Source organism: Pedobacter lusitanus, assembly GCF_040026395.1.
Lineage (GTDB): Bacteria > Bacteroidota > Bacteroidia > Sphingobacteriales > Sphingobacteriaceae > Pedobacter > Pedobacter lusitanus.
The window spans coordinates 1,557,128-1,614,798 of record NZ_CP157278.1 but is presented as its reverse complement, the minus strand read 5'-3'; the positions used below and the strand labels follow the sequence as shown (position 1 = coordinate 1,614,798).

General features: G+C 39.1%; 45 protein-coding genes (2 of these 45 running past the window's edge). 26 read left to right on the top strand and 19 right to left on the bottom strand.

The window, feature by feature from the left end; translation table 11 throughout:
* Both PL_RS06845 and msrB read right to left on the bottom strand, forming a co-directional pair.
* A protein-coding gene (locus PL_RS06845; RefSeq protein WP_082035910.1) for a M20/M25/M40 family metallo-hydrolase crosses the window boundary here: on the bottom strand, window positions 1-269 show its beginning. It extends 1,315 nt beyond the left edge of the window; the window shows 269 of its 1,584 coding nt (coding positions 1-269); it begins with the start codon at window positions 267-269; the stop codon falls past the left edge of the window.
* Window positions 270-354: 85 nt separating this feature from the next.
* Complete coding sequence (gene msrB, locus PL_RS06840) at window positions 355-798, bottom strand: peptide-methionine (R)-S-oxide reductase MsrB (RefSeq protein ID WP_041881700.1); 444 nt, start codon at window positions 796-798, stop codon at window positions 355-357.
* A gap of 45 nt (window positions 799-843) precedes the next feature.
* Between msrB and PL_RS06835 the strand changes: the two genes are divergently transcribed.
* Complete coding sequence (locus PL_RS06835) at window positions 844-1,929, top strand: metallophosphoesterase (RefSeq protein WP_041881703.1); 1,086 nt, start codon at window positions 844-846, stop codon at window positions 1,927-1,929.
* Window positions 1,930-1,980: 51 nt separating this feature from the next.
* On the opposite strand, the gene PL_RS06830 is transcribed toward PL_RS06835, so the two are convergent.
* From PL_RS06830 to PL_RS06815, 4 genes are read right to left on the bottom strand one after another with little or no spacing between them, the layout of a single operon-like run.
* Window positions 1,981-3,375 carry an efflux transporter outer membrane subunit gene (locus PL_RS06830; RefSeq protein ID WP_041881706.1) on the bottom strand — a complete coding sequence of 465 codons (1,395 nt, stop codon included), beginning with the start codon at window positions 3,373-3,375 and terminating at the stop codon, window positions 1,981-1,983.
* Between the two features lie 4 nt (window positions 3,376-3,379).
* Window positions 3,380-6,544 (bottom strand): efflux RND transporter permease subunit, encoded by a 3,165-nt coding sequence (locus tag PL_RS06825; protein WP_348621290.1) that lies wholly within the window; start codon window positions 6,542-6,544, stop codon window positions 3,380-3,382.
* A gap of 8 nt (window positions 6,545-6,552) precedes the next feature.
* Window positions 6,553-7,680, bottom strand: a complete 1,128-nt coding sequence (locus PL_RS06820) for an efflux RND transporter periplasmic adaptor subunit (RefSeq protein WP_041881710.1) — start codon at window positions 7,678-7,680, stop codon at window positions 6,553-6,555.
* Between the two features lie 10 nt (window positions 7,681-7,690).
* Complete coding sequence (locus PL_RS06815; protein WP_348621288.1) at window positions 7,691-8,200, bottom strand: DUF2480 family protein; 510 nt, start codon at window positions 8,198-8,200, stop codon at window positions 7,691-7,693.
* Window positions 8,201-8,607: 407 nt separating this feature from the next.
* On the opposite strand from PL_RS06815, the gene PL_RS06810 reads away from it, so the two are divergent.
* Window positions 8,608-9,201 (top strand): helix-turn-helix transcriptional regulator, encoded by a 594-nt coding sequence (locus tag PL_RS06810; RefSeq protein ID WP_235324520.1) that lies wholly within the window; start codon window positions 8,608-8,610, stop codon window positions 9,199-9,201.
* A 16-nt stretch (window positions 9,202-9,217) separates the two neighbouring features.
* Here the strand turns inward: PL_RS06810 and PL_RS06805 are convergent, their stop codons facing one another.
* Genes PL_RS06805 through PL_RS06795 form a run of 3 tightly spaced genes read right to left on the bottom strand, consistent with a single transcriptional unit; the run spans window position 9,218 to window position 13,032 of the window.
* Window positions 9,218-9,634 (bottom strand): Dabb family protein, encoded by a 417-nt coding sequence (locus PL_RS06805; protein WP_041881715.1) that lies wholly within the window; start codon window positions 9,632-9,634, stop codon window positions 9,218-9,220.
* 1 nt (window position 9,635) lies between these two features.
* On the bottom strand, window positions 9,636-12,149 hold the full coding sequence (locus PL_RS06800) for a phosphocholine-specific phospholipase C (RefSeq protein ID WP_041881718.1): 2,514 nt from the start codon (window positions 12,147-12,149) through the stop codon (window positions 9,636-9,638).
* A gap of 10 nt (window positions 12,150-12,159) precedes the next feature.
* Window positions 12,160-13,032, bottom strand: coding sequence for an endonuclease/exonuclease/phosphatase family protein (locus PL_RS06795; protein WP_041881720.1), 873 nt, complete (start codon window positions 13,030-13,032; stop codon window positions 12,160-12,162).
* Window positions 13,033-13,192: 160 nt separating this feature from the next.
* Here PL_RS06795 and PL_RS06790 point away from each other — a divergent pair, with 160 nt between their 5' ends.
* The 12 genes from PL_RS06790 to PL_RS06735 all read left to right on the top strand — a co-directional run bounded on the left by PL_RS06790 (window position 13,193) and on the right by PL_RS06735 (window position 34,641).
* Window positions 13,193-14,563: a S41 family peptidase gene (locus PL_RS06790; RefSeq protein ID WP_041881722.1), complete on the top strand. Its 1,371-nt coding sequence runs from the start codon at window positions 13,193-13,195 to the stop codon at window positions 14,561-14,563.
* A gap of 78 nt (window positions 14,564-14,641) precedes the next feature.
* Window positions 14,642-15,238 carry an RNA polymerase sigma factor gene (locus tag PL_RS06785; RefSeq protein ID WP_041881723.1) on the top strand — a complete coding sequence of 199 codons (597 nt, stop codon included), beginning with the start codon at window positions 14,642-14,644 and terminating at the stop codon, window positions 15,236-15,238.
* A 43-nt stretch (window positions 15,239-15,281) separates the two neighbouring features.
* The gene (locus PL_RS06780) at window positions 15,282-16,265 is read left to right on the top strand and encodes a FecR family protein (RefSeq protein WP_082035912.1); all 984 of its coding nucleotides are present in this window, start codon (window positions 15,282-15,284) and stop codon (window positions 16,263-16,265) included.
* A 137-nt stretch (window positions 16,266-16,402) separates the two neighbouring features.
* A complete protein-coding gene (locus PL_RS06775) occupies window positions 16,403-19,594 on the top strand; it encodes a TonB-dependent receptor (protein ID WP_348621284.1) in 3,192 nt (1,063 codons plus the stop codon).
* A 191-nt stretch (window positions 19,595-19,785) separates the two neighbouring features.
* Window positions 19,786-21,183, top strand: a complete 1,398-nt coding sequence (locus PL_RS06770) for a hypothetical protein (protein WP_041881732.1) — start codon at window positions 19,786-19,788, stop codon at window positions 21,181-21,183.
* A 96-nt stretch (window positions 21,184-21,279) separates the two neighbouring features.
* Entirely contained in the window at window positions 21,280-22,014 is a 735-nt protein-coding gene (locus PL_RS06765) for a hypothetical protein (RefSeq protein ID WP_041881734.1), read from the top strand.
* Between the two features lie 37 nt (window positions 22,015-22,051).
* Window positions 22,052-26,812, top strand: coding sequence for an MBG domain-containing protein (locus tag PL_RS06760; protein ID WP_041881738.1), 4,761 nt, complete (start codon window positions 22,052-22,054; stop codon window positions 26,810-26,812).
* Window positions 26,813-26,866: 54 nt separating this feature from the next.
* The gene (locus PL_RS06755; protein ID WP_041881740.1) at window positions 26,867-27,778 is read left to right on the top strand and encodes a PorP/SprF family type IX secretion system membrane protein; all 912 of its coding nucleotides are present in this window, start codon (window positions 26,867-26,869) and stop codon (window positions 27,776-27,778) included.
* A 358-nt stretch (window positions 27,779-28,136) separates the two neighbouring features.
* The gene (locus PL_RS06750; RefSeq protein ID WP_041881743.1) at window positions 28,137-29,378 is read left to right on the top strand and encodes an ROK family protein; all 1,242 of its coding nucleotides are present in this window, start codon (window positions 28,137-28,139) and stop codon (window positions 29,376-29,378) included.
* Window positions 29,379-29,421: 43 nt separating this feature from the next.
* Entirely contained in the window at window positions 29,422-32,580 is a 3,159-nt protein-coding gene (locus PL_RS06745; protein WP_052496257.1) for a SusC/RagA family TonB-linked outer membrane protein, read from the top strand.
* Window positions 32,581-32,605: 25 nt separating this feature from the next.
* Window positions 32,606-34,207 carry a SusD/RagB family nutrient-binding outer membrane lipoprotein gene (locus PL_RS06740; protein WP_235324521.1) on the top strand — a complete coding sequence of 534 codons (1,602 nt, stop codon included), beginning with the start codon at window positions 32,606-32,608 and terminating at the stop codon, window positions 34,205-34,207.
* A 290-nt stretch (window positions 34,208-34,497) separates the two neighbouring features.
* Window positions 34,498-34,641: a hypothetical protein gene (locus PL_RS06735; RefSeq protein ID WP_160292100.1), complete on the top strand. Its 144-nt coding sequence runs from the start codon at window positions 34,498-34,500 to the stop codon at window positions 34,639-34,641.
* A 74-nt stretch (window positions 34,642-34,715) separates the two neighbouring features.
* Here PL_RS06735 and PL_RS06730 read toward each other — a convergent pair whose 3' ends face one another.
* Both PL_RS06730 and PL_RS06725 read right to left on the bottom strand, forming a co-directional pair.
* Window positions 34,716-35,318: a helix-turn-helix domain-containing protein gene (locus PL_RS06730; RefSeq protein ID WP_052496258.1), complete on the bottom strand. Its 603-nt coding sequence runs from the start codon at window positions 35,316-35,318 to the stop codon at window positions 34,716-34,718.
* 394 nt (window positions 35,319-35,712) lie between these two features.
* Window positions 35,713-36,177 carry an Lrp/AsnC family transcriptional regulator gene (locus tag PL_RS06725; protein WP_041881748.1) on the bottom strand — a complete coding sequence of 155 codons (465 nt, stop codon included), beginning with the start codon at window positions 36,175-36,177 and terminating at the stop codon, window positions 35,713-35,715.
* Window positions 36,178-36,343: 166 nt separating this feature from the next.
* Between PL_RS06725 and PL_RS06720 the strand changes: the two genes are divergently transcribed.
* Entirely contained in the window at window positions 36,344-37,483 is a 1,140-nt protein-coding gene (locus PL_RS06720) for a histidine decarboxylase (protein WP_041881750.1), read from the top strand.
* Here the strand turns inward: PL_RS06720 and PL_RS06715 are convergent.
* Window positions 37,458-37,823 carry a response regulator transcription factor gene (locus PL_RS06715; protein WP_041881752.1) on the bottom strand — a complete coding sequence of 122 codons (366 nt, stop codon included), beginning with the start codon at window positions 37,821-37,823 and terminating at the stop codon, window positions 37,458-37,460. The two genes, PL_RS06720 and PL_RS06715, sit on opposite strands and share 26 nt — an antisense overlap.
* Before the next feature lie 439 nt (window positions 37,824-38,262).
* Between PL_RS06715 and PL_RS06710 the strand changes: the two genes are divergently transcribed.
* The 3 genes from PL_RS06710 (at window position 38,263) to PL_RS06700 (ending at window position 40,840) form a co-directional block, all read left to right on the top strand.
* Window positions 38,263-38,958, top strand: a complete 696-nt coding sequence (locus tag PL_RS06710; protein ID WP_041881755.1) for an AcvB/VirJ family lysyl-phosphatidylglycerol hydrolase — start codon at window positions 38,263-38,265, stop codon at window positions 38,956-38,958.
* 176 nt (window positions 38,959-39,134) lie between these two features.
* Entirely contained in the window at window positions 39,135-39,506 is a 372-nt protein-coding gene (locus PL_RS06705; protein WP_041881757.1) for a chorismate mutase, read from the top strand.
* A gap of 65 nt (window positions 39,507-39,571) precedes the next feature.
* Entirely contained in the window at window positions 39,572-40,840 is a 1,269-nt protein-coding gene (locus PL_RS06700) for an ATP-binding protein (RefSeq protein ID WP_041881758.1), read from the top strand.
* On the opposite strand, the gene PL_RS06695 is transcribed toward PL_RS06700, so the two are convergent.
* Both PL_RS06695 and lspA read right to left on the bottom strand, forming a co-directional pair.
* A complete protein-coding gene (locus PL_RS06695) occupies window positions 40,818-41,486 on the bottom strand; it encodes a peptidylprolyl isomerase (RefSeq protein ID WP_052496259.1) in 669 nt (222 codons plus the stop codon). The genes PL_RS06700 and PL_RS06695 overlap by 23 nt on opposite strands.
* A gap of 47 nt (window positions 41,487-41,533) precedes the next feature.
* On the bottom strand, window positions 41,534-42,028 hold the full coding sequence (gene lspA / locus PL_RS06690) for a signal peptidase II (protein WP_041881761.1): 495 nt from the start codon (window positions 42,026-42,028) through the stop codon (window positions 41,534-41,536).
* Window positions 42,029-42,155: 127 nt separating this feature from the next.
* On the opposite strand from lspA, the gene lepB reads away from it, so the two are divergent.
* Both lepB and PL_RS06680 read left to right on the top strand, forming a co-directional pair.
* Complete coding sequence (lepB, locus tag PL_RS06685) at window positions 42,156-43,340, top strand: signal peptidase I (protein WP_041881763.1); 1,185 nt, start codon at window positions 42,156-42,158, stop codon at window positions 43,338-43,340.
* 68 nt (window positions 43,341-43,408) lie between these two features.
* Window positions 43,409-43,906, top strand: coding sequence for a low affinity iron permease family protein (locus tag PL_RS06680; protein ID WP_041881766.1), 498 nt, complete (start codon window positions 43,409-43,411; stop codon window positions 43,904-43,906).
* 18 nt (window positions 43,907-43,924) lie between these two features.
* On the opposite strand, the gene PL_RS06675 is transcribed toward PL_RS06680, so the two are convergent.
* Window positions 43,925-45,559, bottom strand: a complete 1,635-nt coding sequence (locus tag PL_RS06675) for a L,D-transpeptidase family protein (protein WP_348621277.1) — start codon at window positions 45,557-45,559, stop codon at window positions 43,925-43,927.
* A 32-nt stretch (window positions 45,560-45,591) separates the two neighbouring features.
* Window positions 45,592-46,413, bottom strand: a complete 822-nt coding sequence (locus PL_RS06670) for an alpha/beta fold hydrolase (protein ID WP_082035913.1) — start codon at window positions 46,411-46,413, stop codon at window positions 45,592-45,594.
* Window positions 46,414-46,577: 164 nt separating this feature from the next.
* Here PL_RS06670 and PL_RS06665 point away from each other — a divergent pair, with 164 nt between their 5' ends.
* The 6 genes from PL_RS06665 to dnaA all read left to right on the top strand — a co-directional run bounded on the left by PL_RS06665 (window position 46,578) and on the right by dnaA (window position 53,368).
* Window positions 46,578-47,198 (top strand): phosphatase PAP2-related protein, encoded by a 621-nt coding sequence (locus PL_RS06665; RefSeq protein WP_041881768.1) that lies wholly within the window; start codon window positions 46,578-46,580, stop codon window positions 47,196-47,198.
* A gap of 82 nt (window positions 47,199-47,280) precedes the next feature.
* Window positions 47,281-48,741, top strand: a complete 1,461-nt coding sequence (locus PL_RS06660) for an aminoacyl-histidine dipeptidase (protein WP_041881772.1) — start codon at window positions 47,281-47,283, stop codon at window positions 48,739-48,741.
* A gap of 41 nt (window positions 48,742-48,782) precedes the next feature.
* Window positions 48,783-49,973, top strand: coding sequence for an enoyl-ACP reductase FabV (gene fabV, locus PL_RS06655; protein ID WP_041881774.1), 1,191 nt, complete (start codon window positions 48,783-48,785; stop codon window positions 49,971-49,973).
* Window positions 49,974-50,132: 159 nt separating this feature from the next.
* Window positions 50,133-50,567, top strand: a complete 435-nt coding sequence (locus PL_RS06650; RefSeq protein ID WP_041881777.1) for a MarR family winged helix-turn-helix transcriptional regulator — start codon at window positions 50,133-50,135, stop codon at window positions 50,565-50,567.
* On the top strand, window positions 50,560-50,985 hold the full coding sequence (locus PL_RS06645) for an organic hydroperoxide resistance protein (RefSeq protein ID WP_200890727.1): 426 nt from the start codon (window positions 50,560-50,562) through the stop codon (window positions 50,983-50,985). The genes PL_RS06650 and PL_RS06645 overlap by 8 nt, the downstream gene beginning before the upstream one ends.
* A gap of 952 nt (window positions 50,986-51,937) precedes the next feature.
* On the top strand, window positions 51,938-53,368 hold the full coding sequence (gene dnaA / locus PL_RS06640; protein WP_041881779.1) for a chromosomal replication initiator protein DnaA: 1,431 nt from the start codon (window positions 51,938-51,940) through the stop codon (window positions 53,366-53,368).
* Between the two features lie 98 nt (window positions 53,369-53,466).
* Here dnaA and PL_RS06635 read toward each other — a convergent pair whose 3' ends face one another.
* The 3 genes from PL_RS06635 to PL_RS06625 form a co-directional block, all read right to left on the bottom strand.
* Window positions 53,467-54,483, bottom strand: a complete 1,017-nt coding sequence (locus PL_RS06635) for a C1 family peptidase (protein ID WP_041881783.1) — start codon at window positions 54,481-54,483, stop codon at window positions 53,467-53,469.
* Window positions 54,484-54,716: 233 nt separating this feature from the next.
* Entirely contained in the window at window positions 54,717-56,663 is a 1,947-nt protein-coding gene (locus PL_RS06630; RefSeq protein WP_041881901.1) for an SPFH domain-containing protein, read from the bottom strand.
* A 194-nt stretch (window positions 56,664-56,857) separates the two neighbouring features.
* Window positions 56,858-57,671, bottom strand: partial view of a protein adenylyltransferase SelO gene (locus PL_RS06625; RefSeq protein ID WP_041881785.1) — the 3' portion only. Its footprint extends 743 nt past the window's final position; the window shows 814 of its 1,557 coding nt (coding positions 744-1,557); the start codon falls outside the window, past its right edge; it ends in the stop codon at window positions 56,858-56,860.

Genomic DNA, 57,671 nt, shown 5'->3' with positions numbered 1-57,671 from the left:
TTGGCCGTAATTCCCCAGCCTGCATATTTTGCCACTGCCCAGTCATTAGCCTGTTTCATCTGTGGTGAACCCACCAGACGTGGTCCAACCACATCCATTAGTTCATGAGCAAGGCTCTCTAACTGAGAGTTTTCATTGGCTTCTTTTACAATATTGTCAATAATCAGATTTTTTGTCTGGGCATAGCCGATATTTCCCGTGAGCAGCAGGGACATCAGTAAAGCCTTTGCAAGTGGCTTTGCATAAGCATGTTTTTGGATAGCTTTCATTAATTTAGGGTTGATTGTAATTCAAAATCACAAGGTAACCATAAAAGCATTTATCCTTTGAAAAGTAACAAGATTGTGTCTTCAGTTATTGCTGGTCGGGTTCAAATTCGAGCGATACGGAATTCATGCAGAATCTTTTGTAGGTAGGTGCAGGTCCGTCATTAAATATATGACCCAGATGTGAATCACAGCGGCCGCAGGTTACTTCAATCCTTCGCATACCATAACTGATATCTTCTTTATAGATTACACTGCCAGGTTTAATGGTCTCAAAGAAACTTGGCCAACCGCAACTGCTGGCAAATTTAGCATCCGATTTGAATAAAATATTCCCGCAAACGGCACAATAATAAGTGCCAATTTCTTCACTGTCCCAGTATTTACCTGCAAATGCGCGTTCTGTACCCTGTTCTCTTGCCACATGGTATAAATCAGCAGGTAATATTTTTTTCCATTCGGCATTTGAGACATCAAGTTTAGTGTCGTCTGTTCTGGAGTAATATGGATTGGCTGGCTGATTCATGTTCATAGGTATAAAGATAAACAATACCTTTAATTTTTCTGTTACCTAACTATGCGCCAATTTTTACAAAAGCTACTAACCAAGCCTATTATCAGGCTGGCCAATAAATGTTCTTCGAGACCCGATCAGCAGCGTGTACATGAGGCATTAACTGCTTTACTTGATAAAATCCGGAAATCTCCCGGGAAACGAGGACTGATCGTTGATTTTGACAAACAATCCAAAGTGATTGTTTTTTCAGATCAGCATAAAGGAATCAGGGACTTTGCAGATGACTTTGCCATGTCAGAAAAAACCTACCTTGCTGCTTTAGCCTATTATAACAAAGAGAATTTTCTGTATTGCAGTCTGGGAGATAGTGAAGAACTTTGGAAAAATAAGCTGGATGCAGTATTTAAACACAACAGAGAAGTTTTTGAACTGGAAACACAATTTTTAAAACGAAATGCTTTTATCAAGATTTTTGGAAACCATGACTTATACTGGGACAATGATCCGCTGGCTGGTTTAAGCCTGGAAAAGTTTTACGGACAAAAAGTGAAGGTATACGAAGGAGTTGTTTTAAAAATGATGATTCAGGACAGGCCCCTTTCCATATTGATGACTCATGGGCATCAGGGTGATCTGCAGAGTGATGGGAATTGGTTTAGTAAGTGGTTTGTGTCTAAGCTATGGGGGCCATTTCAGGCCTATTTGAGAATTAATCCCAATACTCCGGCATATGATACCCAGTTGAAATCTGCACATAATGCAATGATGTACAGTTGGGCAGCTAAACAGTCAGATCTGGTTTTGATTACCGGGCATACACATCAGCCCGTATTTAATTCATTGACACATTTAGAACGGATGTATATCAGACTGGAAGCTGCGAGGAAAAATAATGACCTGGAAGTGGTGAAGCAGATCGAAGGAGAATTTATGACCGGAAAAATCAGCGGAGAGGTTTCTCCCAGACTGGATTATTCAAAAAATACTTATTTTAATGCAGGTTGTTGCTGTTTCAGTGATGGAGATATAACGGGTATGGAACTCGAAGATGGAAAGATAAAGCTGATTAAATGGAAGTCTGATACTTCGGGTTTTGTAAAAAGGGTTGTTCTGGAAGAGAATGAACTGGAAAACCTGATTGGTTAAACAATCAGCAAACGCTATCCTGGGATTGCGCCTGCCGACTGGTTGAGCAACTTAATTCCATCCACCTCCCAATGCACGATATAAATTGACTACTGCATGTAATTTCTGACTCCGATCGTTTATTGATTTTAACTCTGCACTCAGCAGATTTTGTTCTGCAGTCAGTACATCGGTGTAATTGGTGTTTTTACTGTAATTGAGGAGCTCCTTATTAAACGATACAGCTTTGCTTAATGCAGTTAACTGTTTTTCTCTTTTACTCTCTTTCTGGATGGCTGCCTGATAGACTGACAGGGCATCTGATACCTCCTGACTTGCTTTTAGAAGTAATAGCTCAAAATTATATAAGGCTTGATTTTGTTGTGACTGCGCAGTCGTTAGTTTGGCTTTATTAATCCCTTTATTAAACAGTGGTTGCGCCAGGCCGCCCGCTATATTACCAAACAGACCTGCACTGTTAATCCAGTCTTTAAGGGAGAGACTGGAAAAGCCTCCTGCTGCGGTGATAGTTAATGCAGGATAAAAGTTTGTTTTTGCCATATTGGTACGTTCAAATGCTGATCTGAAAAGGTATTCTGCCTGTTGTATGTCTGGTCTGTTAGCCAGTAACTGGGCTGGAATACCCGGCTTCAGATCATAATTCATATTTTGTTCACGCATAGTGGTTCTTTCAACTTTTCCGGGTGACCGGGCCAGTAATATGCTTAAAGCATGTTCGGTTTCCTTGATTTTTTGTTCAATATCAGGAATGGCAAGATCAGCTTCATAATAGTTGGCTTCACTTTGTACAACCGCAACTCCGTTCTGGACTGAACTTTCAAAAAGCAGTTTAATTGCCTCAGCATCGGCCTTTCTGTTTAAGGCTGTTTTCTGCGTTACAATCAGTTGTTCATCCAGAGTAAGCAAATCATAATAATAATTTGCAATATTAGCTATCAGTTGTGTTTGTATAGCCCTTTTAGCTGCATCAGAGGCAAGCAAATCGGCTAATGAAGCACGTCTGGCACTACTTAATTTACCCCAGACATCAATTTCCCAGGCAGTGGTAATACCCAGGTCGTATTGTGTAGAATTATTAAATATGCCGAAACTTTGCGGATAAGCGAGTTTAGATTGTTTCACCGAAACGCTGGCATTTACTCCGGGTAAGAATGCTGACTTACTCATTCTTAAGTTTGCTTTCGCCTCATTAATTCTTTCAATGGCCATTTTAAGGTCGAAATTTGCACTTAAACCTTGCACAATCAATTGATTTAATATTGTGTCGGTGAAAACTGCGGACCATTTCAAACCTGCCATATTTGTAGTGTCCGAGATGTCTTTATCCCGGTAATTTGTTGCCTGATGAATAACAGGTTTACGATAAGGCTGAGTTATTTTACAAGAACTCCATAAGCCGGAAACTACTGCTAAAGGAATCAGAAACTGACGATATATTGCTTTCATCTTTTTAATTTAAAATTATTTCAGGAAGAGGTGACGGTTGGTGAGAAGGGGGATGGACACCGGAAATCTTCTCATGTAATGCCTGGAAAAGGATAAATAATACTGGAATCACAAATACACCGAATATGGTACCAATCAGCATTCCTCCAACAGCTGCTGTTCCGATCGATTTATTACTTAATGCACCTGCACCGGTAGCCAGCATTAATGGAATCAGTCCGAAGATAAAGGCGAAAGAAGTCATTAATATGGGTCTTAATCTTGCTTTTGCTCCATAGATAGCCGATTGTGTAATGCTTCTGCCACTTAATCTGTGCATTAAAGCAAATTCAACAATCAGAATCGCATTTTTGGCTAGTAGGCCGATCAGCATAATCAGGCTGATCTGCAGGAAGATATTGTTATCTACACCAAATATTCTGGCAAAGATAAAGGCCCCGGCCAATCCTATGGGTAAGGAAAGTAACACAGCAAAAGGTAATATATAACTCTTATACTGGGCACTAAGCAGAAAATAGATGAAAATAAGACACAGGGCAAAAATCAAAGTTGTCTGGCTGCCACTGGAAAGCTCTTCTTTGGTCAGACCAGAAAATTCATGTGAATAACCACGGCCTAAAGTCTGTGCTGCTACTTCGTTAATTGCATTAATTGCGTCACCAGAGCTGAAACCCTTGTTCGGTGTTCCGGTTACGGTAGTGGAAGTAAACAGGTTAAAACGGTTGATAAATTCAGGGCCATAAGATTTTTTAAGGGTCACGAATTCTGTAATGGGAGCCATCAATCCTTTGTCAGTTCTGACAAAAACCTTGTTGATATCTGCTTCTTTACCTCTGTAATCAGGGTGTGACTGCATCATTACCCGGTATTGTTTGCCAAATTTGTTGAAATCAGAAGCATACAGACCTCCATAGTATCCCTGTAGTGTGTTGAGTACTGTTTTTACATTTACACCAGCATCTTTACATTTGGCTACATTTACATTAACTTCTAACTCAGGGAAGCTAATATTAAATGGGGTAGCAGCATACATAATTTCGGGACGCTGGTTTAAAGCAGCCATAAATTTTCCTATGTTTTCTGCGAAATTTGCATAATTACCACCTGTTTTATCCTGTAGCTGAACTTCAAAACCATTATTATTACCAAAGCCCTGTAAAGTTGGTGAAGCGAAGAAAATGATTTTTGCTCCTTTAATATGACCTGTTTTTGCAAATAGCTCATTGACGATACTTGTGACATCCTGGTTTTTGTTTTTTCTTTGATCCCATGGTTTCAGGCGAATAAATAAGGCACCATAAGAGCCGCCAAAGCCATTGATTAAGTCCATACCAGCCAGCCTTGAAGAAAGCTCTACTTCAGGTATTGATCTGGCAATACTGTCTACCATATTAGTTATTTCTTCAGTACGGGCAAGTGTGGAAGCGGGAGGCAGAATGACATCCCCGAAAATTGCACCACTATCCTCGTTTGGAACAAATCCGGTGGGAGTGGTTTTGATCAGGAAATAAAAGATGCCGGCAAATACTGCAATTCCCGCAATGGAAAGCCATTTTTTACGTATCAGAAAGCGAACTCCCCCAATATATTTATCTGTCACGGCCTGAAATGCAGTATTGAAACCTGCATAGAATTTAGGGAGAAAGCCAGTTGGACCAGTATGCTCATCAGGATGGTGCGGTTTAAGAAATATAGCACACAATGCCGGGCTTAGCGTAAGAGCATTCACTGCAGAGATTACAATTGCAACTGCCAGCGTAAGGCCAAACTGTTTGTAAAATACCCCTGCAGAACCCGTAATGAAAGTAACCGGAAGAAAAACAGCCGACATAATCAGTGTGATTGATATAATAGCACCGCTGATTTCACTCATAGCATGTATGGTCGCGTTTTTGGCCGATTTTGCACCCTGATCCAGCTTGGCGTGTACTGCTTCTACCACAACTATGGCATCGTCCACTACAATTCCAATCGCCAGGACTAATGCAAATAATGTAAGCAGGTTGATTGTAAAACCAAATAACTTAAGAAAGAAAAAGGTTCCGATAATGGCTACTGGTACAGCTATTGCCGGAATTAAGGTGGATCTTAAATCCTGAAGGAAAATAAATACCACAATAAAAACCAATATAAATGCTTCTACCAGAGTTGAGATCACTTTTTCGATCGAAGCATCCAGAAAGTCATTCGCATTTAAAAAAGTATGATATACTACTCCTGGAGGGAAGTCTTTTGAAGCTTCTTTTAATATATTTTCACACGCTATAATCAGTTCTCTGGCATTTGCTCCGGAAGTCTGGCTGATTGCACCACCAGAAGATACTTTTCCCTGAGTAAGAAGCGCAGTTGTATAGTCCTGTGCACCAAATTCTACATTTGCTACATCTTTAAGACGCAATAAGCCGCCTTGTTTAGCACTTCGCAGAATAATATCTTCGAATTGTCTGACTTCTTCCAGCCGGCCGGTATATTTTAAAGTGTACTGAACAGATTGGTTACTATTTTCTCCTAGTTTACCCGGAGCTGCTTCAATATTCTGTTCTTTCAATGCAGCAACTATATCGTCAGGAATTAAGCCCTGACTCGCCATTGCATCTGGTTTTAACCAGATTCTCATGGAGTATTCCTGCATTCCGTAAATTTGTGTGCTTCCAACACCATTTACGCGTTTCATCTGCGGCATAATATTTATCCTCAGATAATTGTCAAGGAATTTCTGGTCATAGGCAGGATTGTTACTGTATAATAGAAAACTATAAGCCTGGCTGCTTAATTCCTTGCTGGTTGTGATTCCTGCTTTAATTACTTCTTCAGGAAGTAAACTGGTTGCTTTGGTAACTCTGTTCTGTACATTAATAGCTGCCTGATCAGGATCTGTGCCCTGTTTAAAGAATACAGTGATTGTTGCACTTCCATTATTACTTGCCGTAGAAGTCATATAAGTCATATTTTCTACCCCATTGATCTGTTCCTCTAAAGGCACAATCACACTTTTCATAACCACATTAGCATTAGCTCCCTGATAAGCTGCTGTGACAGAAACAGTAGGGGGCGCAATATCGGGGTATTGGGAAATGGGTAAGGAGGTTAAACCTAATATCCCCAGGATCACGATAATGATCGATATAACTGTTGATAATACCGGGTTTTCAATAAATTTCTTTAACATGCTGTTTCTTATTTCGAGGTTGGATGATTTGGTTTGATTTTCATACCGTCTTTTAAATTACCCAGACCTTCGGTAACGATTTTGTCGCCTGCAGACAATCCTGTAGTAACTACATAGTCTTTGTCTGTTACGGCATCCATGATATCAATTGGTGTATGGTGGACGATGTTTTTCTGATCGACTTTAAAGACAAAATATTTTCCCTGCAACTCGAAAGTTGTTGATTTAGGAACTAATATGGCACTTTTTATCTGAGTTGGAATTTGGATAGTAGCACTCGCACCACTCCATAACTGAGAATCAGGGTTAGGGAATACTGCCTTGAAGTTTGCTGCGCCCGTTGAAGCATTAAGTACCCCGCTCAGTGTCTCAATTTTACCTTTTGCATGATATACTGTGCCATCTTGCATGATTAGAGATACTTCTGGCATGTTTCTGAACTTATCACTTACCTTCTGGCCATTATATTGACTTAAAAATGTGCCCAGCTGTTGCTGGCTAAGTGAAAAGTAAGCGTAGATTTGTCTGGTATTGGCAACAGTAGTCAATGCAGCTTCTGAAGTGCTGCTAACCAAACTGCCTATTTTATAAGGTAAACTTCCTACCACCCCATTGATAGGGCTGACAATATTTGTATAAGCAAGTTTTGATTTTGCTGCAGAGAGATCTGCTCTTGCCTGGTTTAATTCTGCTTTTTTTACTTGTTCTACGTTTTTGGCAGAGGTCAGTTCAAAGGAATTCACAATTTTCTTTTCTACCAGAATCTTTGTCCTTTCAGTTTGAATACTTGCAGTTTCCAGGTTGGCAATTGCAGCAAGTACCGCTGCATTTTTATTATTCATTTCCTGCTGATAACTATTTGCATCTATTTTAAACAGGGGTTGCCCCTTACTGACAACTGCACCTTCTGCTACATATACCTGTTCGATATAACCATCTACTTTAGAACGGATTTCTACTGTCTGCTCTCCCTGGAGCGTAGCAGGATATTCTGCAAACAGATTGGTCTTTTGCGGAGCCAGTGATAGTACAGGGAATTCCTGTATGTTTTCCTGCTGATCCGGGTTTTTAGAAGTTCCACAGGAAGATAAAATCAGGCAGGCTGACAGGCAGGAATAAATTAACTTTGTTTTCATTGTTGGAGTTTTATAAGTTTTTTTTCTTTTTGTAAATCATGATTGGTGATCCCGCTTCACCCCACATCAGGCTTTGAACATGGTCCATCAGATAGCCAGAGGCGCATACATACAATTGAGGAGGAATTATCGTACTTGCTTTGAGTACTACTTTTTTATCATTAAATACTTTGTAATCAATTCTTTTGATCCTTTCCATCCAGATCTTTTCTTCATGATCCTGCAGATCAGCATAGCTGATTCTTTCGGTATATGGCTTAAGCAGAGAGGTAATAAATACATAGGCCCAGTAGGGAACTATGGCGTCATTTGAGCAGTAAAGAATAACTTCTTTAGCCGTAAACCGGCTCCAGTCAATCTGGATCATGTCTACCCGGAAAACTTTTTCTTTTAACAGATAACCCTTGAATAAATATGGTACAAGGTCAAAGGCGATGTATTCATTTTTTAAGGGCTTATAATTAATCAGATCGAGAGTGACAATACCGCTCAGATCTACTTTATTAATGATTTCTTCCATTTCTTTTTTGTTTGGCAGATTCGTTTTATTTTGGACATAGAAATCCCGGTCCGCATAATTCATGTTTAAGGGATTAAAAAATAAGCAGGCTTATTTCTTCGTTTTTTATTCTTTACAGAAGGTTTTTAAGAAAAATCAATTGCCTGGATGCAATGATTATAAGGTCTTTCGCAGTACATTCCAATATGGAACTACAAAGACTGTGTGTTTTTCCAGAAGGGGCATGTTTTGTTGTAATTTTAAAAGCATAGCTATTATTTAATAATATGAATAAATAGACCAGTTTTACATTAAAAATTTATAATAATGATCAGAATATCCCTGATAAGTTCAGCAAAGTTAGTACTTTTGTTAATAAAACAACTAAACACTTGTTTTATTAATTTATGATGACAAACAGATTTCTAATGTTACTTAAAACCCGTGGTGCATTAACAGCTTCAGCAATTGCTCAGGAGCTGGGCATGACCAAAGAGGGAGCGAGGTTACAGTTACTGAAATATACAGATGAAGGGTTGATTCAATCAGAAAATGAATCCAGTGGTGTAGGGAGGCCTAAACAGTTATTTAGTTTAACTGCATCAGGCAACTCTAAATTTCCGGATACGCATGCAGAACTTACGGTAAAACTAATCAGTATGATCAGGAGTACGTTGGGAGATAATGCATTACAGGCTATTATGGATGTAGGAGAGCAGTCAGGAAAGGATAGATATATGAATGAATTAAGTTCTATCAACGATCTGGAAGGAAGGGTTGCTAAATTAACAGAAATCAGAAGCCTGGAAGGATATATGGCAGAGTATAGTAAAGATGACGATGGATATTTATTTGTTGAGAATCACTGTCCAATTTGTGCTGCGGCAACCTCTTGTCAGGGATTTTGTTCTGGTGAACTCAATGTATTCAGATTTGTACTGGGAGAAAATGTAGATGTTAACCGCTTAGATCACATTGTTTCCGGAGACAGAAGATGTTCTTACAGAATAAATTATAAATAAATTGTCTGATTAATTCTCAGACGTTGACAGCATCATAAACTATTACTTTTTCCCATAAATGGCCACAGTTTTTAATGAATTCCAGATGTATGGGGTGAGTTTGATAAACAGATTGTCCGGCAAGATCTTTAAAGAAAATCAGTTCGGAGACAGCCCAGCTATTGTCCACTACATCACGTTTTTCTGTGCTGGCTACGACGCCTACTCTAAGGTTATGTACTGTTTCTATGGCTGATAATGTCTTCACGCCGGCAACCAGCTGATCAAGATCTTTCTTTGAAGAGGGGTTCTTCAACCAGAAGAAAACATGATGCACTACCGGGAAATCTTCTGCTTTCTTTTCTGCTGCAATTGAAGGTATATCTGTAACGGCAGTTCCAGCAGCCAGAACTGTAGCTGTTGCAATAAATTTTCTTCTGTTTGATTTGTTCATCTTATCCGTTTATTACATTACCCATTAAAGGATCCGTTTTAGTGATTGTTCCATTTTCTACTTTGCCTGCAAACCTTTCCATAAAAAGAGTGTTACCAGCAATGACAATACTGAAATCATACCAGTTATAGCTTTTTGTCAGATCCAATATAAGACTTGCTTTGCTATTTGCCTTAACTTTCAAAATTTTATTTCCGGTTTTATAACTGATATCTCTGATTTCTACATCCTGTGTTTGTTTTCCATGATTGCTGATGGTTACTATAATATTTCCGCTTAACTTCAGAGGGGATAATTTGTCTTTTTCATAACTACAGGATACTGTTAATAACGGGTTTTTGTCGTCGCCTGAAAACTCTCTGAAGAAACCATTTGGGCCATATACTCTCAAATGATATTTTCCTTCCGGAAAATTATTTAATAACCATTCGTCCTGTAAAGTGTCACCAGCAGCTACAGTATAATCCCAGCTGCGTAATACTTCCTGCTGATAGGGATTCATGGCATATACTGTAAAAGGAGAACCTGCAGATTTCTTGCCAAAAGATTGATCAGAAGCACTAAAGCTGATGCTAAAACTATTCTGTTGCCGGGAGCCATTAACATATAGCTCATAAGGTAACGGGCATGCCGGACGAACACCTTTTTCCTGTTTAGGGAAATAAGCAGATGCAGCAGGATTTTTATTAATCAGGGAGATCTCCTCTGCAGTTAGTTTTTTATAGTTATCAGGTAATTCCCTGAATTTTGAAGAGTATATTTTTTCAATAAAATCTGTCTTTTCCAAAAGTTGCGGTTGTTCAATCTTTTCTCCGTTATAAGGTCTGAAAGCTGAAGTCAGATCACCACAAACAGTTCTTCTCCATGGAGTAATGTTTTCTTCTGTTATCTTTTTATTCAGTTTCTTCTCCAGGAAGGTTTCCAGAAACTGAAGTGAAGAGGTATGATCAAATACCTCAGAACAAACATAGCCACCCCTCGTCCATGGCGAAACAATTACCATCGGTACACGATAGCCTAATCCAATCTGACTTTCTCTGATACGATCCTCTTTCATGGATGGATTTGTCTGGTAATCCTTTGTAGCAAAATCGAGTTTAGGGTCTATGTTTGCTGAAACTTTACCAGAATGTTCTTTGTAAGGATGTGGAGGTACATAAGGTGGGATATGATCAAAGTAACCATCGTTTTCATCATAAGTAAGAATGAAAATTGTCTTTTTCCATATTTCCGGGTTTTTGGTCAGAATTCCGATTACTTCGCTTACAAACCACGAACCGAACCAGGGTACACCCGGGTGGTCTGAAAAATTTGCAGGAGTCATTAACCAGGAAACGGTTGGAAGGGCGTCATTATCTGTATCTTTTCTGAACTGATCCAGAATGTCACCTTTTGGGATATTCAGCTCCCTAGCCGTTCCATTCTCATTATATTTTAAAGCATTCAGTGTATGGAAGTCGGGATCGCCGGAATTAATTCCAAAGGCTCTGGCACTCATGTTTCTGGATTTTTCTGACAGTGCTTCATAATTAGCCAGTGTATATTCCTGCTCTTCTTTTTCAATTTTGCTGAGCAATCTTTTGAGTGCTTCAAATTTTTTCTGCTCTTCCAGGGACAGATTTTTTTGATCTGCTACTGCAATTTGTGCGAGTAGAGCTTCTTTCTTCTCTTTCAGATTAGCGATTGCGCCTGGATGATAGCGGACGTTATACTGCTCGAAATATTCCATCACATTAGTGCCAAAATTACTTAACCAGGCATTTGACTCGCCATTAAGGCCAAAACCCAGTGTCAGTTCGTTCTGGTATATTTTCCAGGAAACATTATTTTCTTCTAAACGCTCCGGATATGTTTTCCAGTTTAAAGTGGGCTTGTCGTAATTACTGATATTCCACAAATGTGCCATTCCTTCTGCACTGTTCTTTTCACGAACTGTTCCTGTCATCCAGTAGTAACGGTTGGGATGTGTGCCGGCAATGGCCGAACAAAAATTCTGGTCGCACACTGTAAAGGCATCTGCCAATGAATAATAGAAAGGAAAATCTTCCCGTTTACAATATCCAATAGTAAGAGGCATATGTGCATAGGTGGTATTTGGAGACTCTTTTACATTAAGCCATTGGTCATATTTTCCGTCGTTTCTGGCATCTGTCTGATCAGTCCAGTTATGCGGTAAATAGCCCATCCAGGCAACCTTGGTATCTTTTATACTCAAATGAAAAGGAGCATAGGTATCACCATTCCTGTTAGATTGGAGCCAGACTTTATTTTTATTGGGCAGATCAATTGCCCTTGGATCATTAAAACCTCTCACACCTTGCAGCATACCGAATTCATGATCAAAAGAGCGGTTTTCCTGCATTAAGAAAACGACATGTTCAGCATCGTAAAAAGTACTGCCGGCAGCAGGGTCAATTGCCAGTGCCCGTTGAATTACAGGCGGTAATGTATTGATTATAGCAGCACCTCCGGAAAGGAGTGCTGCTTTTTTAATAAAGTCTCTACGTGAATCCATACACAAAATACTACTTTTTAATAGTTACTTCCACCAAAACCGGGAAGTGATCAGATGGGTACTTACCATGATAGGAATCTGTTAAAATACCCCATCTGTCTGCTTTAAAATCTTTGGTTACGAAAACATGATCTATAATTTCAGTTCCTTCCAGGTGTTTACCAAATTCATTAAAAGAAGGATTGTTTACATAAGGATGGGCAACCTGATTATAAGTGTCTTTCAGGTAACCTGATTTAGCCAGTGTTAAGTACCATTCACTATCTTGCCCACCGTTCAGGTCACCTGTAAATACAGCAGGTTCATTCCCGGCTATCTCTTTCATTTTACGGACTATCAGTTTACTGCTTTCTACCCTTGCAATTTTCCCCTGATGATCAAAATGAGCATTGAAATAGAAGAATCTGCGACCGCTTTTTATATCCTGAAGTTCGACCCATGTACAAATTCTGTTGCAGCAGGTGGCATCCCAGCCCAGTCCGGGTTTATCAGGTGTCTCAGATAACCAGAAGTCACCAGCTTTGATCAGTTTGAATTTATCTTTTCTAAAGAAAACAGAAGAATGTTCGCCGCCTTCTTTTCCATCATCACGTCCTTTACCATAATGTGCATATTCTGGTAAAGCAGTATTGATATCCTCTAGCTGGTTCTTAAATCCTTCCTGGATTCCGAATATATCAAATTGATGGAAACGTAATAGATTAGCTACAACCGGTGCTCTCTGTACCCATAAATTTCCAATGTCACCCTGGTTATCATTACGCAGATTATAAGTTCCGATAATAAGATGCTGTGAAAAAAGTTGTGTGTTTAAAAATAAAAGAAAAAGGATTGTAATACTGGTTTTTCCGACTTTGATGTTAATCGTGCTAAATCTGTTCATTGTTTCTGCTTAAAATACGCTGTTAAATAAATATGACGAATATAATGATAATGTGCTAAAGAGATGTAGTAATGCCTTTTAGCAGGATTATATGTTTTTATCTTAATATAAACTTTACACAGAGCGGTTACTTTTACCACACACCGATGATAACGTTTTTATGAAAACATGCTCTCTGTTTATCAAAACGCTGCTATTATATTTCTTGGTTTTCTCTCTGTATGGTTGCAGAAAATCAGAAAATAAACCAGATTATCCTGCCGGTAGTCAGGAAAATATCAACTCCTGGATACTGGATAGTATGAAAGTTTATTATTACTGGAATACAAGTTTGCCGGCAAACCCCAGTCTTGCAGTTGATCCCGTAACTTTTTTTAAAGGAATAAAAAACGGATCAGATCGTTTTTCTGCGCTGGTAAACCCCGACTTTCCTGAAAGTTATCCTCCTTCTCTAGTGCATATATTAGGGTTTGACTGGATTACTTTACAAACCGGAAGTGGAAAGGTACAGACTGTGGTTAGTCTTGTTGTACCAGATTCCAGAGCAGCTGGTAAAGGTCTTGTCAGAGGAGATATGATTAAAACAATTAATGGAACAATACCTACTGCAGATAATATAGCAGTCCTGACTTCAAACAGCATTGCACAGCAAAGTGCTGATCTGGAAATTGAAGGAAAGACAGGTGTTGTCAGAATTTCCAGATTAACTAATTCTGAAGATCCGGTTTATACTTATAAGGTTTTTCAATCTGCTGGAAAAAACTATGCCTATCTATTTTTGAATTCCTTTGAAGATGCTGCTCTGGCTCAAATAAAAAAGGCCTTTACCTATTTCAAAGAACAACATGCGCAGGAACTTATCCTGGATATGCGCTATAATCCGGGGGGGAGTGTACCAGTTGCAGCTGCGTTAGCGACAATGATTGCATCTAATACAACCACAGGAGCATTATTTGTTGAATACCGTGGTAATTCGAAAGCAGGTTCCAGAAAAAGTAGTTTCGGCACAGAAATACAGAGACTCCAGGGAGCTTTGCGTACAGATTTCATAGAGCTTTCCGGTTATCGTCTGGGGCTGAACAGGGTTTTTATTTTAACAGGAACTCATACTGCATCGGCAGCAGAATTACTGATCAATTCTCTCAGACCTTATATAACCGTTATTCAATCCGGACAGCAGACTCTTGGAAAGGATATGGCCAGTTTTGTAATTAAAGATTACAGGAATCCGCAGATTGTACCCAAATGGGAAATCTATCCAATGATTTTTAAGCTATTTAATGCTGCTGGTAAAGGGGATTATAGTAATGGGCTGATGCCTGATCAGCTGGCTGATGAATTGTCCTCGCTTCCGCTGAAGCCTTTTGGTGATCCCGCAGATCCGCTAGTTCAGAGTTGTCTGGAAAGAAGTACTGTTACGACAACAAGCCGGTTGAAAGTTGAATCGGTTGCTGAAAAACCTAGAGTAATCTATGATTCCCGGGTTCCTGTTGATTTGAAATCAAGTCTGACTATTACAAGACCTTATTAATATATATTCATTTAAGTTAACATTTTATTAATCTGTGGTTTATATACTACATCATTTTGAAACTTAGATTTGTACAGTATGACAGTGTTGACAAAAGGTATCATTCAGGATTTCATTAATGGTAATGAATATGCTTTTACCCAGATTTACAGGCTGTATTATAAAGATATAAGATCTTACTGTCTACAGCATACCCGTTCTGCTGAACTGGCTGATGAATTAACCAGTGACGTTTTTTTGCGTCTATGGGAGGCACGTGAAAATCTTGACCCTGAAAGGGAAATCAAACCATATCTTTTTACGATTACAAAAAACGTGACTTTTACCTGGTTAAAGCGTATGCTAACTGATCAGAAGATGAAGAGTGTTTTTCGCAGCCGTTACCTTTCTGCTCAGGAAGAGGCTAGTCAGCATGTGGCAATTACTGCAGCAATGGATCTCGCTTTGCTTCGTAAAATTATGGGCAGGATACCTTCCAAAAGAAGGCAAACTTTTGAATTGTGTAAAATTGATGGGTTCACTTATGCTGAGGCTGCCAATATGCTTTCAGTGAGTAAGGAAACGATCAAAGAACATATGAGTTTAGCTAAGAGAGATCTGAGCAAGCTTGCTGATGCAGCCGATTATCTGTACCTTCTTTTACCCCTTCTTTTTTCTCTGGATAATTATTTTTAATTATCATCCCCCCTAAGTATCCCACCTGATAGTATATAGTAGTATGAAGTCGAGTGAGAAAAAGAATCTATACCGTAGGTTTCTTGAAAAGGAATTGAATGCAGCAGAACTGGATGCATTTTTCCTGCTGGTAGAAAATGGAGAATTTGATAATGACTATCAGAATCTTATGCCTGCAGTAGAAGAACCGGTAATGATCAGCGAATTCGTTAAAGCAGAAAAACCTTTAATAGCAGAAGAACCTGTGATAGTTCCACAGGTTAAAGGAAGATCTGTATTCAAACTTTTTGTAAGACTGGCTGTAGCAGCTTCTTTACTATTGGTGTCTGCAATAGGGTATTTAACTTATCGTAAGACAGAGAATCTGAAGCAGCAATCCATCTATACTACCGTGAGTGTACCTGTCGGGTCAGTGAAGATTATAACACTGGCAGATCATTCCGTTGTTACGCTTAATTCCGGTTCGGTATTCAAATACCCGGCTTCGTTTGCTCCAAACAACCGTAAAGTGTTTCTGGTCAGAGGAAAAGGTTTCTTTGAAATTGCAAAAGATAAGCACAGACCATTTACTGTTTATTCTGCCAGATTATCTACTACAGCTTTAGGTACCTCTTTCACCGTAGAAAATTACAAAGCCTATCAGCTGGAGAAAGTACGTTTATACACTGGTAAAGTTGAAATAGGAAGTAAGGAGAAAGGTTTTGCGCCTTTGAGGCTTATTCCTGGTCAGCAATATAGTCAGATTGGTAATAAAGGGACAAAGGGTGTATTTGCTGCGGCAGGAGAAATCAAATCTTATACAGAAGATGGTACGCTGGAGTTTGATAATACCAGTCTGACAGAAGCTTTAGCCCGTATAGCCTCTTATTACAATATTACCCTGCAATTTGATAAAGAAGACCTGAAAGGTTTTGCAATTAGTGGCAGATTTAGAAATGAACCTGTTAAAGATGTAATCCATACGCTTTTATTTACTCACCATTTAAAGTTTAAAAAAATCCCTGAGGGGTATGTTATTATGAATTGAGCGCTTAATAGACCATGTACGATGTACAAAAAAAAGAGAAGTACCGCTGGCGGCAGTACTTCTCCTGATTACCGGTAAGACCGGCAAAAAACAATGATAAATTACGATTCACAGGCGCAATAAACCATTCCAAAAGTATGATTATATATTTACTGTCCAAAAAAAAATATACAGTATATCCTATTAAACCCTTATTACTCATTAGTTTCCTTGTTATTTTACTATCATTTTATAATACTTCCAAAGCTCAGAACCTTAATGCAACTGTTACCCTGAGTTATAAAAACTGTACTGCTCAGGCTTTATTAAAAGAGCTGGACAAACAATCTTCCTTTACTTTTGTCTTTGATCCTGCTCAGATGGGAGGGATTCAGTTACAGAACATTAGCTATAATCATTTACCCCTTAAACAGGTTCTGGATGATCTTGAAAAAAAGACTAATCTTGACTTTTCTATACTAAACTCAAATATTTCAGTCCGTTTAATTGTAAAGCATCCGGTAAAAAAGCCGGAGCCGGGAAAAATTACCGGCACAGTCAGCGATGAAAAAGGTGAGACTTTTCCAAGTGCCAGTATCAGAGTTGTAGAATTAGGTTCAGGAATGCAAAGTGCAATTGATGGAACTTATACGCTGTCACTTCCTCCGGGAACTTATACGCTGGAGATCAGTTATATTTCTTATCAGACACAAAAAATTACGGGTGTGCAAATAAAAGCCGGGGGAATCACGAAGCTGGATATCGCTATGAAACCTTCGGCTAATGCATTAAAAGAAGTTGTAGTCACTTCGGGTTATCAAAAAGCTTCTGCAGCAGGTTTGTATGCAAAACAGAAAAATGCAGCTGGTATTACCGACGGGATTTCAGCAGCACAGATCTCACGAACTCCTGATAATAATGTCGGGGCCATCCTTAAACGTGTAAGTGGTTTAAATGTAGTAGATAACCGGTATGTTGTGGTACGAGGATTAAGTGATCGGTATAACCAGGCGCAAATTGATGGGGTAACACAGCCAAGTACCGATATGAACCGCCGAAATTTCTCTTTTGATGCAATCCCGGCAGAGATGGTAAGTAACATCGTAGTCAATAAAACTGCTACGCCGGATTTGTCTTCAGAATTTGCCGGAGGACAAGTGATTGTAAATACCTTAGATATTCCTGTACAAAATTTTACACAGTTTCAGATTGGAACAGGTTATAATACCAATACCATTGGTAAAGATTTCAGGCAGGCTGGAAAACGTGGTGGAGCTGAAGTTTTTGGCTTTATGGATAACAGTCACAAATTGCCATTAGGCTTAAGAAGCTGGGATCGTAATGGTTTGCCACCGGATTATATGATTGCTCAAAGTAAAGCTTTTGATCCGGAAGGATTCAGGTTGTATCGTTATGGTTTTGAGCCGAATCAGAATTATCGTTTATCTTTTGGCCGGGTTTATTCATTGAAAGACGGACTGAGTTTTGGATTTGTAGGAGGGGCTACCTTACGTAACAGTCAGGAAATTAATGATTTCATAAGTACCAGAGGGGGATTTACGCCTTCATCAATTGATAGTGTAAATATTCGTCAGAATGGGAAAATCTATAAATACAATTCCACTATAAGTGCCTTATTAAATCTTGGTATTCAAGGTAAAGGATTTAAGCTGGGATTCAGAAATATGTATTCTCATGTATATAACAATGATTTCATTACCTCAGAAAGCAGGGATCCTACAGATGAGCAGAAGACGGGACCAGAATACAGAAGACAGTTCAATATTCAGGATCCAAAGAACACGACAGTTTTGCAGCATAAACTGGAAGGAGAACATACTTTAGGAGAATCGGGGATTAAGCTAACCTGGAACGGCTCTTTTACAAATGTAAGTCAGACTATAGATGACAGACGTAAATTCACAGCGTTTGGGTCTGGTTCAGTAAATGGAGTTCCTTATTTTCAACGTTATCTGGTTGCAAACTCCCAGCAGAACGATGGTAACCCTGATTATCGTTTGTACACAGATACAAGAGAAAAGGACTATAACTGGGGAGTTAATCTAAGCCGGTCTTTTGACTTTATGAATGATAAAAGCTTAGTTAAAGTTGGTTATAGCGGCTTTTATAAAAAAAGAAATCTTTCCAACTATACTATTGAGATCTACAATGCAGTAAATCCAATTCTGTTTGTTGCTCCTTATGAATATAGTCTTGCTCCGGATAAAGTTGGTAGTGGCGCAACTCAGGCCTTTTATAGTGTTCCTGATGATATGGGTGGCCAGTTTACTGGTAAGGCAAATTCTCAGAGTGCCTACGTAATGCTGGATCAGCATCTCTTAAAAAAATTAAGACTGGTTTATGGAGTCAGGTATGATGCTTATAAACTTTCCAATACCCAATTGAAAACGAAGGATGCAGAAACCAATACAGATGATAATAAGAAATTTCTTCCTTCAGTAAATGTAACCTACAGTATCACAGATAATATCAATATCAGAGGGTCGTATGCTACCACTTTAGTCAGACCGGATTTCAGAGAGACTTCTGTTTTTAATTTATACGATCCGATTCTTGATGCCAGGATCAGAGGTTCCAATGTGAAAAGTACACAGATTAATAATACAGATTTAAGACTGGAGTGGTATCCTTCTCCGGGTGAAATTGTTTCTTTATCAGGATTTTATAAACATTTTGATAAGCCAATTGAGCTGGTGTTTATTCAGGATATGGCGGTAGATCAGTATGCATTCCAAAACCAGAAATCTGCTGTTAACTACGGATTGGAAATGGAGGTCAGAAAGTCACTGGGTTTTATTGCAGACAAACAATGGCTGCGTAATCTTTCTGTTTTTGGAAACGGAACTATTATTAAATCCAATGTAGTTGCACTTAGTTATGAAGGAGCCAATAATGAAATTGTTAAAGAAGTTAAATCAAAGAGAGCCCTTTATGGCCAGTCTCCATGGATTGTGAATGTTGGTTTATCTTATACTCAGGATAAATACGGTGTAAACGTAGTTTATAACAAATCAGGATACAGAACCAATACAATACATTTCAGCCCTTTGGAAATTGAGTATGAAATGGGGCGGGATCTAATTGATTTTCAGGTATTCACCAGGCTTTTTAAACAAAGAGGGGAATTGAAACTGAATATTTCCAATCTGCTGAATGCTCAAACCCGTTTTTATAAAAATATCAACGGATATGATGGCGGCGGCGGAGATACACCTTATACTTTAAAGGAAGGACATACAGATAAATATAAAGAAAGTGACGGTGATAAAATCACTTACCAGGTTAAATCAGGTACCAATGTAAGTATGGCATTTACCTATAAATTCTAGAAGAAAAAAATCCAGGACAGACTGGTTATTCGTTGATGTTAAAATATCAACTGTTACTGTATGTAATTTTTGTAAATATCTTTTAGTCAATTAATTATTAATAAAAACTTAACATAAAATAGTACTTATAAAAACACTGAACTGTTAACTTTATTACATAATAAAAAACCATAAACCATTTAAAAAAAACAATGAAAAAATTCACAAAACAAGCGATCGCAATTGTAGCAATTGCCGCATTCGCAGTCGCAGGCTGTAAAAAAAGTAATGATGGAAATTTTGATCGTTCAACTGGCGCTGGCGGGCCTTTTCCTGGAGCGGATTCTGTAATCACCGGTAATATTACCGCAAACAGAACACTAAGTCCTGGAAAAGTTTACAAATTAAATGGTGTAGTTTATGTGACTGGCGGAGCAAAACTTACTATTAAACCAGGTACTATCATCACTACAGGAGAAAAAGTAAATTACAAAGTTGATCCTTCAACTTCAGTAGTTAACTCAATCGCAGGAGTATTGGTAATTACAAGAGGATCTAAAATTGATGCAGTTGGTACTCCATCAAATCCGATCGTATTTACAACTCCAAAAGCTAAAGGTTCACGTGCTGCAGGTGATTTCGGTGGTGTAATTATATTAGGTAATTCAACTACCAACAAACCATCTACAACAGTTATTGAAGGTTTACCAGGTTATGATGCAAATGGTGTTTCATTAGGAGTAGACCTTACTTACGGTGGAAATGTACCTGCTGATAATTCAGGTAAACTTCAGTATGTACGTATTGAGTATGCTGGTTATTTATTAGCTCCAAACAATGAAATCAATGGTTTAACTATGGGTGGAGTTGGTTCAGGAACTACTATCGATCACGTACAGGTATCTTTTGGTGCTGATGATGCATTTGAATTCTTTGGTGGTACAGTTAGTCCAAAATATCTGATCGCTTTAGGTAACGATGATGATGATTTTGATACTGATTTCGGTTATTCAGGAACTATTCAATATGCAATCAGTTTAAAAGATCCACAATCTACTCATAGTACAAGTGGTGGTGTTTCTGATTCAAATGGTATTGAGTCTGATAACGACGGAACTGGTTCAACAGCTTCACCTAGAACAAAACCAACTTATTCAAACTTCACTTTACTTGGATATTCAAGTGCTAACACAGGATTACGTGCTGGTAACCGTTGGAGAAGAAATTCTGATCTTTCAATCACTAATTCAATCATTGCTGGTTACAATACAGGTGCTGAATTCCAAAGCGGAACTGAAACTAATGCAACTGCTGGTGGTTTCACTAATAACATTGTACATTCATACACAACAGTATTCTCTCCTGCAACTGCAGTTTCATTAACTGGAAGCGTAAACTCAACTCTTGCATCTGCAAGTGCTGATGCATTTATCGGTTTAGGTACTGATGGTGAAGCTAACTTAAGTCCTTTCTATACTACAGATTTACGTGCTACTTATTCATTATTGAATTTATATCCACGTGATGCAGCTAGTACTAAAGGTGCTGTATTAGAGTCAAATTACTCAGACTGGAATTCAGGATGGGCTAACTTTGCTCCTCAGGACTAATATTTTAATACTGAGATTATTAAATAAGAAATTTATCATCTATGAAAGAGCAGTGTCCCGTTATTATGGGGACTGCTCTTTCATTATTCCTAAACAATGAGAATAATCTTTTACCTGATTTTATTTACTTCCATAATTTTTAGTCTTTCTTCCTGTTCAAAAGGAGAGGTGATTAAAGATCCTCGGTTTGGCAGTGTGTCTATAACCGATCGTACTAATGCCAATATCAGTGTGATACAGGGTGATAACTATAAATTTCCGTTAAGTGGAAAAGGTAGTGATGCAGATCAGAATATTAGTTTGGTTTCTGGTCAGAATCGTTTCAGATTCTATGAAGAAGATGTATTGCTGCTGGACACTTCTATTTCAGTGGAAGCCTTTGTACTTCATCCATATTTTATGTTCATGTCAAATGCCAATTCTGTCCTGAGAATCGTTGATGCCAAATTGAATAATTTTGACAAGGAGGAAAAACCGGATGCTGGATTTATTAAAATCAGCCTGGCTAATTTTTCTAAGTTTTTACCTGATAAGATAAATGTCTATGTATCTACAACTACTTATATTCCTTATTTAAATCAGCCAATCCAGATAGGTGAATTTCTAAATGCTTCCGGTTCATTTTCCGGGTTTAAAAGACTTTTACTGGGAAAAGATCAGGCTTCCAGACCAGTAAAAGATTTTTTGCTGACGATAAAAGATCGTGCAGATCAAACAGTACTGGCTACCAGTACATTTACCTTACCTGTAGAAACAAAGAATGTTTACCTGCTTTATTTGTCAGGTGATAATCTATCCAGCCTGAAGGTAACTACACTTATGAGCAAATAATGCTCTTCTCAAACAGACTCATTTTAAACTAATATAGATGAAAAAGCTTTTACTATTTTTATTCACCTTGTTTTCCATACAGGTATTCGGACAGGAGCCCAAGCTTGAAATGCTGATATTTCCGAAATACATAGAGGGGCCAACGGGGACATTTGGTGACGTAAGTGGTGGGTTTCCTTATACTTTCAGAGCTAAGATTACAGGGCTAAAGCCAGGTAAGACCTATAGATATGAGAACAAGATTGTCAGTCTTAAAGAATCGAATGTCAGTGCGCCCAGATACATGTATATTCTGCCGCCTGCCAATGTGATTCCGGGTACGCCAAATTATAACGCTGGTGATTATTTTATGCCGCCCATTGCCGGGTCTAATGATACGAATGGCTCTGCTGATCTGGGTAAACTGGAGTCAGATTATGGAGTTTTCACCGCTGGTGCAGATGGTAGTTATACCGGATGGTTTATACAGGAAACAGTGAAGGCTTCTTTTAGAGGGAAGGTGTTTCTCAGGCTATCACTTAATGATCCTGATGCAACAGATCTTACTGCTATTGCCTATACACTTCATTCTCCTGATGATCAGCCTTTAGTGGTGATTGCGGTAAGTAAGAGCCAAAATGTGGCTGGGACTCCAAAATTTGCTACTGCAATCAGAAGTACTGCAGCTACTTCAGGTATAGCTAAAAATATGGTGTTTTTATATGATAATGAAGAGGGAACAGGCCGGCCGGTTGCAGGGACATTTATTGAAGATGATGGTGTTGCCAGTAAACAGATCAGTGGTATATCCGGGCTCTCCGCATTCTATTTTAATAATGTAAACGGAAAATCAGGAACCTGGGGAACTATCATATTAAATTCAGAAGCAAATGGTATCCGCCGCATTGAGCAGCGGAGTCTTGCGGACGGATCAATTGTTGGCTATAATACTTCGCCGGATGGAGTCTGGGCTGATGGTGCAACTCCAGGAGGTACTGTGCCAACTGCTTTAACAAGAGTTGGTGGTAATTCTGCAGGAACTTTGGGTATAGTAATTGATGGAACTAAAGTTACACTCGCACTGCAAAAATCACCTCAAACTCTTACTTTCACCAATACTTTTCCTGCTACATTCAAAGTAGGTGATCCCGATTTTACGCTTACAGCAAACAGTACCGCAGGTTTAACTGCTTTTCAATATTCGGTAGCTCCTGCAGGAATTCTTCAGCTTACAGGCAGTACTGTAAAGATAATAGGAGGTGGAACGGCCGTAATCACAGTAACTGAGCCCGGAAATGCAACCACAGAAGCTGGGATTGCTACAAAAAGTATTACCGTAACCGCAGCTCCACAGACAATTACAGGCTTGCCTTCTACACTTTCATCAGTTTATGGTGATGCCAATATCGTTTTAACAGCTACTGGCGGAGCTAGCGGGAACGCAGTAGTTTATACCTCAGATGATCCGGCAATTGCTGAGATTACTGCAGGTAATCAGATCAATATTAAAAAATCAGGTACTGTAATCATCAGAGCAAATCAGGCAGGAGGGGCAAATTATTCTCCGGCGGCTGAGGTAACCAGCACACTGACAATTACAAAAGCGCAGCTCAATATTACAGCAGAAGATAAAACGAAAACACAGGGCAGTGTGAATCCGGTAGCGACATTTGTTTACGGAACCTTTAAAGGTACTGATGATGCAACTGCTATCACGGGGACCCCGGCATTGACAATCCAGGCTGATGCCGCATCTGTGGCTGGTGTATATGATATTCTGGTAGATGTCTCCGGATTAGCCTCAGACAAATACACTTTTAACCCGATAAATGGAAAATTAACTGTTGTAGCTAAAGCAAACCAGGTTATTACGCTTAATAATCTGCCGGCAACAGCAGCTTATGGTAATCAGCCACTGCTTTTTCAGGCGACAAGTAATACCGCAAACCTGATTACTTTTACCAGCTCTAATCCTGATATTGCCATTGTAGAAAAGGACATAGTAGGAGAGTGGACAGTGAAAATTATTGGCGCAGGTGAAGTTGATCTTACGGCTCAGCAGGCAGAAGATGCTGCTTATGGTCCGGCAACAGTCAGTCAGCATATTAGTATTGCTAAAGTCCCGTTAAAGGTAATCGCAGAAGATAAATCTAAACTAACAGGAGAAAAAGATCCAATATTCACAGCCCGTTATGAAGGTTTTGTGAATGGTGATGATGTCAGCAAATTAACAGGTACACTTGCTTTTACTAAACAGGCTGATGGAACCGGATTCCTGATTGTTCCTGCAGGTTTGAGTTCTGCTAATTACGTGATCACTTTTGTAAATGGAAAACTCACAGAGGGTTCTGTAGCATTTGCACCTATCCGCAAAACCTATGGTGACGCAGCTTTTGATCCTGGTGCAATCAGTTCTGCAGGTAAACCAGTTTATACAGTGGCCAATTCTGCAGTAGCTATAGTTAATCCTGCTGGTTTACTGGAAATAAAAGGAACAGGCTCTACTACTGTAACTGCAACTTTTGCCTCAGGTGCTACCGGAACAACAACATTGAATGTTGACCAGAAGACAGTTGTAATAACTGCTGATCCGCAGACCAGGATATATGCACAGGAAAATCCGCTGTTAACCGTTAATTATAGTGGTCTGGCTTATGGAGAAACAGAAAGTGTTTTAACCGTAAAACCACAGATATCAACCACAGCAACTATCAATTCAGCTGTTGGGACCTATGCAATCAATGCGGGTTCTGCTGTTGCTTCAAACTATAAATTCAGTTATCAGCAAGGTGTATTGACAATAACACGTGCTGCACTAGCTGTCAAAGCTGACGATAAATCTAAAGTATACGGACAGGCAAATCCAGAACTTACCCTTAGCTATACAGGGCTGGCTCCACAGGATAATGTAGCAGGTCTAAACCTTAAAGCAGTAGTGGGTACAATTGCCGTTGCTGGTTCAGGTGTAAATACTTATCCGGTTACTGTTTCGGGTTTAACAGTAACCACAAATTATCAGGTTAGTTATCAGCCAGGTATATTAACCGTTAAACCTGCGCCTTTAAACATCAAAGCTGATAATGCGGAACGCGGAGCCGGGCAGGCCGATCCGGTTTTTACCTTTACTTATACCGGTTTTGTAAATGGAGACAATGCAGCCAGTTTAACCACAGCCCCACTGGCAACTACCACAGCAACTGCAGCCTCAGGAAAAGGAACTTATCCGATTTCGGTAAGTAATGCTGTCGCTGCAAATTACACTATCAGCTATACAGAAGGACAATTACATATCAGGAGTTTACCGGTTATTACCTATGCCAATTTGCCGGCAGTTACTTATGGTGATGCAAATTTTGACCCTGCAGCTTCTTCAGATGCAGGTGTACAGCCGGTTTATTCCTCAGATAATCTAAGTGTCGCTGTGATTGAGAATGGAAGAGTAAAAATTGTAGGGACGGGAACAGCAAATATTACTGCCTCATTTGCAGCAACAGCTGATTTCGTAGCTGCCATAGCAACCAAATCTCTTACCGTTGCCAAAAGAATACTGATTGTCAGAGCAGATAATAAAAGCAGATTATACGGACAGTCGAATCCTGTTTTAACCGCCACTTATGATGGCTTTGTAAACGGAGAAACTTTAGCTACCGCTGTATCCGCTCCGGCTTTATTAACTACGGTTGCCAAACCATTATCCCCTGCAGGTACCTATACGATTTCCGGAAGTGCAGCTTCCGCCTTGAATTATACGATCAGTTACGAAGCAGGAATTTTATCAGTTGGTAAAGCTGTATTGAATGTTACAGCAGACAATAAAACAAGAACGTATGGGACTGATAATCCTGTTTTTACTTTTAAATATAGCGGCTTTGTAAATGCTGAAGGAGAAACGGTTGTCAGTAATTCTCCTGTAGCCTCAACTGTAGCTGTGAAAAGTTCAGCTGCGGGTACTTACCCAATTGTTTTGTCAGGTGCTTCGGCTGATAACTATACCTTTAATTACACCAGCGGTATTTTAACGATCACTTCTACGACCCGTACAATTACCCTGGATGTAATCAGTACAAAATTCGTTGGTGATGCTGACTTTACTCCGGATGCTATCCTGACCAGTGGTGAAACTCCGGTATTTAGTACCTCAGATCCTGCAGTTGCTACTATTATAGATAATAAAGTTCATCTGGTGGGTGCAGGGAATGTAATGATTACAGCTACTGCTCCGGTTAATTCAAACTATGCGACAACCCCGTCCGCCAGTCGTTTGCTGGTCGTGAACAAAGTTGAACAAACTATTACTTTTGAAAATATACCGGTTCTGCAGATTGATGGAACCTATACTTTAAAAGCATCTTCAAGTGCTGGTTTACCGGTAACCTATACTGTCAGCCGCCCAGAACTGGTTTCGCTGACAGGTACCAGTATTAAAGGATTGAGAATTGGGAAAGCACAAATTACGGCTGTTCAGGCCGGAGATAACCGTTATGCAGCTGCCCGGATGGTAGTTCAGGAAGTACAGATCACAGATGCAGCAGGCGAAGCTGTCAAAGTTCATCCTGCTTTATCCATCAATGGAGACGGAGTCAATGAATTTCTTACTATAGACGGTATAAAAGACTATCCTTTAAACAAGGTGACAATTATTAACCGCAATGGTCTTAAAGTATTTGATATAGAAGGTTATGATAATGATCAGCATGTATTTCTTGGTAAATCAAAATCCGGAGAGAATCTGCCGCAGGGTACTTATTTCTGTCTGATTGAGTATCAGTCAGACAGCCATGTAAAGCGTAAAACGGGTTATTTTATCCTTAAATACTAATTCTTAAACTGGCCGGAATTTGCTTCCGGCCTTATCAAAATATAAAACAGCTATATGAAACTCTTTAAACAGGCACTATTAACCATTGCGTTGATCATGATTTTCAGCGTAAGCCAGGCGCAGCAAACTACTTCTTTCACTCAATATCATGATAACCAGATTCCGTTCAATTCTGCCTATTCACTATTAGATAAAGCGGGATCAGTTAATTTGAACAGCAGAAGACAATGGGCGGGAATAGAAGGTGCTCCTTATACTTTTCAACTGAATGGAAGTTTGCCTATCGAAAAGATAAATGGTGCGGCAGGTTTGTCACTGACCTATGATAAGTTTAATATTGAAAAATTAACAGAAGTATCTGCCTTTTTTGCCAAAGCAGTTCAGCTTTCAGATCAGAATTTCTTTTCAGCCTCGCTGAGTGCGGGTTTTAGAAATTACATTGCAAGTTATTCAGAGGTAGACCCTAATGATATAAGTTTCCGTACGGATATCAGGGAAACTGTTGGGACAGTAGGGCTGGGGGTTATGTTATACAGCCCTGAAAAATACTATATAGGTGCTTCATTGCCGAGGTTGAGTTTCCGGAGTCTGGGAACGGCATCTGCTGATGAAAAAAGAAATTATAGCAATACCTATTATTTTAGCGGTGCCTATCTTTTTACTTTGAATGAAGATGTGAAGTTAAAACCAGCCACCATGGTTGCATACAGCAGGACTTATGATACACAAGCGGATATCTCGGCTACAGTATATCTGAAGGATAAATTCGGTTTTGGCGTAAATTATAAGACTACAGACGAAGTTGCTGGTGTCGTTTCGGTCATCTTTAACAATAGCCTCAAATTCGGGTATAGTTATCAAACTGGTTTTGGTAATGCCAATATCGGCAGAATCAGTAAAGGATCTCACGAAATCTCTGTGGGAATCCGCTTTGGTAAAAAGCCGTTACAACCAAAGCTGCTGTAAAATCGTCTGAATTATAAAAAAAATATTATTGTATAGCCAGCAGAAATGCTCGCTATACAATATTTCCGCTGGCGTGGTGCTAATTTAACTCCTGTTTATATCAATCTGCCAACGCAGTCCGGCTATTGCCCCCAAACTTTGTGAATTCAATTTATATCCGGCTAAACTCGCAAAATTTAATTCTGTGTTAATTTAGCTAAAACGTTTTTCTGTTTCCTAAAGATAATAAATGATTATTTCTTTAAACTGAATCTTGTCTATTTTAAATAATAAAGATTAGAATATTTTTATTTTATTTTAATTACTTGTAAAACTTATTAAAACATTTTAGTAAGTTTACTAAGTAATCAAATATATAATGGAAGTAACGGAGAAGCTAGTCAAAAGCACTGAGTTGAAAAGTGAGATTTTAAAACAATTGTATCTTGAAAAGTCGCTTTCATGTGCTGAAATGAGTGTGTTGTTTAATAAAAGCATACCAATCATAACTAAAACAATAAATGAATTAATTAAAGAAGGATTTGTTATCGAGGTGGGGTACGCGCCTTCCAGTGGTGGCCGCAGACCGCTCATGTATGCGGTTAAACCAGATGCTATGTATATCATGGCGATTGCAATGGATCAGCTTGCCACCCGGATTGCTGTTGTTGATCTGAATAATAAACCCGTAGCAGGGATTGAAACTGTAGAGATGGTTCTAAATAATAACTCAGTTGCGCTCTCCCAGCTGATCAGTTATATAGAAAGTCACATTCTGAAATCAGGCATTAATAAAGATAGTATCCTTGGAATAGGGATAGGCATGCCGGGTTTTGTCAGTGTAAAAGATGGGAAGAACTATTCCTATCTGGATGCAAATGGTGAAAAATTAACAGATTATATCGCTAATGCGACTGGTTTACCTACCTATATAGATAATGACTCCAGTGTCATTGCACTGGCCGAACAACGATTTGGAGTGGCCAAATCTCTTAAAGAGGTAATGGTAATTAATCTGGGCTGGGGAATCGGTCTTGGAATGATCGTTAACGGGGATATTTTCAGGGGTTACAGTGGTTTTGCAGGAGAATTTAGCCATATCCCCCTGTTTGAAGACGGAGAATTATGTATTTGTGGTAAGCAAGGTTGTCTCGAGGCAGAAGCTTCAATGCTTGTGGTTGTTAAAAAAGCTATTGAAGGTATTAAACAAGGCAGATTATCCACTTTACACTCTTTTATTGATGACCCTTTGAAATTAATGAGTGATGCAATTTTCGAAGCCGCTAATCATGGCGATCAGTTTGTGATTGAATTACTCTCAGACGCTGGTTATAAGATTGGAAAAGCACTTTCTATTCTCATTCATATTATGAATCCGCAAACCATTGTATTAAGTGGGAGAGGAGCAAAAGCCAGTAAAATCATGATGGCTCCAATGCAGCAGGCGCTGAATAAATACTGTATTCCAAGATTGGCCGCCAATACCGAATTACTGATTTCAAGTCTTGGTTTTGACGGTGAGATTATCGGTGCAGCAGCCCTGGTTATGGAGAATTTTGAAAATGAACAATTAGCGATAAACACTAAACGAATAGATATGGAGAGACTTCAGAAAAACTAAAATAAGCAAACAATATTTCAACTAAAATTTAAAAAAACCAAACATGAAAAAATTATTACTATTTACATTATTAATGCCGGGCCTGGCAATGGGAGCAAATCTCACCAACGCAGGCAATCCGGCATTAATTAGCTGGCCTATGCATAATGCAGGTTCTTTAAATGCATTAAAAGTTGCAGCGGTCATTAAAGGAACGGTAAAAGATGCAGGTGGATTACCATTAGTTGGTGTGAGTATACAGGTTAAAGGATCAAAAGCCAGTACACAAACAGATTCCAATGGTAATTTTGCTATACAAGCCAATATTGGCGATGTCCTGATCTTCTCTTATATCGGTTTTGCCCGTCAGGAAGCAAATGTTACCGCATCGGTAGTGAATATTACCCTGCTTGAAGATTCCAAACAACTTGGGGAAGTTGTGGTAACGGCACTGGGTATTAAAAAATCAGAAAAAACCATTACTTATTCTACCCAGCAGGTAAATGGTTCAGAGCTGACCAGAGTGAAAAGTGACAACCTGATGAATTCCCTGAACGGTAAGGTATCAGGTGTAACGATCTCTCCAAGTGCATCGGGAGTAGGAGGTTCAGCTAAAGTTATCTTAAGGGGTAACAAATCAGCTGGTGGAAACAATCAGCCATTATATGTAATCGACGGAGTTCCGATTTCTAATGGTTCGAATGCTAACGGACAACCAAACAACACTTTTGGAAGTAACGTTGGACAAGGTAACAGTGGTAATACTGCAGTAAGTGCAAGTCAGGATGGTGGTGATGGTATATCCAACCTGAATCCTGAAGATATTGAGAGTCTTACTGTTTTAAAAGGTGCATCGGCTTCTGCCTTATATGGTAGCCAGGCACAAAACGGGGTGATCCTGATTACCACTAAAAAAGGAAAAGCAGGAAAAACTGTAATCAGTTTTTCATCTTCACTTAATATCGACAAGGTTGCCTATAAACCTAAGTTTCAAAATAGTTATGGCCAGACAACCGGCGGAGCTGATAGCTGGGGAGATAAAATACCTTCTGCACAGGATAATGTAAGCTCATTCTTCCAGACAGGTACAAACTTAACTAACTCCATCAGTCTTTCGGGTGGAAATGAAGTTGCGCAATCGTATTTCTCTTATGCAAATACTGCTGCCAGAGGAACCGAGCCAACCAATAAATTGTCCCGTCATAACATCAACTTCCGTGAAACAGCCCGTTTCCTGGATAATAAATTAACTGTAGACGGAAACTTTAACTATATCATTCAAAAAGTAAACAACAGTCCCGGTCTTGGTTTCTACCTGAATCCTTTAACTGGTCTGTACCTGTTCCCAAGAGGAAGAGATATTGCTCCTTACAGGAATCAGTTTGAATTGCCTGGGGTTATAGAAGGTGTTCCGGTACCTAAACAAAACTGGCCTTTTAATGAAGATGTGCAACAGAATCCATGGTGGATACTTAACAGAAATCTGAATGAATCCAAGCGTAACCGTATGCTCATCAACGCAAGTGTTAAATATGATTTTACTAGCTGGTTAAGTCTGCAGGCACGCGGAAACATAGATCGTTTCACTGATGTTTATGAACAGAATCTATATGCAAGTACCAACGCTGTTTTAGCAAAGGAAAGAGGACAGTTGTTATTAAGTAACCAGACTACTGAACAAAAATATGCAGATTTACTGCTGACCTTCTCCGTACCCAGTAAATCGGATTTCAAAGTTGATGGAGTATTGGGTACCAGTATAACTGATAACAATACTTTTGGTACCGTTATAGGTCCGAATGCAGATAATACTTATATCGGTACAGGTTTAACTGTACCTAATGTGTTTCTTCCGGAGAATATTGTTACTGCCCCGGGTGGTCCTCCAATTACAACTTTACCATTTAATCGTAACCAGATACAGTCAATATTTGCCAACGCAAACATTGGTTACAAAAACTGGGCATTTTTAACACTTACTGCAAGAAATGACTGGTCGTCAAATCTGGCATTTACACCTAATAACTCTTATTTTTATCCTTCAGCAGGTTTGTCTTTCATTCTGAACCAGGCGCTGAGTTTACCTGAGGTTATTTCTTATGCAAAGTTAAGAGGTACTTATGCTCAGGTTGGTAATACAGTACCAAATTATGTAACCAATCCTTATACGCATTTTAATGCGGGTGGTGGTGTTCGTTTAAATGCTGTTGCTCCTTTCCCTGAATTAAAGCCGGAAAAAACGAATTCTTTTGAGCTGGGAACAGACCTTCGTTTCTTTAAAGACAGGTTGAACTTAAGTTTTACCTATTATAAGTCTAATACTAAAAACCAGTATATTCAGGTTATTCCTTCCTTCACAACTACATTCTCACAAGGATATGTTAATGCCGGAAATATTCAGAACTCAGGTTTTGAGTTTATGTTAGGATACGATGTGATCAAAAACACAGACCTGACCTGGAATTCTTCATTCAACGGATCTGCCAATAAAAACAAAGTAATTGATGTGGATTCAAAAGATGGCATCAATGCATTTATATTAACACCTAACCGTAATAACACCTACCAGTCTGAGTTAAGAACAGGCGGTTCGTTCGGTGATATCTTTGGGGTTACTTTCAAACGTGACGATCAGGGGCGTATTATGATTGGCGCAGATGGTAAACCACTGGTTAATGCTGGTTATAATTATATTGGAAATCCAAATCCTAAATTCCAGCTGGGATGGAGCAACAGTTTTGATTACAAACGTTTCAGATTTAGCTTCCTGGTAGACGGAAAATTCGGAGGTCAGGTATTATCGCTTACAGAAGCTGTATTTGATAAATATGGTGTTTCACAAATATCAGGTGATGCAAGAAACCAGGGTGGTGTAAATATCAATGGCGTAGATGCCGTGACTGGTAAACCAATTACAAGCGTTGATGCCAAAACGTGGTATACTTCTGTTGGTGGTCGTGATGGTATTACAGAGAATTATATTTATAGCGCGACCGTTGTCCGTTTACGTGAGGCCTCTTTGGGTTATACTATTCCATTTACCAAAGGAGCAATTAAGAGTATGAGATTCTCTGTTGTAGGCAGAAACCTGTTGTATTTCTATAAAAAAGCTCCTTTTGATCCGGAAATTACTATGTCTACAGGTAATGGATTATCTGGTGTAGATGTATTTAGCCAGCCTGCTAACCGTAGTTTCGGTTTCAACCTGAATCTTACACTGTAAAATGTTCACCATTAAAATTAAAAAGATGAAAACTCAATATATGATACGCAATGGTTATAAGTATGCACTCTCTGCTATTCTTGCGGTGGCTGCACTTACATTTTCCGGTTGCAAAAAAGATTTTGAAAAATACAATACTGATAATACGGGTATAGGGAATGGAAAATTCCAGGTAGGTCTGATCTATCCTGGTATTCAGGCTGCTATTTTTGGCGGAGAAGGTGATTATCAATTAAACCAGAACTTAAATGCTGATTGTTATTCAGGATATATGATGTCTCCAAATCCATTCAGAGGGAATATCAATAACCTGAATTACAGTTTGGTGGATGGATGGAATCAGAATATTTTTGTGACTTCCTATACCAACTCATTTTTTGCAATCAATGCAATTGCGAAAGCAGGAACAAGAACTTCACAGCCGGATTTTTGGGGAGTAGCTCTAATTCTTAAAGTGGAAACAATGAACAGAGTGACTGATAAATTCGGTCCTGTTGCTTATAGTGCTGCCGGGCAGACTTTAATGGGTACTCCTTACGATTCACAGCAAAATATTTACAAGCAATTTTTCCTTGAGCTTGATACTGCAGTGACCAATCTGAATACTTTTATTAAAGCTAATCCGGGCAAAACACCATTTTCTCAATATGATCTGGTTTACGGTGGTGATTATACCAAATGGCTTAAGCTGGCAAACTCACTGCGTTTACGTCTGGCCATGCATATTGTTAAAGCAGATGCTGCTACAGCACAGGCACAGGCTCAAAAAGCTTTGGATCCGGCTAATGGAGGTGTATTGTCTGTAAATGCAGACAATGCAGGTATTTCTGGTGGCGGAACACATAATCCATTAGAAGTCATCACAACAAGCTGGACTGATATTGCTCTGGGAGCACCTATAGAATCTTATCTTGTCGGATATAAGGATCCCCGTTTAGCTATTTATGCTACACCGGCTACAGACCCCCGTTTTGCTGGTCAGTATAAAGGTATCCGTATAGGTTCGCTTGTAACTGCTAAACCAGGTTATAATGGCTACTCTGTATTGAATAGCAAGACTATTGTAAAAAGCAATTCACCAATGATGATGATGACTGCTGCGGAAGTATGGTTCCTTAAAGCAGAAGCAGCATTACGTGGCTGGACCGGCGCCGGTGATGCACAAACTAATTACACCACCGGTATTCAGACTTCTATGGATCAGTGGGGGGTATCTGGCAGTACTTACATCAATGATGGTACAAGTTTGCCAATTGCTTATGTTGATCCTTCCAATGCAGCTAACAATTCTCCTGCAGTTTCTACCATCACTATTAAATGGGATGGAGGGGCTTCAAATGAGCAGAAATTAGAGCGTATCATCACGCAGAAATGGATTGCAATGTTCCCTGAAGGTCAGGAAGCCTGGACAGAATATCGTCGTACAGGTTTCCCTAAATTATTCCCTGTGGTAACTAATAACAGTAATGGAACTATTGATTCACAAATCCAGATCCGCAGACTGGCATTCCCTCAGAATGAATATTCTACCAACGGAGCTGAAATTGCAAAAGCTGTTCAGTTATTGAATGGCCCGGATAATGGCGGTACCAGATTATGGTGGGATGTAAATAAACCAAATTTCTAAAAGCCTTTTTTAAGTTAACCCGCTTCTCAAAACGAACGTCTTAAGCATTTGCTTAAGGCGTTTTTTTTAGCTGATTTAAACACACTTCTGGTCCTTGTGAATTTTGATAATTATTGCTTTTTTGTGTGTTTTTAACACTATAGCCAAATAATATTGGTTTACGAAGGATGTTTTTTTGAATAAATCTATAAGTGATTGAAAACAAAACCAATACAACAAAACATAATTTTGTTATATTAGACCAGTCAAATAACAATTTCGAGTCATTTAAATGATATTATTCAATAATCATGGAAAACAAAACGACAGAAAAATCGGTGAGTAAACTGGAAAAAGAACCTCAGGTAGTGAAAGCTATAGTGGATATTCTTTCCAAAGACCTGGAAGCTATAAAGGAGCTTTTAAACCGGAAAAATTTAACAGACAAAGGTTAAGAGAAAATCTTCTTAAAAGACTCCGAATCTCAGATCCTGTTTAAATCTGTAAAACAGGATCCGGATTCTGTTTTTTAACTTAATCTGTTATTTGTTTTAGAATTTGCCTGATTACCAATCCATTTATATTTATTCTGTTTTCCGTCTGCAGATTTAATTTTAATGATTCTGCTGCTTCTGGGACCCCGTTCCAATATACCTGCAATACGGGCGGGAGTAATTTCCAGCTTATATTCCTGCTTATACTTTTCAGCGATCTGTTTACTCGTTCTGGCTTCGTTCAGGAAACCTGATTGCAGTAAATCATCCATGTATTTGACATAATTAGGCATCTTGTCTTTTAAACAGGCCGGGTCTATATTCTTTGACGTTATATACCGTCTGATATTTTCCCTTAAAACATTTTTAGGTGGAATCGGGAAATCAGGATCTGACAGCTGATAATGTTTAACCCCGAAGGTATTACTCAGTGTCTGCTGTGCCAATATTCCTATATTAACATCCCCCTTTTCAATGGAAGCAATATAAGATTGATACAATTGTGCAAAAGTTGCCAATGCCTCCTGCGATATATTTGCTTCTTTTCTAAAGGTTCTTACCCTGTTGCCGTATTCTTTTAATGCGCTTTTATCGTTTTCTGCCACGGGTGCAAGGTGATAATTATTAATTGTCTTCAATCATATGCAATGTTATTTTTATGTAAAATAAATGTTTACAGTAATTAATAATTATTCTTATAACATATTTTGTTGTGTAAATGTAAACATATTATAAATATATTATCGTGATTATCAGTATGATAAGAGCTTCGCTAGTACATACAGTAAAAATCGGGTCTACATCTATATATGTAAATATGATTTTATACTTAGGAGATTAATCGGTTTTTTATAACTGTCTATTAAATAAAGCATGCGGAATCTGCGTAATTATATAACCATATGCGAGAATTAATTGTCCATTCTAATCAATTTATCAAAGAGCCCCCGGATTAGCATGGGGGAAAAGGATCAGCAGGGCCAAATCAGATAGGTTAATACTCATGGCGCCTGCTGTTCCACAATAGCAGAATTAATCCAGGGTATAGGCTGTCTGGTATTTAATTTCGGTCATTACAAAGGAGCTCTGAACATGAGCTATATTTTCGATAGTAGCGAGTTTGTTGGAAAGAAAGTTCTGATAACTGTTCATATCCTTAACCACAACCTTTAAAAGGTAGTCAAAATTTCCTGCCACATGGAAACATTCCATGACTTCGGGTATTTTAGCAATAGCTTTTTCAAATACGTTAATCAGTGGTTTGGAGTGTAGCTGCAAAGAAACATTGATAAAGGCAACAATTGTCTTTCCTATTTTATCCCGATCTAATAAGGCTACATAATCTTTAACAACTCCTGATTGTTCAATTTTTTTTAGCCGCTCATAAGTGGGGGTCACTGTCAGACCTATTTTGCCGGCTATCTGTTTGGTATTAAGCCGGGCATCAGCCTGTAAAACCTTTAAAATCTTCTTATCAATAGGGTCAAACGCCTCCATAGTAGTTTTTTTATACTGTATTAATTAAATCGTACCTCCAGAAAGGTTTATAAAGACTGCGAATATCGATATAATAGTGTTTGTTTTCTTATTTAAGCCAAATAATAGTTTTAAAGAATCAGGATTGCTTATTTTACATATCATTTAAACTCATAGCAATTGTAAAATGGAACTGAATAACCTGTCCGCAGAAAATGCAGCGAAACTAAAAGACCTGATGGAAAGATTAATAGCTGATTCGGCCTTAATGCTTGGATATCCCGTATCAAAAGATTTTGATTATGCTGAACTGGCCGGGTTTCTTAATTTTCCTATTAATAACCTTGGAGACCCGTTTGTTGCATCAACTTATAATATTGGTACAAGAGAAATGGAAAGAGAAGTGCTGGAGTTTTTTGCAGAGTTGTTCAGGGCACCTCAAAATAACTGGTGGGGTTATGTAACCAATGGAGGTTCGGAAGGTAATCTTTACGGATTGTATCTTGCCAGGGAAATTCACCCAAAGGGAATGGTCTACTTTTCGCAGGCTACACATTACAGTGTGCAGAAAAACCTGCATTTGCTGAATATGCCTAATATAGTGATCCGTACCCAGGCTAGCGGGGAGATTGATTATGAAGATCTGCGGGATACTATAAAAATGAACAGACACATGCCTGTTATTATTTTTGCCAATATTGGTACTACAATGACTGAAGCACGTGATGATGTCAGCAAGATTAAGCAGATTTTACAGGAGCTGGCTATCCAGCATTATTATATTCACGCTGATGGTGCACTGTCGGGTAGTTACAGTGCATTTATAGAACCCCGCCCCGCATTCGATTTTGCAGATGGCGCAGACAGTATAGCAATCAGCGGACACAAATTTATAGGTTCACCTATTCCCTGCGGAGTAGTTGTAGTTAAAAAGAACAATCGTGACCGTATTGCCCGTTCGGTTTCCTATACCGGGAGTATGGATACTACAATAACCGGTTCCAGGAATGGACATACACCGTTGTTTTTATGGTATATGATTAAAAGTCTTGGATTGGAAGGATTTAAGAAAAGAGCTTTGCATAGTCTGGAGATTGCAGCTTATGCAGAAATGAGGTTGAAGGAAATAGGAGTCAATGCCTGGAGAAATCCGGATTCAATTACAGTTAATTTACCTGAGCCCGCGCCACAGGTCAGAGTGAAATGGCAGCTGGCATTAGAAAATGGCTGGTGTCATATTATCTGTATGCCTAATGTAACCAAACATCAGATTGATCAGTTAGTAGGTGAAATAGCAGAAGCTAATGTAATGTTATCTGTTTCTTAATTCTGAACAGGATATCATTTAAATCAAAAGGCTTACTGATAAAGTCGTTGGCGCTGCACTGCTGAAAAATAGTATCAGCCGAAGCATGAGCTGACATTACAATTATCGGTATGTCTTTTGTTTTCTGACCAGTCCTGATTTCTTGACATAATTCCAGCCCATTGCCATCAGGGAGCATTACATCCAGTAAATACAAATCGGGAATACTTTCTGTCATTCCAGCGTGGAATGAAGAAATATCAGGGAAAAGTTTTACTTTATAACCTTCGTCCTCCAGAATGAATTCTATAATCTGTCTTATATCCTGATCATCTTCAACAACATGTATTTGCTTCATCATCTTTCAATAGGTTTCTAATAGAAATAAGCCTGTTTTTAGATTAAATACTGATCGCAGGCTGATAGCTTATACTATTGAGAGCATAGATGACAAACCCTGTACCAAATAAATGGTTTTCCCAGTTAAAAGACATTTTTATCTTCATTTAATTGTTATCTTTTTTTTAAGCGGGGTTATAAGCAGACATTAGGGTGCACTGATAGAAAGGCTGAATGGTCTGATTTAAGATAAAGGGGGTTGAACTTCCCGGTAAAACCCCCTGAATGAGAACCGGCATCCACCGGTATGGAATAAATTATCTGTCCAAAGTTAAAATTACCTGTAATTGTAAAAAATGATATAAATCACATATTGATTTTAATCGCATCTGTGTGGCTTTTTCTTAACTTTGTCTTACTGGCGATGGAGGAGACTCTGGTCTTCAGACAAAACCAAAACAATGAAGATAACAACCATTTTAAGTTCCTGCTTCCTGATTCTAACCTGCAGTCTGATGAATGTCAATGCACAATCCGCAAAGGAATTATCAGAACTTCCATTACATGTACATCATGTTCGCTCTGGAAAACCCATGCTGGTTTTTCTAACCGGCGATGGAGGCTGGAACAAATTTTCAGAATCAACAGTAAAAGAACTGGTTAAAAACGGGTATGCCACTATTGCATTAGATACCCGTAAATATTTCTGGAACCAGAAAACCCCGGATCAGTTTGCAAAAGACATGCAGTTGATTTTGTCTTCCTATCTGAAAACATGGAATAAGGAGTCTTTTTCTATGATTGGTTATTCCTTTGGGGCTGATGTTGCCGCATTTGTACCATCCCGTTTACCAGATCAGCTGGCTGAAAAACAAAATTCACTGGTATTGCTCTCACCAGGCTTTTCTACCGGTTACGTAGTGAAACTGAAAAACCTGCTGAATTTCGGTTCTACCGATAAAGAAAAATACAAAGTGAATCCAGAGTTGCAGAAATCTGTAATTCCGGTCTGGTGTATTTTCGGGAAGGATGAAGAAAGTGAATTTTATAAAGCTATTAAAGCAACTGATAAGATACATAAAGTTATCATTCCGGGCTCTCACCGTTTCGACGACGATATTCCTCAGGTAACCAGAGCGATTATAAAGGGGTTGTAAAAAGAAACGGGGATAAGTCTCCGACTCATCCCCGCTATCTAAATTAACGCTCTCATATATACAGACGCTCATATTTAAGCTTTATTGTATGAGCACTATATTTTTTTTTAAACAGATGCAGAATTTATCAAATTATAGTGTTAGCATAGAAAAAATTAATCTTAAAATCAGTTGAAATGAAATTACATAACCGGATATTATTATTACTAACCATGTGTCTGTTTGCGCATACCGTTGTTAAAGGACAAACTGTAACACAGACAGCACCACTCAATACCCTGCAGCTTAGCAGAATGAAAATAGACTCGCTGGATAAAAAAATAATGGAAGTGATTGGGGAAAGGGAAAGAGTAGTCCGGGAAATCGGTCTGTATAAAGCCAAGAATAATATTCCCTCTTTACAGGCAGACCGTTTTAAGCAGGTATTGGAAAAAAGTATAGCTGCAGGTCAGAAAGAGGGGCTTTCAGCTACTTTTGTCACGGAGATGATGAATGCCATTCACAGAGAAAGTCTGAGAATAGAAGAAGAGATTAAAGCGGCTAATTAAACTGTCCTTTAAAAATCATCTGATAATTTGTTTAGTTTTGAGGCCAATTTTATCCTACCGGTTCTATGGCAAATAATGTAAATATCACTTCCAGCGGCATACAAAAGGTTTTGCGGAATTATAATGAAAAGCAGGCGCTTGCTGAGTATATCTGGAATGGTTTCGACGCAAAGGCTGATACTGTAGAAATCAACTACACAGCTAATGAATTGGGGTTCATGGATAGTCTTGAAATCTATGACAATGGTTACGGGATAAACTTCAAAAACCTGAAAGTTAAATTTGACCCGTTTTACGAGTCAGAAAAAGCCTTGCAGTTAGCCGTTAACCGCAACAGATCTGTGATGCATGGTAAAAATGGAGTTGGAAGATTAACTTTCTTCAAATTTGCTAATGATGCAGAGTGGCAGACTACTTTTTTGCATAATAATGAACTTAAAAGCGGGAGAATCAGGATTGGGGTATCTGCACTGAATAATTATCAGGCGGGTTTACTGGATATGCCTTTGAGTGATAAACAGGGAACAAGAGTCTTGTTTTCGAATATTAAGATCCTTGCAGAAAATATGGAACAGGAGATTATTCCTTTTCTAAGGGCAGAGTTTTGCTGGTTTCTGGAGCTGAATAAAAAGAAGAACTATACAATTATAGTAAATGGTATTCCGCTGGATTATAGTGGTAACATCCAGTATTATGAAGAAGATATTCTGTTGAAAGATGAAGGTAGTCAGACCGTATTTAAACTAAAGTTTGTGCAATGGAAAGAATCTTTGCATAAAGAACTCTCCAAAGTATATTATATCAATGAAATGGGCGAGGAGATGTTTAAAGAATATACCACGCTGAATAAAAAAGCTGACGAATATTTTCACAGTGTTTATATAGAAAGTGAATTTTTCACGGACTTTGACTTCAGCGGAACAGAGTTCGATACGCAGGTCAAATTATATAACCGCTCAAAATCTTCCGCAGAATATAAGTTCCTGAGTAAAAAAGTGAATGAGCTGCTTCGTTCCAAAAGAAAACTTTTTCTGAAAGAGTATTCTGGTAAGTTGCTGCAGCGTTTTGAGAATGAAGGTGTAATTTCTCTGAGTGACAGGGAACCCCTGAACCCTGAAAGAAAAAAAATATTGCTTGGTACTTTGAAGGCCATCTATGAAATCCAGCCGAAGTTATTTAGTAATCTGAGTATAGATCAGAAAAAAACATTGATTGCCCTGATTGATGCCTTGCTGGTTTCCGATCAGCGGGCCAGTCTGCTCCACCTGCTGGAAAATATTGTTGATCTGGAAGAAGAAGAGAGAGCAGAGCTTACTGCTTTACTGGCTTTCTGATCTCTTTTTTATCAAGAATAGTAATGGTGAAAGCCTCCTTTTTTAAAGGACGGTCATTTTTATCAGTAGCTACGGCATTGATGGCTTCAGCAACTGCCAGCCCTTCAATAATCTCTCCGAATACAGTATAATCATTATCAAGACGTGGTATTCCCCCTATCTTTTTATACACTTCGCGCTGGGATGCAGAAAACTTAATTCCTTTTTTTACTTCCAGGGCATCCAGTTCTGCATCAGTCTGAATTTTACCCTGTACCAGATAAATCTGATCCAGAAAAGAACTTTTTTCAGGATTATCATCTCTTCCGGCACCTAAGGCTCCCTTTTTATGGAAAAGCTCAGTTCTTATTTCAGCAGCCAGACGTTCGGCAGGAACATTTGGGTTTAACTTTTCTCTTTTTAATATGGTCTCATCCAGTTCACCTCCCTGGCTGACAAAATCTTTAATTACCCGGTTGAATTCCTGATCTCTAAACAGACCTTTTTTTACCAGACGGACAAAATTATCCCGGTGATGAGGAGTCTCGTCATAAAGCTTAATCAGGATATTACCTTTTGAAGTCGATAAACGCACAAAGGTAGTCTGGGCTTTAATGGAGCCAGACAGGAAAAACAGCGAAATAGTCAACAGGGATAATAATCTCATACAGGGAATAATTTAATAAATTTGACAGATAAACTGAGTTAAAGCTGTTAAGTGAATTGAAGTGTCCGTTTAACATATAAATGTATAACGAGCATTATCATTCCAATCATAATAGAAACATCAGCAAGATTGAATATACCTGTTTTCAGGAAATAAAAGTCTATATGCAGGAAATCTGTTACTGAACCATAAAGTAACCGGTCATATAAATTACCCAGACCTCCGCCAATTACAAAACAAATTCCCAGGACTAATAAGGTGTTAAGCTGGCTGTTTTTTAGCAGATAATAGATCCCATAACAAAGAGCCAGCAGTGGAATTAAAGACAGAAAGATGAACTTTACAGAATCAGTCATGGAATCTCCTGTACTTAAAAAAGCGCCTGAATTTTCAACTTTGGTCAATATAAAATGATTACCGATAACATTGATAGTTTCATGATAAGCTATGTTTTTACGGGCGACATCTTTTGAAAGCTGATCACATCCTGCATTGGCCAGTACCAGTAATAAAATGGATACGTTTCTTAAAATAGGTTTCATTTGAAATGAGGGTTTCTGCCATAAACATAACCTGTTTTTTTGTAATCTCAAATTATTAACCACCGGTATCACATTTTGTGATATTGTAACAATAAAAGCGGCTGGTTATCTAATCCTAAAATGAGATATGTGGTTTAAAAAGAAAAAGCTAAAACCTGGCGAAAAGAAATCCAAAGCCCGTGAATGGACTGATGCAGTTATATTCGCAGTAATTGCAGCAACTATAATCCGGGTGTTTTTTATTGAGGCCTATGTAATTCCTTCAGGTTCTATGGAGAAGTCACTGCTGATCGGAGATTATCTGTTTGTCAGTAAAGTCAATTATGGCGCACGTATCCCAATGACACCGGTAGCTTTTCCTTTTGCGCACCATACTATGCCTCTGATCGGAACAAAAGCATATTGGGATGGCGTAGAATGGAAATACAGAAGGTTACCAGGTCTGGGTGCTATCCAAAGAAACGATGTTGTTGTTTTTAACTATCCGCAGGGTGATACTTGTGCGCTGGAAAATCAGGATGCAGATTATTATGAACTGCTCAGACATTCCGGGCGTGCTGCTGTATATGCTCAATATACCATTGTTTCAAGACCTGTAGATAAAAGAGAGAACTTTATCAAACGTTGTATGGCCACAGGCGGTGATGTCATGGCCATTAAACAAGGACTGGTCTATGTGAATGGCAAAGCGGTTCCTTTGGAAAATACAGGACAGACAGATTATATCGTTACCCTGAAAAGTGCAGCTGTAAATTTTGAGGTATTTGAAGATCTGGGCTTTGTAATTAACAAAGATATTGCTGCAATTTCGGTAAATACTTATCAGTTTACCGGATCACCAGAACAGATGAACAAGGTGAAAGCACTGGACTTTGTTAGCCAGGTAAAAGAGATATATGCCCCGGCGGGGGAGAGAGACCCGGATATTTATCCCTATGATCCTAACCGGAAGTGGAATATAGACAATATGGGGCCTTTTGTCGTGCCAAAAAAAGGCTGGACAGTCAAACTGGATAGTGTTTCTATGCCTCTTTATGAACGTGCTATCCGTATCTATGAAGGAAATAGTTTAGAAAAGAAAGGATCAGTATGGCTGCTCAATGGTAAACCGGCAAGCAGTTATACCTTTAAGATGAATTATTACTGGATGATGGGAGATAACAGGCATCGGTCATCAGACTCGCGGTACTGGGGACCTGTTCCTGAAGATCATATTGTAGGAAAAGCATTGTTTGTCTGGATGAGCCATGATACCGCAGGATCATTCTTTAATCAAATCAGATGGAACCGGATTTTTAAGATTATCCGTTAGCCAAAAACAGAAGAGCGATGTATTTGTTATGACCCATAACATTGTCTGAAGACTAAAATTCATAGCTCATGGAAAAAAAGAAAGAGTCTTTTTTTGAAAAACTCGCCACAAAAATTACATGCTGGACAGGTAGTTCAGCAGCGTTTGGTATTGCTTTGACTGTAGTTGTGGTTTGGGGAATCAGCGGGCCAATCTTCAAATATTCTGATACATGGCAGCTGGTCATTAATACCGGAACTACAATTATCACCTTTATGATGGTCTTTTTAATTCAGAAATCCCAGAACAAAGACTCCAAAGCTATCCAGTTGAAATTAAACGAACTGATAGCTGCAAGTATCCACGCGAGCAACAGGATGGTGGATATAGAAGATCTTACAGAGGATGAACTGAATGTGTTAAGGAAGTATTATCAGAAACTTTCTGATATTTCAGAAAAGGAAGAAGATATTCATCATTCACATTCTATAGATGCAGCCAGTAATCAGGAAAAAATGAAGGCTGCACATCTGAAAAAGTATCATGCTGATCAGACTACTGTAAAAAAGCCCCGGAAAAGCGATTAATGCTTCCGGGGCTTTTCTTTACCTGGCAGGAAATAGTTGTTCGGCCATTTTCTGATCATGACCGTAAATATCTTCCCTGAAATTGATCAATCCATTTTTGTCTACCCAGCTGGTAAAATAAGCTATGATGACCGGAACAGGAACTTTCATGGTTACCCATATTTCCTTATTGGACTCCATGGCTTTATCAATTTTATCTGTGGTCCATTCTGTACGACCGGCCAATAAATATTCAGCTAAGGCTTTTGGTTTGGCCAGACGGATACAACCATGGCTAAATGCACGCTTACTTTCAGCAAACAAAGATTTTGCCGGAGTATCATGCAGGTAGATATTATAACTGTTGGGGAACAGAAACTTTACGCGCCCCAGAGAATTTGTATTACCCGGTTTCTGGCGGATCAACGGCAAACCATCACTAAAACCATATTGTTCCATATTCTTCCGGGCCAGGAAATTGCGGTTTTTGCGCATTTCCGGTAGTATCTCTGCCCGTACGATACTTGGAGGGATGTTCCAGTATGGGCTAAATACAATATTTTTTAAATTATTACTGAATATAACTGTCTTATTAGCTGCTTTTCCAACCACAATCCCCATATTCAATACCTCTTTTTTTGCCTCAAAGACATGCAGTTTATATTCTGGAATATTGACTAAAATCAGTTTGCCATCAGGCATCAGAGGAGACCAGCGGATTCTTTCCAGGTTAATCAGCATTTGCTGAATGCGGGATTCGACAGGTGCATTTAAGGCTGTCAGCAATAAACGGTCAGGTTTTCCTGTTTGTCCATAACCAAACTGAAGTTGTGCTTTTTTAATAGCTGCGGTTACCCCGGGTGTATACACCGAAGTCGTATCTTGAGCACTCAGATCTCCAAAATCAATTAATCTCTGTTTTAATCTGGAGACAACCAGTCCTGAATCTCCTTCTTTTACTTTTTTAAGTTCAGCAGCATCAATCTGCGGCCAGATACCTCTTTTCTGGATACTATACCAGCGGATGAGCTCCTTATTTAAGGTTTTATAATAGTTGTTTACGGGTGCCCATTCTTCTATTCCACTTCCTTTTTTCGCAACCAGTGAATCCAGTAAAGCTACTGCATCAATTTTTTTTCTTGGAATGTACCATTGTAATGCTGCCGGATCTACTTTGCCTGCATAAGCATTGGTTACAAAGCTGAAGAAGTGTTGGGTAAGTTCCAGTTCCAGTTTAACCAGGGCGGGGGATGACTGACGGATCAATGTATCTTTATTGATTAATCCACTGAGTTGATTGCGTAGCGTGCGGTCATTTTTAGTGCTGTCCACAGCAGTTGAATCATAACTCTTGTCCAGTTCATAAAATACCCGGGTCTGCTCTGCGAGCCCCTTTTCAGTTAACCAGGCAAATTGAAAGTTTCTGCTGTTGTAAAAATTTCTCAGCCTTAAGGCTGTGCTGTCTTCCAGTTTGGTATCAGTGATATACTTTTCCAGTTCCATACTATCAATTAATAGTTTGGTTACTGCGTTTTTGGGCGTAATGGTTATATCCCTGGCTATTTTTTTTGCCTCTTTACGCTGACATTGTACTAAAAACAATGAGCTGAGGAGTATCAGGAACAAAAATGGTGAACCTGAAAGAGGAAGAAATGAGCGTAGCTTTAGTTTCATATGTTAAATATATTAATTCCTGAGAATATATGTTATTGTCTGGCAGGAGGTTGAAAGAACTCATCCACTTTCTGGTTAAATTCATCCTTATGTTCAATTAAAGTGGCATGACCGGATTTTGGAACAATCCATAACTGGCCCTGTGGAATATGTTTGGCAATCGCTACCGTATGTTCCGTATTAATTAAGTCATGATCGCCACCAATAATCAGGGCAGGGCATTTAATTTGTTTCAGTGCTGTGAGAGGAATGTTAGGTTGGGCCCAGTCCAGCAGAAATACCTTCCAGTCATTCTTTTCCTTTGGTGTTTGATAAATCTTGTCTTTGCCCGATAAAAAGGTTTCCTGTTCAGATTTCCAGAATTCAGGTTTCAGGGCTGTGGAATCGGGCCAGAGATTTGCTCCGGTTGAAGCCAGTTTAATTACTTTGTCCGGATGTCTCATAGCCAGAAGCAAAGCGTTAATGCCACCATCACTCCAGCCGATTATATAAGCTGAATTTATATGCATAGAATCCAGTAATTCGGCATAATCATCTGCCATCATTTCAAAGCTCAGCGAATCACGAAGGTCTGCAGATTTACCATGTGCACGGCTGTCAGCCACAATGACTTTATACTTTTTGGAGAAGTAAGGAATATTACCGGCAAATGAACTGATATCCCCGCCATTTCCGTGAATCATCAGTAAAGGTTTGCCTGAACCATAGGTTTCATAATACATTTTAAAACCACGGATATTGAAGTAATTTCCTGTTTTTTTATTATGACCATAATTGATCACCTTGTCCTGGCAGGCATTAATCAGCAGAATAAATACACAGGCCGAAAATATAAAAATGTCTTTTATACGCATAGTATCAGATTGAAAAATAGGTTTCTTTAAGGATGTAATCTGGACAAAGATTAGGATAAAGCATGGTTTTTTATTCGTAATTCATCAATATTTGCTCCAAAAATATAAAGGCGGGAAAAGTAATATTATATTTGTTGCGACAAAATCTAACCTGATTCATATTAATGCAGACTAAACAGCTGACCTGGCAGTTCGCCTGGGAGTATCCGGCCTTCAGGGTAAAATTCATATTAGGACTCCTGGTGATGTTCCTGATACTTTTTTACTTGCAGGATTTTTTCTTGTTTATACAGGCCAGAAACGGAGTTTTAATGGACGACTGGGTGCTGAGCCGTTTACCGGCGCATGATGTTTCCCACTATATATTTTTGATTCTTTATCCGGCAACAGGTTTTTTTATCTGGAAGCTGATTAAGAATTCTTCAATTTGTATTACTGCTTTATGGGGATATATTTTTCTCTGTCTGGCCAGAATGATCACCATTTCGCTGATCCCACTGGATGCACCGCTGAACCTGGTTCATCTCAGTGATCCTTTTTCTATCATTTTTTACGGATCAAACCTTATTACTAAAGACCTGTTCTTCTCAGGACATACAGCTACTTTATGTCTGGTTGGTCTTTGTCTGGAAAATAAGACTGAAAAGATGATTATTTTCATTGCCACCGGGATATTAGGTGTCTTATTATTAGTTCAGCATGTGCACTATACTGCAGATGTACTTGCCGCACCGGTATTCAGTTATATATTCTGGTATCTGGGCAGAACTGTAACAAGGATATAACTTAAGTTGGTCAATTCATTACATTATATATAATTTTAATCCGGGAATTTGCCATGCAGGCTTATTTCATATATCCTTTTAAATGGAAGTCGAAAATTTAGAACCTCAGGAACTTTGGAGTAATTTCATAAAGCTGAATGCTGTACCGCGTGCTTCAAAAAAAGAAGAACGTGTCATTGCCTTCATGGTTGGCTTTGGAAATAACCTTGGTTTGGAAACAATCACAGACCCTATTGGTAACGTAGTTATTAAAAAACCTGCAACTCCGGGAATGGAAGACCGTAAAACAGTGGTTTTACAGTCTCACCTGGATATGGTACATCAGAAAAACAGTGATACCGTGTTTAATTTTGACGAACAGGGAATCGAAATGTTTGTTGATCAGGACTGGGTTAAGGCAAAAGGTACAACACTTGGTGCGGACAATGGAATAGGGGTAGCGGCTATCATGGCTTTATTAGCCTCCACAACGATTGAACACCCTGCGCTGGAAGCGATGTTTACTATTGATGAAGAAACTGGTATGACAGGAGCTAAAGAGCTTGATCCGGCTAATTTTTCGGGCTCAATTCTGTTGAACCTGGACACAGAAGAAGACGATGAGTTAACTATCGGCTGTGCCGGTGGTATAGATACCAATACCAGTTATAATTACCAGCAGGAAGCTGTTACTGCTTCTGCTACAGCCTTTGAAATCACGATTAAGGGATTAAAAGGCGGACATTCAGGGATGGATATCCATAAAGGCAGAGCGAATGCAAATAAACTGATGAACCGGTTGTTTTATACAGCGGTTCAAACGATAAATCTGCAACTGAGCACAATCAATGGCGGAAGTTTAAGAAATGCGATTCCAAGAGAATCTACTGCTGTGGTCGTAGTTGCTGATGCTCAAAAAACATGGTTTGAAGAGTTTATCAAAACGTTTGCGGCAGAACTTAAAGAAGAATATCAGACCATAGAACCTGCACTGGCTGTTGTGATCAGGGAAACGGCCCTGCCGGCAGAAGTGATGATTAACACTGATTTTAAAAAGATCATGAATGTTATTTATTCGATGCCAAACGGCGTATTCAGAATGAGTCCTGATATTCAGGATCTGGTTGAAGCATCAAGCAATCTGGCCAGGGTAATTGTTAAGGATGGTGTTTTTATTACCCAGTCTTTACAGCGCAGTAGTGTAGAAAGCACTAAAATTGATGTTTCAAATGCGATTCGTGCTGCTTTTGAAAATATGGGCAGTGAGGTTAAGCAAGCCGGAGATTATCCCGGATGGAAACCGAATCCGGATTCAGATATTTTAAGATTAATGGTCGGTTTGTATCAGGATGCTTTTGGTAAAGAACCTAAAGTTGATGCCTGTCATGCCGGCCTGGAGTGTGGTATTTTAGGTGGTCATTTACCAGGAATGGACATGATTTCGTTTGGTCCTACCATCAGGGGAGCACATTCTCCGGATGAAAGGGTGCAGATTTCTTCTGTTCAGAAATTCTGGGGATACCTGCTTACCATCCTGAAAGAGATTCCTAAAAACACTAAATAAAAAAGAATTACTTACTTTAGACCTTCTTTAAAGAACAATTTATGATTATTGCACCAAGAATACGTGGTTTTATCTGCCTGACTGCTCATCCCGAAGGATGTGAGCAGAATGTTGTCAATCAAATTAACTACGTGAAATCAAAAGGAGCTATTGCAGGTCCTAAACGTGTGCTGGTTATCGGCGCATCTACAGGATTTGGTTTAGCATCAAGAATTACCAGTGCCTTTGGATCAGACGCATCTACCATAGGTGTGTATTTTGAGAAACCTCCTGCACCAGGTAAAACTGCTTCACCAGGCTGGTATAATACTGCTGCTTTTGAAGCTAAAGCTCAGGAAGCTGGTTTATACGCTAAAAGTATCAATGGTGATGCTTTTTCTGATGAAATCAAACAAAAAACATTAGATCTGATCAAAGCAGACTTAGGTCAGATTGACTTAGTAATCTATAGCCTGGCTTCGCCACGCAGAACACATCCTAAAACAGGAGTTGTTTATAATTCTGTGTTGAAACCAATCGGTCAGAGTTTTACTAATAAAACGGTGGATTTTCATACCGGAGTGGTATCAGATATCTCAATTCAACCAGCAAATGAAGAAGAAATTGAGAATACCGTTGCCGTAATGGGAGGGGAGGACTGGGGTTTCTGGATCGAAGATCTTAAAGCTGCCGGTTTACTTGCTGAAGGCGCTACTACTGTTGCTTATTCCTATATCGGCCCGGAAGTTACTGAATCGGTTTATCGTAAAGGAACTATTGGTCGTGCAAAAGATGATCTGGAAGCAACTGCTTTCCGTATCACTGAAAAATTAAAAGACCTGAATGGTAAAGCTTATGTTTCTGTAAACAAAGCTCTGGTAACACAGGCCAGCTCTGCAATCCCTGTTATCCCATTGTATATTTCATTGCTTTATAAAGTGATGAAAGCAAAAGGAACTCATGAAGGTTGTATCGAACAGATTCAGCGTTTATTTCAGGACAGATTATATTCCGGTGCTGAAGTCCCTACTGATGCGAATGGAAGAATTCGTGTGGATGATCTGGAGATGGATGCAGAAACTCAGGCTGAAGTTAACAGATTATGGGCAGATGTATCTACAGAAAGTTTACCGGCTATTGGTGACCTTGCCGGTTACAAACATGACTTCCTTAACCTGTTTGGTTTTGACGTTGCAGGTGTGGATTATGAAGCTGATACTAATGAAATGGTAGAAGTACCCGGTCTGGTTTAATTCAGTTCTAACCTTTTTAAAGAGGGCTCTCATTCTTTGAGAGCCCTCTTTTTTTGTGTTTATATTTTGATTAAGTTATTGATATATAGTTTGTTGATTGTTATATTTTGCACGATTATATTTTGCGCAATATAATTGCGTAAGACTCGTTTAATAGCTATGGAAATGTTAAAACTGGAGCAGCAGCTCTGCTTCCCGATTTATGCTTTGTCAAGACAGATTACAGCTTTGTACCGGCCTTTGCTGGAGAAACTGGATCTCACCTACCCGCAGTATTTAGTCATGCTTTTGCTTTGGGAAACCAATAAAATCTGTATCAGGGAAATCGGTGAAAAACTTTTGCTTGACACCGGAACTTTAACGCCATTGCTGAAAAGGCTGGAACAGAAAAAATACCTGACCAGGAAAAGAAGTGAAGATGATGAGCGCATTGTGCTGATCGAACTGACTGCAAGCGGACTGAAACTGAAGTATGCAGCAGCAGGAATACCTGGTGCATTATTCTGTGCGCTTGATATCACTGAGAATGAAATGGCTGGTCTTCAGCAAAAATTAACGGGAATTTTAAATACAATAAACAAACATCATGGATAAAATCGAAAAACTGTATACTGCTGAAGCTAGTGCTACTGGTGGTAGAAATGGAAATGTAAAATCATCAGACGGCGTTTTAGACCTCGAAGTAAGGATGCCGAAAGAGCTTGGGGGTGGGGCAGGAGCCTATACTAACCCTGAACAGCTTTTTGCTGCGGGTTATGCAGCTTGTTTTGACAGTGCATTGAATTTAGTAATCAGAACAGAAAAAGTTCAGACAGGTGAAACTAAAGTGACAGCACAGGTCAGTATTGGTAAGAATACTACAGGTGGCTTTCAGCTGGCTGTAAAGCTGAAAGTGGCTATTCCGGGAGTTACCGCTGATGTTGCGCAGGCTCTGACTGAAAAAGCTCACCACGTATGTCCTTATTCAAATGCTACCAGAGGCAATATTGAGGTGGAACTGGAGAATGTCTGAGTACTAAATGGTAGTAATAGCTGATTGGGCTTTCAAAACGTTCCAGATTGGGTCCTGAAAAGCTGTTGTAAAGGCATTGAGAGGGGGTTGAAAGGACGTTGGAAGGATCAGGGTCATACCAAGGTCCTTCCAACGTCCTTTCAACCCCCTTCCAATGTCCTTTCAGCCGTGATTCATACCGCTTTTTTCAGGCAGGATTTCCGCCCAAAGCCATGTTTCTGTAAAAACCCTTAAAAGAGGGTGCTTTCCAGCTGTTAATTGCATCGCTGTTATTCCTTTCCGCTAAGCATGCTTAATCTCTTTTCTGCGGGACGATCTGGTTAAATTAAGGACTATGGTCTTGAGAAAAAAGCGATGCCTGCAGCTGCCGTATTTCGTTTAAAAAACAACGTGGTGACCATGGGCTTTCTGATAATGTGTAAAACGTTTCCCGTTTTTTTTCGGGCTCATATTTTCTGTCAAGTGTAAATAATCCTGATGCTGTTTTAGCAGGCTTTTAATTGTTCACTCTGTTCAGTTTTTTACTGATCTTTTTTTATTTGCCCCTTGATATTTGGATTTTGTTTGTTTATATATAATTTATAATGAGATTTATATGTGCGCTATATAAATAATTAATGAATGACAAAATGTCGCTATCGTATTTTGAGCTGAAAAAAATGTCCTGTAATCAGGTCTGAATAAGTCATGTTTATTTGGTACTATTGTCCTGAATTAAGGATTGAAAAATCTTTTGTCTAAGCAATAGTTATAAACACTGAATTTTTGATGTGGATAAGTTATCCACAAAAAAGCCGTTTTTCGAAAGGCTATCTTTTTGCCTGTTAGCGACTTATGAATTAGGTGAGATTTTATGATTTTTTGTTGGTAATTTTTAGGATCTTCGCCCTCCCAAAACGGCAGAGTGTTTGGTCGTTGTTTAAGTCGAATACCATTAATTTATAGAAGAACTATGCAAAAAACTTGTACCGAAGTATGGAATAACTGTCTCCAGATTATTAAGGATAATATCCCGGTCCAAAGTTTTAAAACTTGGTTCGAGCCGATTTCGGCACTAAAATTGGAAGGCAATATATTGACTGTACAGGTGCCAAGTTTATTCTTTTATGAATGGCTGGAAGAACATTATGTCGGTTTATTGCGTAAGACAGTTAAACAGCAAATGGGAGAAGAAGGACGTCTGGAATATAATATTGTGGTGGATAAGTCATCAAACAGCGGTTCACCATATACGACAAGCATGCCATCCAATGGAAATGGCGCTGCCTCAAAAACACAATCGATGCCGGTTCCTGTATCAATTAATAAGGATATTAAGAATCCTTTTATTATACCGGGCCTGAAAAAATTAAATGTAGATCCTCAGTTAAATTCTCAGTATACTTTTGATAGTTATGTAGAAGGTGATTGTAACCGTTTAGCCCGTTCTGCAGGTTTTGCAGTTGCCGCGAAGCCGGGTGCAACCTCATTTAACCCCCTGATGATTTATGGTGCAGTAGGATTGGGGAAGACCCACCTGGTGCAGGCAATAGGCAATGAAATCAGACGTACTTTACCGGATAAGCTGGTTATTTATGTATCCTGCGAAAAGTTCTGTCAGCAGTTTGTAGAGTCATTAAAGAATAATACCATTAATGATTTTGTGAATTTTTATCAGGCAATGGACGTAATTATCATGGATGATGTCCATAATTTTGCCGGAAAAGAGAAAACTCAGGATATTTTCTTTCATATTTTTAATCACCTGCATCAGTCTGGTAAACAGATTATTATTACTTCTGATAAAGCGCCAAAAGATCTTTCAGGTGTGGAGGAGCGTTTGTTAAGCCGTTTCAAATGGGGACTTTCAGCTGATTTACAGATTCCTGATCTGGAAACCAGAGTAGCTATCCTAAGAAAGAAAATGTATGCTGACGGAATTGAACTTCCATCAGATGTAGTTGAATATGTAGCAAATAACATTGATAACAATGTGCGTGAGCTTGAAGGAGCAATGGTTTCGCTTTTAGCTCAGTCTACATTGAATAAAAAGGATATTGATCTTGGTCTGGCTAAATCCATGCTGAAGAACTTTATCAAGAATACAACCAAAGAGATTTCTATGGACTATATCCAGAAACTGGTTTGTGAGTATTTTGAAGTGCCGGTAGAAATGGTGAAATCAGCGACACGTAAACGTGAAATTGTGCAGGCACGCCAGATTTCTATGTATTTATCAAAGAGTCTGACTAAGTCTTCTTTAAAAAGTATTGGTGCATTTTATGGTGGAAGAGACCATTCTACAGTGATTTATGCCTGTCAGACTGTGGAAGATCTGATTGATACAGATAAGAAGTTTAAAGGTTATGTAACTGATATTCAGAAAAAACTAAAAATGAGCTAGGTTTTTATCTGATCAGAATTCCGGCTGGTTCGGATTTAATAAAAAAAACAGGTTATATCAATGATATAACCTGTTTTTTTATTGCCTGTTTTAAATAGCTAGTTTAAGAATACATAAGCTTCAGTGAAGACATCTTCAGTCTGAGTGCCATTGGCATAAGAATATTTCTTTTTAGCAGCATCATATTTCAGAACGTAATTTGGATGGGTTCCTGAGCCAAAGAAATCATAATCAACCCAGAAAAATCCTTGATCCCTCCATGTGTTTCCCCATTGGTTTTGTACTTTAAATGCATGTTTGTCATCGTCATAACCAATTATTGCTACGGCATGTCCGCCTACAGGTATGCTTTTTCCAACATTCGACTGTTTAAGGAAGCTGTTGTCATAGGATAATCTTGGCGTACCAAACTTATTCCAGACTGCCTGGTTGTTCATATTATCTCCATCTACGTCAAAACCAAAAATAACCGGATGTTTCTGGAAAAGGAGCATTTTAATAGCAGTAGTGTTTTTTCTGGTATCTTTATCCAATAAATAATATTCCGCATTAGCTATTTTATGTAAAGCTGCACTGTCTTTTTGTAACTGACTAACCGCAGAACTGCAATTGTCACTGAAGGGCAGAGTAGTATAAGTACATGAGCCCTGTGCTTTGATCAGATCTAGTGCTTCTGTGATGTAAAGTCCTGAATTACAATCTGTACTTAGCTGGTTGTACACGTAATTCGGGCTGAATACGTTTTTGTTGTTGGCATAACTGGTGCTTGCGGTTCTGTAATATTGTTCCGTTGACCAGGTCGAATAACTCGTGGCCCAGGCTACACATGTTCCTGTATTTCCCTGATCTCCGATTGGTGGGGTAGTCATGGTAAATCTGGTTGGGAAATAAGCTTCTGTTTTTGGTAATTGTCCAACACCGAGTTTTGGTATTTTATCCATAATTGCTTGTGGAGTAGGGATGTACCCTGAGAAGAATGATTGTTTCAGATTACTGTCTGACAGATCGGGACTAGAAGTCTCATCCTGAGCATTTTTCTTACAGGAACCGAACGATAATACGGTTAACAACAACATCAGGCCCAGACCTGATTTAATTTTTTGGTTTGTTTTCATTGGTAGAATGAATTAGGTTTAATGTTTATAATAGATTAATTGCAATAAAGTTGCATTTTAAACTTAATATTCGTCTGCTTCGTTCTTAATTATTACACCAATCTATATTTGGTCTATGTAAATAGCAGTTTGTGTGCTATTTATGATAAATTGGGTCCATAGAAAAGGGCCTGAAATTTTAATTTCAGGCCCCTTAAATCAAAGAGTTTGCCGGATAGCCTTAATTTGGCTGGTTAAGGATTGATACTTTTGGTGTTTGTATCAATAACCTCTGCTACAATGACTTCCTTACGTTTTTCCGGATCCATCATGTCCATTAACTTCAAGCCCAGCAGTCCGTCTATGGCAGATCCACTATTCCCGTTTCCACCTATCAGGACATCGGGAATAAGTTTGATTTTACCTTTTGACAGCTCTTCAGTGATTTTATACCTGGTAAAGTTCTCGCCACCTAAAGCTTTTACTGCAAGCTCATACGCTTCGGCAGTAGATTTTCCGACTGCCAGAATTTTCCCTGCTTCAGCACTACCGGTCAGAGAGATCAGTTCAGCCTCGGCAGATGCTCTGAGCTTAATAGCCTCTGAATCAGCCTGCGCTCTTGCTTTTGTAGCTTCTGCTTCAGCATGCGCGCGCATTTTAGTCGCTTCTGCTTCTGCTCCAACTGCCAGCTTTACTCCGGCTGCATCACCTTCTGATTTTTTAACCGTTGCACTTGCGGTTCGTTCCGCGATTTCCACGCTTTGCTGTGCTTTAACTATATCTTTTTGCATATCAGCAATGGCAGTTTCCTTTTCCATGCCCTGACGCGTCTCCTGTGCTTGTTTCTGGGTGTTATAAGTGACCTTTTGCTCTTCTGCGATTTTACGGTCAGTCAATGTTTTCATCAGTGATTCCGGTGGTACAATATCTCCGATTAAGGTATCTACCGCATTCACATTGTATTCGTCCAGTACTTTGCGGATATGTTCCTTAGCAGACTCCTGACGTTCTTTGCGTGTACTTAAAAAGGCGATTACATCGCTGTCCTGAGCTGAATTACGGAAGTAATTGCCAATGGTAGGCTCCAGAACCTGGGATACCAGATTAACCATATTACCGAAACGGGCAATTACTTTTGGAGCCTCTGTGGTTGGAACGTGAATAATCTGGGATACATCAAGATTGAACGGGAAGCCGTCTTTTGAACGTACTGTGATGGTAGACAGGTTCTTATCCAGGTTATGCGCTTCGCTGCGTGCGCTTGCCCAGTTCAGAACCAGGTTGGTTGTTGGTACAAGTTCTACTTTCATGATATATTTGTTGATCGGGTATTTACCCGGTCCAAGTGGTTCAAGCCAAACTCCTTTGGAACCTTTTTCTACAATGTTTCCATGTTTGAAGTCGCTACCTGTCAGGTCGTTGCCTTCAATTCCGATATAAGAAATAACAACCCCGACGTAACCAATAGCAATTTCTGTCATTGGAATCTCTTCCATCTGTATGGCCCATGGATTCAGGTTATAGGAACCGGCAAGTATTACCTGTGGCTGCAGACCACGATTACCGCCATTTTTGATGAAACTATCGAAATCCTGGAAGTTATTATGGCCTTCTACCAGCTTACCGGCAATCTGATTGGCCTCAATTGGCAGACCATCTAATGTCGTCACGATACCCACCATACTCTCCTGGATACGAATCATATCGGTAATAGAGATCTGGAATAACATCGTATTGATACGATACGAGCCAGAAGTGATATAAGAAGTCTGGCGACCGCGCTGTCCTCCGTTTTCCAGAAACTTGACAGCGTCCTGGAAATTATCGGAATCTACCCGATGACCCAAAATATTCCCGGTAGGGATCTCTGCGCCATCTTTAGCCATGATTAAGCCGATTTTTCCCTCAGGAATAATTGTGAACTGTTCCATCGTTACACTGTATTGCCAGAACCACATGCCAAAGTACAAACCTGGGGCAAGGGTTTTTCCCTGAAAACCAGCTTCACCTTTAAGGGCAATAATGCGTCCGTCAGGTAGCTCTTTGTCTGAGCCGAAAAGAACAAATTTCTTGGTAATCAAGCCTACTTTGTCTTCGGGAACGATAACCATTCCGAACAGAAAACGAAGAATGTATTTATATAAAACAAGACATAAAAGGGCTAAAATGACCCAGTAATAATTAGAAATGAGCGCTTCCATAATTGGTGTTTTTTTAATGCAAGGTATATTATTTTTTTCAAGCATTATCTATAGGCTGAGCTGTATTTCCGGATAATTTTTATGTTAAAATATTGTATTTTATGTAATGAAATTATTCTTTCTGTTTATCTTTTGCAGAAGGATTTTGTCTGGTAAATTCAATTTCAGGGGTAAATAATTACCCCTGAAACCTGTTATGAACTACAGGATAAAGTAGAACTTCCGGGCTGATCATTTGCCCATTCCGGTCTTAATTTAAAGAACTCATCGGCTGTTGCCGAATAAGGATTTTTGATAGCTTCCTGCAGTTTTAGAAACAGGGTTTGCTCTCCTTTATCTAATTCCTGTATCGCCTGATGAAGCAAATAATTCCTTAGTATGAATCTGGGATTGTTATTTTTCATGATATCTTGTGAAGCTTTAGATGAGATCTTGTTTTCTTTGAGCCTCAGTTGATAATGTGTTATAGTGTCTGTGAGTGTTTGTAGTGTTTCTTTGTTGTGAGGCTCATAAAATGACGGAGAAAAGTGAGTTGTAATGTCTTCCGGCGAAGTAGTTTCAGCGGAAAGATTCATGAGCAGCTGATAGAAAATTGTCATATCAGCTTTAAGCAGAGTGAGGGTTTTTTCGACCTCTTCAATCAACTCCTGATCACTTTCCCTGAACTCATCGAGTCCGAGTTTTCCGGCCATCATGACGTGGTACTTTGCAAAGTAAACAGTTTTGTATTTTTCAAGGGCAACCGACAATTGTTCGGTGTCTTCAAACAGAGGAGCAATGGCACTTGCCAGACAGCCTAAATTCCAGTAACCGATAGCTGGCTGCCTGCCATAAGCATACCTGCGGCCGGGAAGGTCTGTTGTGTTTGGTGTGAACTCCGGATCATAAGCATCCAGAAAAGAATAAGGTCCATAATCTATAGTCAAACCGAGGATGGACATGTTATCCGTATTCATTACCCCATGTACAAAACCTACTCTTATCCAGTGCACCATTAAATCTGCTGTT

Bases quoted from the DNA above. Each gene is read 5' to 3' on its own strand.
- msrB (WP_041881700.1), bottom strand. From the start codon at position 798: ATGAACATGAATCAGCCAGCCAATCCATATTACTCCAGAACAGACGAC.
- PL_RS06835 (WP_041881703.1), top strand. From the start codon at position 844: ATGCGCCAATTTTTACAAAAGCTACTAACCAAGCCTATTATCAGGCTG.
- PL_RS06830 (WP_041881706.1), bottom strand. From the start codon at position 3,375: ATGAAAGCAATATATCGTCAGTTTCTGATTCCTTTAGCAGTAGTTTCC.
- PL_RS06825 (WP_348621290.1), bottom strand. From the start codon at position 6,544: ATGTTAAAGAAATTTATTGAAAACCCGGTATTATCAACAGTTATATCG.
- PL_RS06820 (WP_041881710.1), bottom strand. From the start codon at position 7,680: ATGAAAACAAAGTTAATTTATTCCTGCCTGTCAGCCTGCCTGATTTTA.
- PL_RS06815 (WP_348621288.1), bottom strand. From the start codon at position 8,200: ATGGAAGAAATCATTAATAAAGTAGATCTGAGCGGTATTGTCACTCTC.
- PL_RS06810 (WP_235324520.1), top strand. From the start codon at position 8,608: ATGTTACTTAAAACCCGTGGTGCATTAACAGCTTCAGCAATTGCTCAG.
- PL_RS06805 (WP_041881715.1), bottom strand. From the start codon at position 9,634: ATGAACAAATCAAACAGAAGAAAATTTATTGCAACAGCTACAGTTCTG.
- PL_RS06800 (WP_041881718.1), bottom strand. From the start codon at position 12,149: ATGGATTCACGTAGAGACTTTATTAAAAAAGCAGCACTCCTTTCCGGA.
- PL_RS06795 (WP_041881720.1), bottom strand. From the start codon at position 13,032: ATGAACAGATTTAGCACGATTAACATCAAAGTCGGAAAAACCAGTATT.
- PL_RS06790 (WP_041881722.1), top strand. From the start codon at position 13,193: ATGAAAACATGCTCTCTGTTTATCAAAACGCTGCTATTATATTTCTTG.
- PL_RS06785 (WP_041881723.1), top strand. From the start codon at position 14,642: ATGACAGTGTTGACAAAAGGTATCATTCAGGATTTCATTAATGGTAAT.
- PL_RS06780 (WP_082035912.1), top strand. From the start codon at position 15,282: ATGAAGTCGAGTGAGAAAAAGAATCTATACCGTAGGTTTCTTGAAAAG.
- PL_RS06775 (WP_348621284.1), top strand. From the start codon at position 16,403: ATGATTATATATTTACTGTCCAAAAAAAAATATACAGTATATCCTATT.
- PL_RS06770 (WP_041881732.1), top strand. From the start codon at position 19,786: ATGAAAAAATTCACAAAACAAGCGATCGCAATTGTAGCAATTGCCGCA.
- PL_RS06765 (WP_041881734.1), top strand. From the start codon at position 21,280: ATGAGAATAATCTTTTACCTGATTTTATTTACTTCCATAATTTTTAGT.
- PL_RS06760 (WP_041881738.1), top strand. From the start codon at position 22,052: ATGAAAAAGCTTTTACTATTTTTATTCACCTTGTTTTCCATACAGGTA.
- PL_RS06755 (WP_041881740.1), top strand. From the start codon at position 26,867: ATGAAACTCTTTAAACAGGCACTATTAACCATTGCGTTGATCATGATT.
- PL_RS06750 (WP_041881743.1), top strand. From the start codon at position 28,137: ATGGAAGTAACGGAGAAGCTAGTCAAAAGCACTGAGTTGAAAAGTGAG.
- PL_RS06745 (WP_052496257.1), top strand. From the start codon at position 29,422: ATGAAAAAATTATTACTATTTACATTATTAATGCCGGGCCTGGCAATG.
- PL_RS06740 (WP_235324521.1), top strand. From the start codon at position 32,606: ATGAAAACTCAATATATGATACGCAATGGTTATAAGTATGCACTCTCT.
- PL_RS06735 (WP_160292100.1), top strand. From the start codon at position 34,498: ATGGAAAACAAAACGACAGAAAAATCGGTGAGTAAACTGGAAAAAGAA.
- PL_RS06725 (WP_041881748.1), bottom strand. From the start codon at position 36,177: ATGGAGGCGTTTGACCCTATTGATAAGAAGATTTTAAAGGTTTTACAG.
- PL_RS06720 (WP_041881750.1), top strand. From the start codon at position 36,344: ATGGAACTGAATAACCTGTCCGCAGAAAATGCAGCGAAACTAAAAGAC.
- PL_RS06715 (WP_041881752.1), bottom strand. From the start codon at position 37,823: ATGATGAAGCAAATACATGTTGTTGAAGATGATCAGGATATAAGACAG.
- PL_RS06710 (WP_041881755.1), top strand. From the start codon at position 38,263: ATGAAGATAACAACCATTTTAAGTTCCTGCTTCCTGATTCTAACCTGC.
- PL_RS06705 (WP_041881757.1), top strand. From the start codon at position 39,135: ATGAAATTACATAACCGGATATTATTATTACTAACCATGTGTCTGTTT.
- PL_RS06700 (WP_041881758.1), top strand. From the start codon at position 39,572: ATGGCAAATAATGTAAATATCACTTCCAGCGGCATACAAAAGGTTTTG.
- PL_RS06695 (WP_052496259.1), bottom strand. From the start codon at position 41,486: ATGAGATTATTATCCCTGTTGACTATTTCGCTGTTTTTCCTGTCTGGC.
- lspA (WP_041881761.1), bottom strand. From the start codon at position 42,028: ATGAAACCTATTTTAAGAAACGTATCCATTTTATTACTGGTACTGGCC.
- lepB (WP_041881763.1), top strand. From the start codon at position 42,156: ATGTGGTTTAAAAAGAAAAAGCTAAAACCTGGCGAAAAGAAATCCAAA.
- PL_RS06680 (WP_041881766.1), top strand. From the start codon at position 43,409: ATGGAAAAAAAGAAAGAGTCTTTTTTTGAAAAACTCGCCACAAAAATT.
- PL_RS06675 (WP_348621277.1), bottom strand. From the start codon at position 45,559: ATGAAACTAAAGCTACGCTCATTTCTTCCTCTTTCAGGTTCACCATTT.
- PL_RS06670 (WP_082035913.1), bottom strand. From the start codon at position 46,413: ATGCGTATAAAAGACATTTTTATATTTTCGGCCTGTGTATTTATTCTG.
- PL_RS06665 (WP_041881768.1), top strand. From the start codon at position 46,578: ATGCAGACTAAACAGCTGACCTGGCAGTTCGCCTGGGAGTATCCGGCC.
- PL_RS06660 (WP_041881772.1), top strand. From the start codon at position 47,281: ATGGAAGTCGAAAATTTAGAACCTCAGGAACTTTGGAGTAATTTCATA.
- fabV (WP_041881774.1), top strand. From the start codon at position 48,783: ATGATTATTGCACCAAGAATACGTGGTTTTATCTGCCTGACTGCTCAT.
- PL_RS06650 (WP_041881777.1), top strand. From the start codon at position 50,133: ATGGAAATGTTAAAACTGGAGCAGCAGCTCTGCTTCCCGATTTATGCT.
- PL_RS06645 (WP_200890727.1), top strand. From the start codon at position 50,560: ATGGATAAAATCGAAAAACTGTATACTGCTGAAGCTAGTGCTACTGGT.
- dnaA (WP_041881779.1), top strand. From the start codon at position 51,938: ATGCAAAAAACTTGTACCGAAGTATGGAATAACTGTCTCCAGATTATT.
- PL_RS06635 (WP_041881783.1), bottom strand. From the start codon at position 54,483: ATGAAAACAAACCAAAAAATTAAATCAGGTCTGGGCCTGATGTTGTTG.
- PL_RS06630 (WP_041881901.1), bottom strand. From the start codon at position 56,663: ATGGAAGCGCTCATTTCTAATTATTACTGGGTCATTTTAGCCCTTTTA.